Source organism: Extibacter muris, assembly GCF_004345005.1.
GTDB lineage: Bacteria > Bacillota > Clostridia > Lachnospirales > Lachnospiraceae > Extibacter > Extibacter muris.
The window spans coordinates 57,672-115,342 of sequence record NZ_SMMX01000001.1; the positions used below are offsets into that span (position 1 = coordinate 57,672).

At 51.4% G+C, this 57,671-nt stretch carries 52 protein-coding genes and 3 pseudogenes (2 of these 55 cut by a window edge); 41 read left to right on the top strand and 14 right to left on the bottom strand.

Going from position 1 to position 57,671, the window contains the following annotated elements; genetic code table 11:
• From dapB to E1963_RS00305, 12 genes are all read left to right on the top strand, one after another.
• Nucleotides 1-494, top strand: the 3' portion of a protein-coding gene (dapB, locus tag E1963_RS00250) for a 4-hydroxy-tetrahydrodipicolinate reductase (protein ID WP_132273784.1). It extends 265 nt beyond the left edge of the window; 494 of the gene's 759 nt are visible here — the last part of the coding sequence; the start codon falls outside the window, past its left edge; the stop codon is at nucleotides 492-494.
• A gap of 17 nt (nucleotides 495-511) precedes the next feature.
• Nucleotides 512-2,464 carry a fructose-1,6-bisphosphatase gene (locus E1963_RS00255; RefSeq protein WP_132273787.1) on the top strand — a complete coding sequence of 651 codons (1,953 nt, stop codon included), beginning with the start codon at nucleotides 512-514 and terminating at the stop codon, nucleotides 2,462-2,464.
• A 106-nt stretch (nucleotides 2,465-2,570) separates the two neighbouring features.
• The gene (locus tag E1963_RS00260) at nucleotides 2,571-2,924 is read left to right on the top strand and encodes a hypothetical protein (protein WP_132273790.1); all 354 of its coding nucleotides are present in this window, start codon (nucleotides 2,571-2,573) and stop codon (nucleotides 2,922-2,924) included.
• A 171-nt stretch (nucleotides 2,925-3,095) separates the two neighbouring features.
• Nucleotides 3,096-4,910 (top strand): indolepyruvate ferredoxin oxidoreductase subunit alpha, encoded by a 1,815-nt coding sequence (gene iorA, locus E1963_RS00265; protein WP_132273793.1) that lies wholly within the window; start codon nucleotides 3,096-3,098, stop codon nucleotides 4,908-4,910.
• Complete coding sequence (locus E1963_RS00270) at nucleotides 4,903-5,487, top strand: indolepyruvate oxidoreductase subunit beta (RefSeq protein ID WP_132273796.1); 585 nt, start codon at nucleotides 4,903-4,905, stop codon at nucleotides 5,485-5,487. The genes iorA and E1963_RS00270 overlap by 8 nt, the downstream gene beginning before the upstream one ends.
• Nucleotides 5,488-5,533: 46 nt before the next feature.
• Nucleotides 5,534-6,766, top strand: coding sequence for a phenylacetate--CoA ligase family protein (locus E1963_RS00275; RefSeq protein WP_132273799.1), 1,233 nt, complete (start codon nucleotides 5,534-5,536; stop codon nucleotides 6,764-6,766).
• A gap of 9 nt (nucleotides 6,767-6,775) precedes the next feature.
• Nucleotides 6,776-7,546 carry a phosphoribosylformimino-5-aminoimidazole carboxamide ribotide isomerase gene (gene hisA / locus E1963_RS00280; RefSeq protein WP_132273802.1) on the top strand — a complete coding sequence of 257 codons (771 nt, stop codon included), beginning with the start codon at nucleotides 6,776-6,778 and terminating at the stop codon, nucleotides 7,544-7,546.
• 108 nt (nucleotides 7,547-7,654) lie between these two features.
• On the top strand, nucleotides 7,655-10,219 hold the full coding sequence (secA, locus tag E1963_RS00285) for a preprotein translocase subunit SecA (protein ID WP_132273805.1): 2,565 nt from the start codon (nucleotides 7,655-7,657) through the stop codon (nucleotides 10,217-10,219).
• 61 nt (nucleotides 10,220-10,280) lie between these two features.
• Nucleotides 10,281-11,388, top strand: a protein-coding gene (gene prfB, locus E1963_RS00290; RefSeq protein ID WP_414655363.1) for a peptide chain release factor 2 whose coding sequence is annotated in 2 segments (ribosomal slippage) — nucleotides 10,281-10,343 and nucleotides 10,345-11,388 — 1,107 coding nt in all. Because the reading frame shifts where the segments join, the coding sequence is not laid out codon by codon here.
• Nucleotides 11,389-11,400: 12 nt separating this feature from the next.
• Nucleotides 11,401-12,621 carry a homoserine dehydrogenase gene (locus tag E1963_RS00295; protein WP_132273811.1) on the top strand — a complete coding sequence of 407 codons (1,221 nt, stop codon included), beginning with the start codon at nucleotides 11,401-11,403 and terminating at the stop codon, nucleotides 12,619-12,621.
• 18 nt (nucleotides 12,622-12,639) lie between these two features.
• Nucleotides 12,640-13,851, top strand: coding sequence for a cofactor-independent phosphoglycerate mutase (locus tag E1963_RS00300; protein WP_132273813.1), 1,212 nt, complete (start codon nucleotides 12,640-12,642; stop codon nucleotides 13,849-13,851).
• 22 nt (nucleotides 13,852-13,873) lie between these two features.
• Complete coding sequence (locus tag E1963_RS00305) at nucleotides 13,874-15,082, top strand: aspartate kinase (RefSeq protein WP_132273816.1); 1,209 nt, start codon at nucleotides 13,874-13,876, stop codon at nucleotides 15,080-15,082.
• On the opposite strand, the gene E1963_RS00310 is transcribed toward E1963_RS00305, so the two are convergent.
• Nucleotides 15,079-15,486 carry a helix-turn-helix domain-containing protein gene (locus E1963_RS00310; RefSeq protein ID WP_132273818.1) on the bottom strand — a complete coding sequence of 136 codons (408 nt, stop codon included), beginning with the start codon at nucleotides 15,484-15,486 and terminating at the stop codon, nucleotides 15,079-15,081. The two genes, E1963_RS00305 and E1963_RS00310, sit on opposite strands and share 4 nt — an antisense overlap.
• Before the next feature lie 114 nt (nucleotides 15,487-15,600).
• Entirely contained in the window at nucleotides 15,601-16,044 is a 444-nt protein-coding gene (locus E1963_RS00315) for a CYTH domain-containing protein (protein ID WP_132273829.1), read from the bottom strand.
• 152 nt (nucleotides 16,045-16,196) lie between these two features.
• Here E1963_RS00315 and E1963_RS00320 point away from each other — a divergent pair, with 152 nt between their 5' ends.
• The 10 genes from E1963_RS00320 (at nucleotide 16,197) to E1963_RS00360 (ending at nucleotide 25,642) form a co-directional block, all read left to right on the top strand.
• Entirely contained in the window at nucleotides 16,197-16,745 is a 549-nt protein-coding gene (locus E1963_RS00320) for a DJ-1 family glyoxalase III (RefSeq protein WP_066578421.1), read from the top strand.
• Nucleotides 16,738-17,439 (top strand): hypothetical protein, encoded by a 702-nt coding sequence (locus tag E1963_RS00325; RefSeq protein WP_201271974.1) that lies wholly within the window; start codon nucleotides 16,738-16,740, stop codon nucleotides 17,437-17,439. The genes E1963_RS00320 and E1963_RS00325 overlap by 8 nt, the downstream gene beginning before the upstream one ends.
• 104 nt (nucleotides 17,440-17,543) lie before the next feature.
• On the top strand, nucleotides 17,544-18,830 hold the full coding sequence (gene tig, locus E1963_RS00330) for a trigger factor (protein ID WP_132273832.1): 1,287 nt from the start codon (nucleotides 17,544-17,546) through the stop codon (nucleotides 18,828-18,830).
• Between the two features lie 31 nt (nucleotides 18,831-18,861).
• On the top strand, nucleotides 18,862-19,443 hold the full coding sequence (clpP, locus tag E1963_RS00335; protein WP_049727434.1) for an ATP-dependent Clp endopeptidase proteolytic subunit ClpP: 582 nt from the start codon (nucleotides 18,862-18,864) through the stop codon (nucleotides 19,441-19,443).
• 32 nt (nucleotides 19,444-19,475) lie between these two features.
• Nucleotides 19,476-20,735, top strand: a complete 1,260-nt coding sequence (clpX, locus tag E1963_RS00340) for an ATP-dependent Clp protease ATP-binding subunit ClpX (RefSeq protein WP_132273834.1) — start codon at nucleotides 19,476-19,478, stop codon at nucleotides 20,733-20,735.
• Nucleotides 20,736-20,846: 111 nt separating this feature from the next.
• Nucleotides 20,847-23,180 carry an endopeptidase La gene (gene lon, locus E1963_RS00345; protein ID WP_132273836.1) on the top strand — a complete coding sequence of 778 codons (2,334 nt, stop codon included), beginning with the start codon at nucleotides 20,847-20,849 and terminating at the stop codon, nucleotides 23,178-23,180.
• A gap of 28 nt (nucleotides 23,181-23,208) precedes the next feature.
• Complete coding sequence (gene yihA / locus E1963_RS00350; RefSeq protein WP_132273839.1) at nucleotides 23,209-23,811, top strand: ribosome biogenesis GTP-binding protein YihA/YsxC; 603 nt, start codon at nucleotides 23,209-23,211, stop codon at nucleotides 23,809-23,811.
• Between the two features lie 3 nt (nucleotides 23,812-23,814).
• Complete coding sequence (gene ytvI, locus E1963_RS00355; RefSeq protein ID WP_132273841.1) at nucleotides 23,815-24,960, top strand: sporulation integral membrane protein YtvI; 1,146 nt, start codon at nucleotides 23,815-23,817, stop codon at nucleotides 24,958-24,960.
• A gap of 35 nt (nucleotides 24,961-24,995) precedes the next feature.
• Complete coding sequence (locus tag E1963_RS19525) at nucleotides 24,996-25,235, top strand: hypothetical protein (RefSeq protein ID WP_167482076.1); 240 nt, start codon at nucleotides 24,996-24,998, stop codon at nucleotides 25,233-25,235.
• Nucleotides 25,232-25,642, top strand: coding sequence for a TPM domain-containing protein (locus E1963_RS00360; RefSeq protein ID WP_167482077.1), 411 nt, complete (start codon nucleotides 25,232-25,234; stop codon nucleotides 25,640-25,642). Before E1963_RS19525 ends, E1963_RS00360 begins: the two co-directional genes overlap by 4 nt.
• A 6-nt stretch (nucleotides 25,643-25,648) precedes the next feature.
• On the opposite strand, the pseudogene E1963_RS00365 reads toward E1963_RS00360, so the two are convergent.
• Nucleotides 25,649-26,840 (bottom strand): annotated as a pseudogene (locus E1963_RS00365) (MATE family efflux transporter).
• A gap of 115 nt (nucleotides 26,841-26,955) precedes the next feature.
• Here E1963_RS00365 and E1963_RS00370 point away from each other — a divergent pair.
• Nucleotides 26,956-27,783 (top strand): MerR family transcriptional regulator, encoded by an 828-nt coding sequence (locus E1963_RS00370; protein WP_132273847.1) that lies wholly within the window; start codon nucleotides 26,956-26,958, stop codon nucleotides 27,781-27,783.
• 33 nt (nucleotides 27,784-27,816) lie between these two features.
• Here the strand turns inward: E1963_RS00370 and carB are convergent, their stop codons facing one another.
• Nucleotides 27,817-31,041 carry a carbamoyl-phosphate synthase large subunit gene (carB, locus tag E1963_RS00375; RefSeq protein WP_132273849.1) on the bottom strand — a complete coding sequence of 1,075 codons (3,225 nt, stop codon included), beginning with the start codon at nucleotides 31,039-31,041 and terminating at the stop codon, nucleotides 27,817-27,819.
• 156 nt (nucleotides 31,042-31,197) lie between these two features.
• Between carB and E1963_RS00380 the strand changes: the two genes are divergently transcribed.
• Together E1963_RS00380 and E1963_RS00385 are read left to right on the top strand one after the other, a co-directional pair.
• Nucleotides 31,198-33,891, top strand: a complete 2,694-nt coding sequence (locus E1963_RS00380) for a translation factor GTPase family protein (protein ID WP_132273852.1) — start codon at nucleotides 31,198-31,200, stop codon at nucleotides 33,889-33,891.
• 24 nt (nucleotides 33,892-33,915) lie between these two features.
• Nucleotides 33,916-34,029, top strand: a pseudogene (locus tag E1963_RS00385) (GNAT family N-acetyltransferase); the annotation flags it as partial.
• Between the two features lie 102 nt (nucleotides 34,030-34,131).
• Here the strand turns inward: E1963_RS00385 and E1963_RS00390 are convergent.
• The 7 genes from E1963_RS00390 to E1963_RS00420 form a co-directional block, all read right to left on the bottom strand.
• Entirely contained in the window at nucleotides 34,132-35,178 is a 1,047-nt protein-coding gene (locus E1963_RS00390; protein WP_132273855.1) for an ABC transporter substrate-binding protein, read from the bottom strand.
• A 53-nt stretch (nucleotides 35,179-35,231) separates the two neighbouring features.
• Nucleotides 35,232-36,116 (bottom strand): D-alanyl-D-alanine carboxypeptidase family protein, encoded by an 885-nt coding sequence (locus tag E1963_RS00395; RefSeq protein ID WP_243117500.1) that lies wholly within the window; start codon nucleotides 36,114-36,116, stop codon nucleotides 35,232-35,234.
• Nucleotides 36,117-36,372: 256 nt separating this feature from the next.
• Nucleotides 36,373-37,545, bottom strand: coding sequence for a sensor histidine kinase (locus E1963_RS00400; protein WP_132273857.1), 1,173 nt, complete (start codon nucleotides 37,543-37,545; stop codon nucleotides 36,373-36,375).
• Nucleotides 37,523-38,218 carry a VanR-ABDEGLN family response regulator transcription factor gene (gene vanR / locus E1963_RS00405; protein WP_132273860.1) on the bottom strand — a complete coding sequence of 232 codons (696 nt, stop codon included), beginning with the start codon at nucleotides 38,216-38,218 and terminating at the stop codon, nucleotides 37,523-37,525. The genes E1963_RS00400 and vanR overlap by 23 nt, the downstream gene beginning before the upstream one ends.
• Before the next feature lie 175 nt (nucleotides 38,219-38,393).
• Complete coding sequence (locus E1963_RS00410) at nucleotides 38,394-39,392, bottom strand: asparaginase (RefSeq protein WP_315974347.1); 999 nt, start codon at nucleotides 39,390-39,392, stop codon at nucleotides 38,394-38,396.
• Nucleotides 39,393-39,462: 70 nt separating this feature from the next.
• Complete coding sequence (locus E1963_RS00415) at nucleotides 39,463-39,939, bottom strand: hypothetical protein (RefSeq protein ID WP_132273862.1); 477 nt, start codon at nucleotides 39,937-39,939, stop codon at nucleotides 39,463-39,465.
• Between the two features lie 36 nt (nucleotides 39,940-39,975).
• Entirely contained in the window at nucleotides 39,976-40,191 is a 216-nt protein-coding gene (locus E1963_RS00420; protein WP_066578379.1) for a hypothetical protein, read from the bottom strand.
• A gap of 303 nt (nucleotides 40,192-40,494) precedes the next feature.
• Here E1963_RS00420 and E1963_RS00425 point away from each other — a divergent pair, with 303 nt between their 5' ends.
• The gene (locus tag E1963_RS00425; RefSeq protein WP_330570615.1) at nucleotides 40,495-41,235 is read left to right on the top strand and encodes a phosphatase; all 741 of its coding nucleotides are present in this window, start codon (nucleotides 40,495-40,497) and stop codon (nucleotides 41,233-41,235) included.
• A 64-nt stretch (nucleotides 41,236-41,299) separates the two neighbouring features.
• The gene (locus E1963_RS00430) at nucleotides 41,300-41,593 is read left to right on the top strand and encodes a YerC/YecD family TrpR-related protein (RefSeq protein ID WP_049727453.1); all 294 of its coding nucleotides are present in this window, start codon (nucleotides 41,300-41,302) and stop codon (nucleotides 41,591-41,593) included.
• Nucleotides 41,594-41,615: 22 nt separating this feature from the next.
• Here E1963_RS00430 and E1963_RS00435 read toward each other — a convergent pair whose 3' ends face one another.
• Nucleotides 41,616-42,230: a DUF1836 domain-containing protein gene (locus E1963_RS00435; RefSeq protein ID WP_132273865.1), complete on the bottom strand. Its 615-nt coding sequence runs from the start codon at nucleotides 42,228-42,230 to the stop codon at nucleotides 41,616-41,618.
• Between the two features lie 124 nt (nucleotides 42,231-42,354).
• Here E1963_RS00435 and E1963_RS00440 point away from each other — a divergent pair, with 124 nt between their 5' ends.
• The 7 genes and pseudogenes from E1963_RS00440 to E1963_RS22450 form a co-directional block, all read left to right on the top strand.
• Nucleotides 42,355-42,933, top strand: a complete 579-nt coding sequence (locus tag E1963_RS00440; protein ID WP_132273868.1) for an SOS response-associated peptidase — start codon at nucleotides 42,355-42,357, stop codon at nucleotides 42,931-42,933.
• A gap of 86 nt (nucleotides 42,934-43,019) precedes the next feature.
• The gene (locus E1963_RS00445) at nucleotides 43,020-44,288 is read left to right on the top strand and encodes a DNA polymerase Y family protein (RefSeq protein ID WP_066578371.1); all 1,269 of its coding nucleotides are present in this window, start codon (nucleotides 43,020-43,022) and stop codon (nucleotides 44,286-44,288) included.
• 11 nt (nucleotides 44,289-44,299) lie between these two features.
• Nucleotides 44,300-44,620, top strand: coding sequence for a hypothetical protein (locus E1963_RS00450; RefSeq protein WP_132273870.1), 321 nt, complete (start codon nucleotides 44,300-44,302; stop codon nucleotides 44,618-44,620).
• A 101-nt stretch (nucleotides 44,621-44,721) separates the two neighbouring features.
• The gene (locus tag E1963_RS00455; protein ID WP_132273873.1) at nucleotides 44,722-45,804 is read left to right on the top strand and encodes a radical SAM/SPASM domain-containing protein; all 1,083 of its coding nucleotides are present in this window, start codon (nucleotides 44,722-44,724) and stop codon (nucleotides 45,802-45,804) included.
• 11 nt (nucleotides 45,805-45,815) lie between these two features.
• Nucleotides 45,816-46,442 carry a TetR/AcrR family transcriptional regulator gene (locus E1963_RS00460; RefSeq protein WP_132273876.1) on the top strand — a complete coding sequence of 209 codons (627 nt, stop codon included), beginning with the start codon at nucleotides 45,816-45,818 and terminating at the stop codon, nucleotides 46,440-46,442.
• A gap of 3 nt (nucleotides 46,443-46,445) precedes the next feature.
• Nucleotides 46,446-47,399: an alpha/beta hydrolase gene (locus tag E1963_RS00465; protein WP_132273878.1), complete on the top strand. Its 954-nt coding sequence runs from the start codon at nucleotides 46,446-46,448 to the stop codon at nucleotides 47,397-47,399.
• Nucleotides 47,399-48,349 (top strand): annotated as a pseudogene (locus E1963_RS22450) (MATE family efflux transporter); the annotation flags it as partial. The gene E1963_RS00465 and the pseudogene E1963_RS22450, both read left to right, overlap by 1 nt.
• On the opposite strand, the gene E1963_RS00480 reads toward E1963_RS22450, so the two are convergent.
• Nucleotides 48,314-49,600, bottom strand: coding sequence for a polysaccharide deacetylase family protein (locus E1963_RS00480; protein ID WP_132273880.1), 1,287 nt, complete (start codon nucleotides 49,598-49,600; stop codon nucleotides 48,314-48,316). The pseudogene E1963_RS22450 and the gene E1963_RS00480 overlap by 36 nt on opposite strands.
• 198 nt (nucleotides 49,601-49,798) lie before the next feature.
• Between E1963_RS00480 and E1963_RS00485 the strand changes: the two genes are divergently transcribed.
• The 5 genes from E1963_RS00485 (at nucleotide 49,799) to rlmD (ending at nucleotide 55,529) form a co-directional block, all read left to right on the top strand.
• Nucleotides 49,799-50,191 carry a DUF3783 domain-containing protein gene (locus tag E1963_RS00485; protein WP_132273883.1) on the top strand — a complete coding sequence of 131 codons (393 nt, stop codon included), beginning with the start codon at nucleotides 49,799-49,801 and terminating at the stop codon, nucleotides 50,189-50,191.
• On the top strand, nucleotides 50,188-52,419 hold the full coding sequence (pcrA, locus tag E1963_RS00490; RefSeq protein ID WP_132273885.1) for a DNA helicase PcrA: 2,232 nt from the start codon (nucleotides 50,188-50,190) through the stop codon (nucleotides 52,417-52,419). The genes E1963_RS00485 and pcrA overlap by 4 nt, the downstream gene beginning before the upstream one ends.
• Nucleotides 52,420-52,533: 114 nt before the next feature.
• Entirely contained in the window at nucleotides 52,534-52,776 is a 243-nt protein-coding gene (locus tag E1963_RS00495) for a hypothetical protein (RefSeq protein ID WP_006442223.1), read from the top strand.
• Between the two features lie 142 nt (nucleotides 52,777-52,918).
• On the top strand, nucleotides 52,919-53,878 hold the full coding sequence (locus E1963_RS00500) for an NYN domain-containing protein (RefSeq protein WP_132273888.1): 960 nt from the start codon (nucleotides 52,919-52,921) through the stop codon (nucleotides 53,876-53,878).
• Nucleotides 53,879-53,885: 7 nt separating this feature from the next.
• On the top strand, nucleotides 53,886-55,529 hold the full coding sequence (gene rlmD, locus E1963_RS00505) for a 23S rRNA (uracil(1939)-C(5))-methyltransferase RlmD (RefSeq protein ID WP_132273891.1): 1,644 nt from the start codon (nucleotides 53,886-53,888) through the stop codon (nucleotides 55,527-55,529).
• Nucleotides 55,530-55,578: 49 nt separating this feature from the next.
• On the opposite strand, the gene E1963_RS00510 is transcribed toward rlmD, so the two are convergent.
• Complete coding sequence (locus E1963_RS00510) at nucleotides 55,579-56,940, bottom strand: AAA family ATPase (RefSeq protein ID WP_132273893.1); 1,362 nt, start codon at nucleotides 56,938-56,940, stop codon at nucleotides 55,579-55,581.
• 202 nt (nucleotides 56,941-57,142) lie between these two features.
• Between E1963_RS00510 and E1963_RS00515 the strand changes: the two genes are divergently transcribed.
• Nucleotides 57,143-57,355: a DUF3892 domain-containing protein gene (locus tag E1963_RS00515; RefSeq protein WP_132273896.1), complete on the top strand. Its 213-nt coding sequence runs from the start codon at nucleotides 57,143-57,145 to the stop codon at nucleotides 57,353-57,355.
• Nucleotides 57,356-57,369: 14 nt separating this feature from the next.
• Nucleotides 57,370-57,671, top strand: the 5' end (the start) of a protein-coding gene (locus E1963_RS00520) for a hypothetical protein (protein WP_132273899.1). 559 nt of this gene lie beyond the right edge of the window; 302 of the gene's 861 nt are visible here — the first part of the coding sequence; the start codon lies at nucleotides 57,370-57,372; its stop codon lies beyond the right edge, outside the window.

The window sequence follows — 57,671 nt, forward strand, 5'->3', positions numbered from 1 at the left end:
TGGCCCAAGAACAGCTCTCGAAGGTGGAAGAAGCGTCGGAGAAGGTAGCGGTGCTCAAATCCGCCAACATGTCTCTGGGAATCAACCTGCTTCTGAAGCTCGTAAAGGATGCGGCAAAGGTTCTTGCAGGCGCCGGTTTTGACGTAGAGCTGGTGGAGAGGCACCACAACCAGAAGGTCGACGCTCCGAGCGGGACAGCCATAGCGCTTGCAGATTCCATCAATGAGGCGATGGACGATGCGTATACATATGTATACGACAGAAGCCAGGTGCGTAAGATGAGGGATAAGAAAGAGCTTGGAATCTCGGCGGTGAGAGGTGGTACGATTGTAGGCGACCACGAGATTATCTTTGCCGGTGCAGACGAGGTGGTAGAGTTCAGGCATACGGCATACTCCAAAGCCATTTTTGGCAAGGGCGCGGTAGAAGCCGCCAAGTATCTGGCAGGGAAGCCGGCGGGACGGTACGATATGTCGGATGTAGTTGTGCTGTAAAGCAGACGGGAGGCGTTATGAAAGAGTTAGAAGAAAGATATCTGGAAAGGCTTTCGGAACTTTATCCAACCATTGCAAAAGCGTCGACGGAAATTATCAATCTGCAGGCTATCTTGAACCTTCCGAAGGGGACAGAGCATTTTCTGACGGATATCCACGGGGAATATGAGGCGTTTTCCCATGTGCTTAAGAACGGCTCTGGTTCCGTGCGCCGTAAAATCGATGATGTGTTCGGGAATACTATGAGTAGCAGAGATAAGCAGTCTTTTGCTACTCTTATTTATTACCCCGCGGAAAAGATGGAGCGGGTAAAACGGGAAGAGAGCAACATGGAGGACTGGTACCGGATTACGCTGTACCGCCTCATCGAAGTGTGCAAACGGGCTGCCAGCAAGTATACGCGTTCCAAGGTGCGCAAAGCGCTGCCGCAGGATTTCGCCTATGTCATCGAGGAGCTGATTACGGAGAAGGCGGAAGTGACGGATAAGGAATCTTACTACAATGCAATCGTGAATACGATCATCAGGACGGGCAGGGCCGAGAAGTTCATCGTCGCCATGAGCGAGCTGATCCAGAGGCTTACCGTGGATCATCTGCATATCGTCGGGGACATCTATGACCGGGGGCCGGGACCGCACATCATCATGGACAAACTGATGGACCACCATTCGGTCGACATCCAGTGGGGCAACCATGATGTGCTCTGGATGGGGGCTGCTGCAGGGCAGAGAGGATGTATCGCCAATGTAATCCGCATCTGCGCAAGGTACGGCAATCTGGATATATTGGAAGACGGATATGGAATCAATCTTCTGCCGCTTGCCACATTTGCCCTGAACACATATGAGGACGATGCGTGCGGATGCTTTAAGCTGAAAGGGGAGCCGAATTACAACCCGAACGAGATGCTGATGGACATCAAGATGCACAAGGCGATATCCATCATCCAGTTTAAGGTAGAAGGACAGGTCGTGAAAAAAAATCCGAGCTTCAAGATGGATGACAGGAACCTTCTGCATCATATCGACTATGATAAGGGAACGATAGAGATAGAAGGCAAGACATATGAACTGCTCGATACAAACTTCCCGACTATCGACCCGAAGCGTCCATACGCGCTGACGAAGGAAGAGGAAGATATCATGGAGCGGCTTGAGCAGGCCTTCCTTCACTGTGAAAAGCTGCAGCGGCACATGCGTTTCCTGCTGAATAAAGGCAGCCTTTATAAAGTGTATAACAACAATCTGCTGTACCACGGCTGCGTGCCGCTGAAAGAAGACGGCACGCTAAAGCCGGTCCGTATCTTCGGAAGGTCATACAAGGGCAGAAGCCTGTATGAAGTGCTGGAGAGCTATGTGAGGAAAGGGTTCTATGCGCTGGACGAAAAAGAAAAAGAGCGGGGCAAGGATATCATGTGGTATATCTGGCTGCACGAGAATTCCCCGCTGTTCGGCAAGGATAAGATGGCGACCTTCGAACGCTATTTCCTGGCAGACAAGGAGACGCACCGGGAGAAAAAAAATCCATATTATTCGATGCTGCAGGATGTAAGAGTCGTAGACAGGATACTGGCAGAGTTCGGTCTCCCTCCGGAAGGCACGCATATCATCAACGGCCACGTGCCCGTTAAGTCAAAGGATGGAGAGAACCCGGTAAAATGCGGGGGAAAAGTGCTTGTCATAGACGGAGGATTCTCCAGGGCTTATCAGAAAGAGACCGGAATAGCCGGATATACGCTAATCTACAACTCATACGGCCTGATTCTCGTGGCACATGAGCCGTTTGAGTCTACAGACGCGGCTATCGAAAAAGAAAGCGACATCCATTCTGACAGTACGATTGTCAAACGTGTCGTACAGCGGAAGATTGTCGGCGATACTGATGTAGGTAAAGAGCTGAAAGAACAGATAGCGGATCTGGAAGTGCTGCTGGAGGCATACAGAAGCGGCCGTATCGCCGAAAGAATGTAAAAAAATCCCACCTGCCCTGATGCATATATTTCTATTAACTGCAAATATTACTAGCAACAAGTAATACTTGATTTAATATGAATATACATGAAAGGGAGATTATGACATGAAACAGTTCAAGAAATTATTAGTGATGCTTATGTGTGTAGGCGTAATCATGGGGGTAACAGCATGCGGAAGCGACAAGGACGCTGCAGATAACGGAGCTACAAACAACACGACGACAGGAGACAATACAGGCGACGCCAACGACACGAATACGAATGACGCGACAGACGGCACACGTGATGAAGGTGTAGCAGACGAAATCGGAGACGACGTAAAAGACGGCGCAGACGATATCGCCGACGGTCTGAACGGTGACGATAACCGTGACAAGAACATGACAGACAAGAACGCGAACGATAAAGACGTCAAAGGTAACGCATCAGAGAACAAAGCAGACGACAGCAACAAGTAAGAAGCTGCATACCAATAAGACATGACAGGGGCGGACCGCCAAAGAGGAGGTCCGCCTTCTGGCGTATATAATAGAACAGGCGAAGCGGCGTATCGGTAAAAAACTTTGTTTCCGATATGAATTATGATATAATTTAAAATTATAAATATATACCAAAGGAGATACATAATAATGGCGAAAGAATTGCTGATGGGTAATGAAGCGATAGGCCTCGGGGCTATCCGCGCCGGCGTAAAGCTTGTATCCGGCTATCCGGGGACGCCGTCTACGGAGATTCTGGAGACCGTAGCTAAACATAACGACGGCGGCAGGATCCATGTGGAGTGGTCCGTCAATGAAAAGGCCGCGCTTGAGGTAGCGGCAGGCGGCGCATACGCGGGGGCGCGGACGATGGTTACGATGAAGCAGGTAGGGCTCAACGTTGCGTCCGATCCACTTATGAGCCTTGCATACGTCGGTGTAAAAGGAGGTATGGTCATCGTGGCCGCGGACGATCCCGGGCCCATATCCTCGCAGACGGAACAAGACACGAGGTGCTTTGCGGCATTCGCCAAGCTGCCGGTGTTCGATCCGTCATCTCCGGAGGAAGCATACGAGATGGTAGGGGAAGCCTTTGCGTATTCTGAGCGATACGGCACCCCTGTCCTGCTCCGCCCGACGACCCGTGTCTGTCACGGCTGCGCCACGGTGGATCTCGGTGAAGCTGCGGCAGAGAGGGAGCCGGAAGGATTCGTCAAGGATACGGGGCGGTGGGTCATATTCCCCCGCCTGTCCTACCAGAACCATATAAAGATTGAGGAGAGGAATGTAGAACTGTCACACCTGTTTTCTACTTATAGATACAATACGGTAGAGGGGAAGGACGGCATGAAAAAGGGCGTGGCGGCAGGCGGCATAAGCTATGCCTATGTGAAGGAATCGCTGCCCGGGGAAGTGAAGCTTCTGAAGATCGGCACGCCGCATCCTTTTCCCGAGACACTGGCTGTGAATTTTATGAGAGGGCTTGAGGAAGTGCTCGTCCTGGAGGAGCTTGACCCTGTCATTGAAAAGGAGCTGCTTCGGATTGCCGGCAAGTACCACCTTCCGGTAACGATAAAAGGAAAGCTCACCCAAGATACGAAAAATGCGGGGGAAAACAGCGTTGAAAGCGTGAGAGGGGACCTGGGAAGGTTCCTGCCTGAATACGGGGAGCTGGCGGCAGGAGACGCGGACGGGCCGGAAGAAACGCCGCCGCTCCCTGTCAGGCCTCCTGTCCTCTGTGCAGGATGCCCGCACCGCGCGTCCTTCTATGCGGTCAAGCAGGCGGCGAAAGGGCGGAAGGCCGTGTTTTCAGGAGACATCGGCTGCTATACGCTCGGCAATTCAAAGCCGTTGGATATGGTAGACACGTGCCTGTGCATGGGGGCGGATGTGACGATTGCACAGGGTCTGCATATTATCGAGCCTGACACGGTAAACTTTGCATTTATCGGCGACTCGACCTTCTTTGCCTCCGGGATGACGGGCGTGGTGAATGCGGTATATAACCAGACGGACATCATACTAGTCGTTCTGGACAATTCTACTACGGCCATGACGGGACATCAGCCGCACCCGGGGACCGGAAAGACGATGATGGGCGATGTGGTCGCCAAGATCAGTATCGAAAAGATTCTGGAGGCAGTCGGAGTCAGTACGATTGTAAACGCAGACCCGCTAAATCTGGCGGAAGCTGTTGGCGCGGTGAGGGAAGTGATGGATGAAAAGGGAGTGCGGGCGGTTATCTTCAAGTCTCCGTGTATTGCGGTTACAAAACCGGCCGCACGGTATGAGGTGAAGGAAGAAGCATGTACGCTGTGCAGGCAGTGCATCCGTGAGCTCGGCTGTCCGGCAATTGTCAGGACGGACGGGAAGATATCGATAGAGACGTCTCTTTGCACCGGTTGCGGCATCTGTGCCCAGGTGTGCAAGTTCCAGGCGATTCAGGAGGTGAATCAAGATGAATAAGAATTGTCTGCTTTGCGGCGTCGGAGGGCAGGGGGTCGTCCTTGCCTCCAAGCTGATAGCGTATGCAGCCATGGACAAAGGGCTTGACGTGCGCACGACCGAGACGATCGGCATGGCGCAGAGGGGAGGCTCTGTCGTGAGCCACGTGCGTATGGGAAAGCATATCCATTCTCCGCTCATTCCGTTTGGGAGCGCGGACGTCATCCTGGCATTTGAACCGGCGGAAGCTGTGAGGAACCTCCCTTACCTGAGGGAAGGCGGCGTGGTCATCGTCAATAAGAAGGCGGTGAAGCCGGTGACTGCCACGTTGAGCGGCAGCAGTTATGACGGGAAAGAGATGCTGTACTATCTGAAAGAGCATGTCAGCCGCCTCTGTATCGTGGACGGCACGGAACTGTGCAGTAAAGCAGGCTCGGCGAAAGTTATCAACGTGGCGCTTCTCGGCGTGGCTGCCGCAAGCAGGGTGCTGGATGTCACCCTGGAGGATATTCAGGCGGAGCTTCAGAAACGTGTGAAGCCACAGTTCGTTGCTATGAATATGAAAGCGCTGTCTCTCGGGGCAGAGGCGGCTCAGTGAGAGAGATAACATCGAAGGCCGGATAACCGGAGAAAGGGTTTTAGAAATGCAGATGACAGAATTACAGTTCAGGCTCATTAAGGAGAACTTGAAATTATTGACCTCCAAGCCTTGCTTCTATAAAGATAAGCTGGACGGGATCGACATAGCGTCGGTACAGTCGCAGGAAGACTTTGAAACGCTCCCGTTCACCTGGAAAGGCGACCTCAGGGAGGCGTATCCCCTTGGCCTTCAGGCGGTGCCGGATGAAGAGATCGTAAGGATCCACTCTTCTTCGGGGACGACGGGAACGCCCATAATCATCCCATATACGCAGAAGGATGTGGACGACTGGGCGAAGATGTTTGCCAGATGTTATGAGATGGCAGGCGTCACAGCGCTGGACCGCATACATATCACGCCCGGATACGGGCTGTGGACGGCAGGCATCGGTTTCCAGCTCGGTGCGGAATGGCTCGGAGCCATGGCGATTCCGATGGGGCCGGGCAATACGGATAAGCAGCTCCGTATGATGCGTGATATGAAGTCCACCGTACTGTGCGCCACTTCCTCATATGCGCTGCTTCTGGCGGAGGAGATCGCGAAAAGAGATATGACAGACAAGATATACCTTAAGAAAGGCGTCATCGGTTCCGAGCGGTGGGGAGAGAAGATGAGGAAGCGGATTGCCGATGAGCTCGGCGTGCAGCTCTATGACATATACGGGCTTACCGAGGTGTATGGTCCCGGTATCGCCATGAGCTGCGACTGTGAGTGCGGCATGCATTACTGGGATGATTATGTATATTTTGAAATCGTGGATCCAAAGACAGGGAAGAATGTACCGGACGGAGAGATAGGAGAGCTCGTCATCACGACGCTGCGCAAGCAGGGAGCCCCGCTCATCCGCTACCGCACCCATGACCTGACGAGGTTCATTCCGGGCGACTGTCCGTGCGGTTCCAGATATCCGAGAATCGACACGCTGATCGGGCGTACGGATGATATGGTGAAGGTCAAAGGCGTGAATATCTTCCCGAGCCAGATCGAGGATATGCTCAAAGGCGTCAAGGAGGCATCCAGCGAGTACCAGTTCATGCTCGACCATCTGAACGGCAAAGACGTGTGTACGCTGTTCGTGGAAGTGAATGGAGGCGTGGAGCTCAAAGAAGCCGCAAAGGTAATCCAGAAGGAATTCAAAGAGAAGATAGGAATCACTACGAATGTGAAACCGGTGGCAATCGGCGACCTTCCACGCAGCGAGAAGAAGTCGACGAGAATATTCGACAACCGGTATTAGGAGGATGAGATGCGTTTTCGACCATGTATCGATATACATAACGGCAAAGTGAAGCAGATTATAGGCGGAAGCCTGACAGACGACCAGGACCGCGCCAGGGAGAACTTCTCCTCCGCATGTGGGGCGGCGTATTATGCAGACCTGTATAAAAGAGACGGGCTTAAGGGAGGCCATGTCATACTCCTGAACCCCGTGTCGTCGGAATATTACGGGGAGACCAGGGCACAGGCGCTTGAGGCTCTGTCCGCTTATCCGGAAGGCCTGCAGATCGGGGGCGGCGTCACAGCGAAGAACGCAAAGGATTATATCGCGCATGGAGCGAGCCATGTCATCGTAACGTCCTATGTGTTCCGGGACGGCGCGGTGCGGTGGGAGCGGCTCCGGGAACTGGAACGTGCCGCAGGCAGGGAACATGTGGTCATCGATTTGAGCTGCCGCAGGAAGGACGGGGCATATTATATCGTGACAGACCGGTGGCAGAAGTTCACGGACGTGGAACTGACGCCCTGCGTTCTGGATGAGATAGCCGGGTACTGCGATGAATTTCTTGTGCACGGGGTGGACGTGGAAGGACGTGTTTCCGGTATGGAAGAAGGGCTTGTACGTATGCTTGGGAGCTTTAAGGGAATTCCGGTGACATATGCGGGGGGCATCGGAAGCCTTGAGGATCTGGAGCATTTCCGGGAGGTGTCGGGCGGCGGCGTGGACTTTACGATAGGAAGCGCCCTGGATCTGTTCGGCGGAACTGTGCCGTATGACACGGTGAAGCAATACAGATGACGAGTAATTAACAGTTTGTGAACTCTTTATAAACGGGTTGAATTGGAGTTTGTATAGTGCTAGAATGAGGGATAGAGTAAATTTACGGACAAGGAGTAAACACGCAGTATGGGTTTAATACAGAAAATATTTGGAACGCACAGCGAGAACGAGCTGAAGAGAATCTATCCGATAGCAGACGCTATCGAGGCGCTGGAGCCTGAGATACAGAAGCTCACAGACAGCGAGCTGAAAGATAAGACACGGGAATTCAAAGAGAGGCTGAAGGAAGGAAAGACGCTTGACGACATCCTTCCGGAGGCTTTTGCCGTTGTCAGGGAAGCTGCGGTGAGGACGCTTGGGATGAAGCACTACAGGGTGCAGCTCATCGGCGGCATTATACTGCATCAGGGGCGTATCGCGGAGATGAAGACCGGTGAAGGAAAGACGCTCGTGTCGACCCTGCCTGCATATCTGAACGCTCTGGCCGGTGATGGCGTGCACATCGTCACGGTCAATGACTACCTGGCAAAGCGTGACGCTGAATGGATGGGGCAGGTGCACGAATTTCTCGGTCTGAAGGTCGGCGTCGTGCTCAACAGCATGGATAATGACGAGCGCCGGGAGGCTTATAACTGCGATATCACCTATGTGACGAACAATGAGCTCGGATTTGATTATCTGAGAGACAATATGGTCATCTACAAAGAGCAGCTTGTGCAGAGAGGGCTTAAGTTTGCCATCATCGATGAGGTCGACTCCGTATTGATCGACGAGGCGAGGACGCCGCTCATCATATCCGGGCAGAGCGGGAAATCCACGAAGCTGTATGAAGCCTGTGATATCCTGGCACGCCAGCTGGAACGCGGCGAGGCAAGCGGAGAGTTCTCCAAGATGAACGCGATCATGGGAGAGGACATCGAGGAGTCGGGAGACTTTATCGTCAATGAAAAAGAGAAGAATATCAACCTCACCGAAGATGGTGTGAAGAAGGTAGAGAAGTTTTTCCATATCGAGAACCTGGCAGATCCGGAGAACCTGGAGATTCAGCACAATATCATACTGGCACTGCGGGCGCATAACCTGATGTTCCGCGACCAGGACTATGTCGTGAAGGAAGATCAGGTACTGATTGTAGATGAATTCACCGGCCGTATCATGCCGGGGCGCCGATATTCCGACGGCCTTCATCAGGCCATCGAGGCGAAGGAGCACGTCAAGGTCAAGAGAGAGAGCAAGACGCTGGCGACGATCACGTTCCAGAACCTGTTCAACAAATTTGACAAGAAATCAGGTATGACAGGTACCGCGCTCACGGAAGAAAAAGAGTTCCGGGATATCTACGGCATGGACGTCGTGGAGATCCCTACGAATGTGGAAGTACAGAGGATAGATCTGGAAGATGCCGTGTACAAGACGCAGAAGGAGAAGTTCCGGGCCGTGTGCGATGAGATAGAAGCGGCGCACGCCAAGCATCAGCCGGTGCTTGTCGGCACGATTACGATCGAGACATCGGAGCTTCTGAGCAGCATGCTGAAAAAACGGGGCATCCCGCACAATGTGCTGAATGCGAAGTATCATGAGCAGGAGGCGGAAATCGTCGCACAGGCCGGTATCCATGACGCGGTGACGATAGCGACCAACATGGCAGGACGTGGTACGGACATCAAGCTGGACGACGAGGCAAGGGCTGCCGGAGGCCTGAAGATTATCGGTACGGAGCGGCATGAGGCGAGGCGTATCGACAATCAGCTGCGCGGACGTTCCGGACGTCAGGGCGATCCGGGAGAGTCCAGGTTCTACATCTCATTGGAGGACGATCTGATGCGCCTGTTCGGTTCGGAGAGGCTGATGAACATATTTACGACGCTTGGCGTGGAAGACGGAGAACAGATAGAGCACAAGATGCTCTCCAATGCCATCGAGAAGGCGCAGCAGAAGATTGAGAGCAACAACTTCGGCATCCGTAAGAATCTGCTCGAATATGACCAGGTCATGAATGAGCAGAGAGAGATTATATATGAAGAGAGACGCCGCGTGCTGGACGGAGACAATATGCGTGACTCCATCTTCCACATGATCAACGATTATGTGGAGAACGTGGTGGACATGATAGTCTCTGTGGACGACGAGCCGGAAGACTGGAACCTTCAGGAACTGAACATGACGATCCACAATGTAGTTCCGATGGAGCCTGTCACGGAAGAGGATATCAAGGATATAAGCCAGAAGGAATTGAAGCATATGCTCAAAGAGCGTGCGGTGAAGTCTTATGAACTGAAAGAGACGGAATTCCCGGAACCGGAGCATCTGCGTGAAGTGGAGCGTGTCGTTCTGCTGAAGGTGATCGATGCCAAGTGGATGGACCACATCGACGATATGGACCAGCTGCGCCAGGGAATCGGACTGCAGGCATATGGACAGAGAGACCCGAAGGTGGAGTACAAGATGCTCGGATATGATATGTTCGGAGCTATGACAAAAAGCATCACCGAGGATACGATACGTACCCTGTTCCATGTGAGGATCGAACAGAAGGTAGAGCGGGAACAGGTAGCCAAGGTGACCGGCACGAACAAGGACGAGAGCGCGGTGCGCGGACCGAAGCGGCGCGCGGAGAAGAAGGTGTATCCGAACGATCCGTGTCCGTGCGGAAGCGGCAAGAAATATAAGCAGTGCTGTGGGCGCAAGTAAGAGAAGATATAGGAATAAAAATATTTAGAAATCAGAGATTAAGATAGAAAGAGGTGACAACGTGGTTGAATTAGATGCATTTAAAAGTATCATGAATGCTTATGAAGAACCTCTTGCCGAGATGAGGGATTCACTTTGACGTCTCTGGCAAAGAGAAACGAATCGAAGAGCTGGAGAGGAAGATAGAAGAGCCGGGCTTCTGGGACAGACCGGAAGAATCGCAGCAGGTGATGAAGGAACTCAAGGACCTGCAGGAGCTCGTAAAGACGATTCATGCATTGTATGACGGATATGAAGATATCAATCTGCTCATCGAGATGTCTTACGAGGAAAATGACGCCTCTGCAGTGAATGAGATGGAAGCGGAGATCCATAATTTTGAAGAACGGTTCGAGGAGCTGCGGATCAGGACGCTCCTTTCGGGAGAGTATGACGCGTGCAACGCGATCGTGACGATCCATGCCGGCGCCGGAGGGACGGAGTCGTGCGACTGGGCGGGCATGCTCTACCGCATGTACAGCCGTTTTGCAGAGCGCAAAGGCTATGCGGTGGAAGTGCTTGACTATCTGGACGGCGATATCACAGGCATCAAGACGGTCACATTTGAAGTCAGAGGCGAGAATGCCTACGGATATCTGAAGTCAGAGAAAGGGGTGCACCGTCTCGTGCGGATCTCTCCGTTCAATGCGGCCGGCAAGCGGCAGACTTCCTTTGCTTCTTGTGATGTGGTCCCCGACATCGAGGATGAGATCGACATCGAGATTGCGGACGAGGAGCTTAAGATAGACACGTACCGGGCAAGCGGTGCAGGCGGACAGCATGTCAACAAGACATCCTCTGCCATCCGCATCACCCATCTGCCGACAGGCATCGTCGTCCAGTGCCAGAACGAACGTTCCCAGCACTTCAACAAGGAGAAGGCGATGCAGATGCTGAAAGTCAAGCTGCAGCTTCTGAAGGAGCAGGAACAGGCGGAAAAGGTGTCAGACATAAGGGGAGAGGTAAAAGAGATCGGCTTCGGCAACCAGATACGCTCTTATGTCATGCAGCCATACACTCTGGTGAAGGACCACCGCACCAGCGAGGAATGCAGTAATGTTACGGCAGTGCTGGACGGAAGCATCGATATGTTTATCAATGCATACCTGAAGCATTCAGCAAACAGCTAGAGGGAGGAAGATATGGTAGATATAGCAGTTATGGGATATGGAACCGTCGGTTCCGGTGTCGTGGAAGTCGTCAATACGAACGGCGCCCGCATCAGCCAGAGGATCGGCGACGAGCTGAATATAAAGTATGTGCTGGATCTGAAGGAGTTTCCGGGCGATCCGGTGCAGGATAAGATTGTCCATGATTTCGAGACCATTGTCAATGATGATGAGATCAAGATCGTCGTGGAGGTCATGGGAGGAATCGAGCCCGCGTACACCTTTGTAAAGCGGTGCCTACAGGCAGGAAAGAGCGTTGCCACGTCGAACAAGGCGCTTGTCGCAAAGCACGGCGCGGAACTTCTGTCCATCGCGAAGGACCGGGGCATCAACTTCCTGTTCGAGGCGAGCGTGGGAGGCGGCATACCGATCATCCGCCCGCTGAACTCTTCGCTGACGGCGGATGAGATTGAGGAGATTACCGGCATCCTGAACGGTACGACCAACTATATGATGACAAAGATGTTCTATGAGGGAGCAGACTACGATGAAGTGCTGAAGGAAGCACAGGAGAACGGGTTCGCGGAGCGCAATCCGGAAGCGGACGTGGAAGGCTATGACGCGTGCAGGAAGATAGCGATCCTGTCATCGCTCATCTCAGGGCAGCAGGTTGACTTTGAAGATATCTACTGTGAAGGCATCACGGAGATTACGGCGGAAGATATGAAGTATGCCAAGGCGATGGGGACGACGATCAAGCTTCTGGCGTCCAGCAAGCGGCGCGGCAACCGTCTGCACGCGATCGTGGCTCCATGCATGCTCTATCCGGGGCATCCGCTCTATAACGTGAACGGCGTATTCAATGCCATCTTCGTGCACGGCAACGTGCTCGGCGATGCGATGTTCTACGGCAGCGGTGCAGGCAAGCTTCCGACCGCCAGCGCCGTGGTGGCTGATGTGGTGGACGCTGCAAAGCATCTGAGCCGCAATATCATGACGATGTGGAAGCAGGATAAGCTTAAGCTCGAAGACAAGGCGGACGCCAAACGGCGCTTCTTCATCCGCATGAAGGGTGATGCACAGGAGATGCTGGCTGACCTCAAAGACTCTTTCGGTGATATAGAGATCATTCATGCAGACGGACTGGACGATGAATTCGGATTCATCACTCCTGTCATGATGGAAGGGGATTATGATACGAGGGCAAGGATATATAAAGATGAGATACTGCATATGATACGGATTCAAGAATAGGGCGGACAGGGAGGTAGCATGAAATACATAATCGTGTTGAGTGACGGCATGGCAGGCCGTCCGCTTAAAGAACTGGGAGGAAAGACGACGCTTGCCGCCGCTCGTACGCCGGTCATGGACCGGCTTGCACGGAAGGCGGAAGTAGGGATGGTATCCATGGTGCCGGAAGGTATGGCGCCGGGAAGCGACACAGCCAATCTTGCCGTGATGGGATATGACCCGAAGATATACTATACAGGACGGTCTCCGCTGGAGGCGCTCAGCATCGGTGTGGATATGGAAGATACAGACGTGTCTTTCCGGTGCAATATCGTGACGCTGTCCGAGGAGGACTGCGCATATGAGGAACGGACCATTATCGACCACAGTTCCGGTGAGATCAGTACGCAAGATGCAGCGGTGCTGCTGGAGGCGCTGAGAGACGGGCTGGAGAGAGAAGGGTACCGTTTTTACACAGGTACGAGCTACCGCCATCTGCTCATTTGGAAACAGGGGGAAGCTGTGGACCTGACGCCTCCCCACGATATCCTGACGAAGAAGATTGGCGCATATCTGCCGGACGATGCGGTCCTTCGGGAGATGATGGCTAAGAGCTATGATATACTGGAAAATCACCCGATTAACGTGGAGCGCAGATCGAAGGGGCTACATCCTGCCAACTCCGCATGGTTCTGGGGGGCAGGGAAACGTCCGGCCCTCAAGTCCTTTGAAGAGATGACGGGATGCAGAGGCGTCATGATATCTGCGGTTGACCTGCTTAAGGGAATCGCGGTCGGAGCAGGGATGGACTGTATAGAGGTAGAAGGAGCGGACGGCGGGCTGAATACGAATTATGCCGGAAAGGCTATGGCAGCGGTAGACGCACTGACGAACGGCGGCTATGATTTCGCCTATATCCATGTAGAGGCTCCGGACGAGATGGGGCACCAGGGCATCGTAGAAGATAAAATTACAGCGATAGAGAGGGTAGACGGACTCGTTGCAGGGAAGATTACAGAAGGCATGGAACGCGCCGGTGCAGATTACAGGATACTTGTGCTTCCTGACCACCCTACCCCGATAGAAGTCCGCACCCACACGGGAGACCCGGTCCCGTATCTTCTGTATGACAGCACCGCGCCTGCGGGAGGTACGGATGCGTATGATGAGAAGACGGCTTCCGGGACAGGGATATACTGGCCGGACGGTTACAGATTGATTGGGCATCTGCTCGACGGGGCACAGTCATAAAAGAGGAATGCGGGAGGAATATATGTTAGTTGTTAAGAAATTCGGCGGCAGTTCTGTTGCCAACAAAGAAAGAATATTTAATGTGGCGCAGCGCTGTATCGAAGATTACAAAGCAGGAAACGATGTCGTCGTCGTACTCTCGGCTATGGGGGACACGACAGACAATCTGATCGAGATGGCAGAAAGCATCAATCCAAATGCCAAGAAAAGGGAGATGGATATGCTGCTCACCACAGGCGAGCAGGTGTCGGTGTCGCTGATGGCGATGGCGATGCAGGCGCTGGATGTTCCGGCGGTATCGCTCAATGCTTTCCAGGTGATGATGCACTCTACATCAAGATATGGCAATGCCCGTTTCAAACGTGTAGATACGGAGCGTATCCTCCATGAGCTGGATTCGAGAAAGATAGTGATTGTGACCGGTTTCCAGGGAGTGAACAAGTATGATGATATCACGACGCTTGGAAGGGGAGGTTCGGATACGACCGCAGTGGCGCTGGCCGCTGTCCTTCACGCGGATAAGTGCGAGATATATACAGATGTGGACGGCGTGTACACCGCCGATCCGAGGATTGTCAAAAATGCCAGAAAGCTGGACGTCGTGACGTACGACGAGATGCTTGAGCTGGCCAGCCTCGGGGCAAAGGTGCTTCACAACAGGTCTGTGGAAATGGCAAAAAAATATAATGTAGAATTAGTAGTAAGATCCAGTCTGAACCGTTCAGAGGGAACTGTAGTCAAGGAGGCTTCACATATGGAAAAAATGTTAGTGACAGGCGTAGCTGCCGATAAGAATACAGCAAGAATCTCCGTAATCGGGGTGCAGGATAAGCCGGGAATCGCATTCAATATCTTCGATACGCTGGCGAAGAGCAATATCAACGTAGATATCATACTGCAGTCCGTAGGTCGTGAGGGTACGAAAGATATTTCATTTACAGTCGCAGACAACGATCTGGAAAATGCAATCAAAGTGCTGGAAGAGAATAAAGACAGGCTTACGATACAGCAGATCACATGGGAAGAAGAGGTTGCAAAGCTGTCGATCGTAGGTGCGGGAATGATGAGCAATCCGGGAGTTGCGGCAAAGATGTTTGAATCGCTTTACAACTCCAGAATCAATATCAATATGATTTCAACATCAGAAATAAGGATTACGGTGCTTGTGGACGAGAAAGATATCGATCAGGCCATGGTTGCGGTGCATGACGGATTCGCGGTGAATGATTAGGCACCGGATTTGACATTGTCATTAATAAAACCGGTAATTAACTGTTTGTGTTCTCTGGAAAGTGTGCGGAGCTTCGTGATGATATCCAGTTCTTCCTCAGTGAGATAAATAGAATTACCGGTATTTTTATCTATAGAAAGCGTATAAGGAATCTTCTGTTCTGCAATCGAACCGGCAGCAGCCAGGTCAGGAGAAGGAAGGCAGCCGAGTACGAGGCCGTCCAGATTGACATTATAAAATCCAGCCAGATACAGAAGAGAATCCAGGTCAGGGGTACGCTTGCTCGTCTCATAGTTCGAGTAGGCCTGTCTGGATATGTTCAGCATCTCGCTCAGATCCTTCTGGGTCAGATTCTTTTGTTTCCTCAGATACCGTAAATTATTGGCCAGTTGAATGTTTGGCATGACAGCTAACCTCCCAAGTAACTTTACTTGTTAGTATAGCAATTTGTCCAATAAATAGATATCTATGCACCGAAACGTTGCCGATGTCTGAAAAGCAACGATGGGTTGCGTATATTACAGTCTGCTCAGCGTGCTGTTGTGGTATCTGCCGGAAAAGGTGACATCGTCCCCAAACCATTCCGGAGGGGCAAATGAGGCGGCGGCCTCTTCATCCGGAAATTCTACTTCTGCGAGCATGAGCGGAGCAAGGCTGCCTTCAAAAATATCCAGTTCAATCGTGAGAGAGCCGGCATACGGAATCATATAGCGCCTTTTCTGTATGAGACGTCCGTCGATCTTATCCAGAAGATGCTCATATGCGTCTTTCGTGAGGGGAAGGTTATATTCTTCCCGGACCATCAGGCCCTTTGATTTGTACGTCAGCTCGAACTTGTCGTTGTCCCGCCGGATACGTACGACAGGGTCTGTATTCAGATATCCCTGTTCAATGATACGGCATGGGTATCCGGTCAGATCGCCGGGGAGCTCATCCACCAGAAATTTACGTTCTATTTCCATATATTGCACCACCTTCATTTTTATAGTTATGATAATATAGTTTCAGGAAAATGTAAACGTATTTGCTTTTTTACACGTTGTTTGTTAATATTTATTCATAATGGCTTTACAGGGCCGTGCAGGGGTTTTCAAAATCAGTAAGGAGGAATTTGATGAAGAGAGTAAGCGTTATACTGGCAGATGGGTTTGAAGAGATCGAGGCACTTACAGTCGTAGACCTGCTCAGGCGGGCAAAGATATATGTGGACACGGTATCTGTTACGGATGAATATATCGTACACGGGGCGCACGGAATCAATGTCCAGACGGAAGATCTGTTTGACGAGGTAAACTTTGTGGAGTTTGATATGATCGTGCTTCCGGGCGGGATGCCGGGAACCCGGAACCTGGAGGAGCACAATGGAGTGCGCCGGGTCGTGAAAGACTTTATCGAGGAGGGCAAGACCGTGGCTGCCATCTGCGCGGCGCCGACCATACTCGGCAATCTCGGGCTGCTCAAAGGCAAGCGGGTGACGTGCTACCCGACGATGGAGACGAAGATCCAGGGAGCAGTCCTTACAGGGGCTCCTGTAACGGTGGACGGCAATATCATTACCGGACGCGGGGCGGGAACGGCTATCGATTTCGCTCTTAAGATTATCGAACAGCTTATGGGCAAAGAGAAGGCCAAAGAGATTGCAGAGTCTATCGTCTATGAATAAGATTGCAGAGGGTTATAATATGAAGAAATGTCTGAAACCGCTGCTGCTTGTCTTTCTCTGCATCACGCTGGCAGCCGGCAGTACCGGGTGCGGGCGTGATTTTGACGCGTCCGGATATGTCAAAGGCGTGCTGGACCTGAATTTCCAGGGACAGACGGAGAAGGCCCTAAAGATGATAGACGGCTCTACGGCGGAGTCTTTGAAAGCGCAGTACAAGGAATTTATAGATACATTTGTGGCCAACAATATCACGAACGAGATCGACATGGGGAATCTGAAGACGAGCCAGTTCGCCGAGCTTGTGGCGAAGATATTTTCCGTGATGCGCTACAGCGTCGGAGAGGCGGACAAGACCGGGAAGAAGGAATATGAGGTTCCGGTGGAGATCCAGCCATCGGACGTATTTATCCGTTTCCAGCAGCTTTTGACCGAGGACTCTTTAAAGATTGCCCAGGATGTGAAGGACGGGGTGTACAAAGGAACGGATGAAGAGGTTCAGCAGCAGATACTGAACGATATCGTCAACCACGCATATGAACTGCTGGATGTGGCGACTTCCGAGATGGAGTTCCAGGACGCGAAAACAGTCATAGTGAAGGTAAAAGCAGATAAGAGAAATGAGTATTCCATTGACGGAGATGATATGGACAACCTTGTCATAAAAATACTTAGGCTAGATGAAATTCAAGGCTAGATATTTAGAGAGGTTTGTGTTATACTTCTTTAGTGAATGTAATGTAGCATGCCCATCTTTCCGGCGGTTGAAAGGCGGGACAGAAACAGGAGGAAATAGTAAAAATGAGTCTACAGGTAGAAAAGTTAGAAAAAAACATGGCAAAACTTACCATCGAAGTTCCTGCCGATGATTTAGAGAAAGCGCTTCAAAGTGCATATATGAAGCAGAAGAACAAGATCAACATGCCAGGATTCCGCAAGGGAAAAGTGCCGCGCCAGATGATCGAGAAGATGTACGGTGCAGAGATATTTTACGATGACGCGGCGAACGAGCTGATTCCGAAGGCATATTCTGATGCATATGAAGAATGTGAGCTGAACATCGTGTCCCAGCCGGACATCAATGTCGTCCAGATTGAGAAGGGCAAGCCATTTATCTTTACGGCAGATGTGGCTACAAAGCCGGAAGTTACGCTCGGAGAGTATAAGGGGCTGGAAGTAGACAAGATTTCCACACGTGTGACACAGAAGGAAGTAGATGCCAAGATCCAGGAAGAGGCGGAGAAGAATGCAAGGACCGTTGCAGTGGAAGACCGTCCGGTACAGGATGGGGATGAGGTCATCCTCGACTTTGAAGGATTTGTAGACGGCGTTGCGTTTGAAGGCGGCAAAGGCGAGAACTATCCGCTGACCATCGGCTCCAACTCTTTCATCCCCGGATTTGAGGAGCAGCTCGTAGGCGCAGAGACTGGCAAGGAGATAGAGGTCAATGTGACATTCCCGGAGGACTATCACGCAGAAGAGCTGAAGGGGAAAGAAGCCGTATTCAAGTGTACGGTGCACGAGATTAAGGCAAAAGAGCTTCCGGAGATTGACGATGAATTCGCAGCGGAAGTATCCGAATTTGACACATTAGAAGAATATAAAGCTGACGTCAAGGCAAAAATCAAAGATGAGAAAGCTGCGGAAGGCAAGACGAAGAAGGAAGACCAGGTAGTCGAGCAGGCGGTCAAGAATGCCGAGATGGAAATCCCGAAGGCTATGATCGAGACACAGGTAAGGCAGATGGCCGATGACTTTGCACAGAGAATCCAGTCACAGGGATTATCCATGGAGCAGTATTTCCAGTTTACTGGCATGACGGCAGAGAAGATGCTGGAGGAACTGAGGCCTCAGGCTATCAAACGCATCGAGACACGTCTCGTTCTGGAAGCGATAGCCAAAGCCGAGAACATCGAAATCAGCGATGACAAGATTGACGAAGAGCTGGCGAAGATGGCCGAGTCATATAAGATGGAAGTCGATAAGCTGAAAGAGTTTATGGGCGAAAATGAAAAGAATCAGATGAAGGAAGATATGGCTGTACAGGAAGCAGTGACATTCCTCTTGGAGAATGCTGTAGAGAAATAGTCATATCACATAGTCAGGAGGAGACGAATACATGAGTTTAGTACCTTATGTCATTGAACAGACCAGCCGCGGAGAACGCTCCTACGACATCTATTCAAGATTATTGAAAGACAGGATTATATTTTTAGGGGAAGAGGTAACAGACGTATCCGCAAGCGTGGTAGTGGCCCAGCTGTTATTCCTGGAAGCAGAAGACCCGGAGAAGGATATCCATCTGTATATCAACAGCCCGGGAGGTTCCGTGTCAGCAGGCCTGGCCATTTATGACACGATGCAGTATATCAAGTCTGACATAGAGACGATCTGTATCGGCATGGCCGCAAGCATGGGCTCCTTCCTTCTTGCAGGAGGGACCAAAGGAAAGCGGCTGGCTCTGCCGAACGCAGAGATTATGATCCACCAGCCGTCAGGCGGTGCACAGGGACAGGCAACTGAGATTCAGATTGCAGCGGAACATATTTTAAAAACCCGTCAGAGGCTGAACCAGATTCTGGCGGAGAATACGGGACAGCCGCTGGATGTTATCCGCATCGATACTGAGCGTGATAACTTCATGTCTGCGGAGGAAGCGAAGGCTTACGGGCTTATCGATGAAGTCATCAAGAACCGTTAAGGAATAGCGGAATGTCCCAGAGAGGTGAAAGCATGGCAGGAAAGAACGACGATCAGGTGAGATGCTCGTTTTGCAACAAGACACAGTCACAGGTCCGCAAGCTGATTGCAGGTCCGAACGGGGCTTATATCTGTGATGAGTGTATCGATGTATGTGCAGAGATTATTGAAGAAGAATTTGAATATGATGACAGGAGGCACTGGAACCCATTTGCCGATATTAATCTTCTGAAACCGGAAGAGATCAAGGAGTTCCTCGATGAGTATGTCATCGGCCAGGATGAGGCGAAAAAGGTATTGTCTGTAGCTGTCTACAACCACTATAAGCGGATTATGGCGCAGAAAGACCTGGGGGTGGAGCTCAACAAGAGCAATATCCTCATGCTCGGGCCGACGGGGTGCGGCAAGACGCTGCTTGCCCAGACGCTCGCCAAGATATTGAATGTGCCGTTCGCCATCGCTGATGCGACTGCGCTCACAGAGGCAGGTTATGTGGGAGAAGATGTGGAGAACATTCTTCTGAAGATCATCCAGGCTGCCGACGGAGACGTCGAGCGGGCAGAGTACGGCATCATCTATATCGATGAGATTGATAAGATTACGAGAAAGTCCGAGAACCCTTCCATCACAAGAGACGTATCCGGTGAAGGCGTGCAGCAGGCACTGCTCAAGATTATCGAAGGGACGGTTGCCAATGTGCCGCCTCAGGGAGGAAGAAAGCATCCGCATCAGGAACTGATACAGATTGACACGACGAACATCCTTTTCATATGCGGAGGCGCATTTGAAGGGATTGAAAAGATAGTAGAGAACAGGATAGACAAGAAAGCGATAGGATTTAACGCAGATATAACGGAGAAGCATGAAAATGATGTGGACCGTCTGCTGAGCCAGGTTCTGCCGCAGGATCTTGTGAAATATGGAATCATTCCCGAGCTTGTCGGGCGTGTACCGGTGACGGTGGCACTCCAGATGCTTGACAAGGAAGCGCTCATGCGTATCCTTACTGAGCCGAGAAGCGCGATAGCCAAGCAGTACCAGAAGCTGCTCGAGCTGGACGGCGTGGATCTCATCTTCGACGAAGAGGCGCTGGAAGAGATAGCAGAGACATCGCTGAAGCGCAAGACAGGAGCCAGAGGGCTGCGTGCGATTATGGAGAATGTCATGATGGATATCATGTACCGCGCTCCGTCAGACGAGACATTGAAGACATGCCGAATCACAAAAGAAGTTGTAAAAGGAACCGGAGAGCCGGAGTGTGAACACACTGCCGTCAGATCGGAAAGTGCTTAATAAAAAGGCGGGTGCAGAATCAGTTTTGTGCCCGCTTGTTTTAAATTGTCAAAGGGGTCAGACCCCTATGCACCATAGGGGTCTGACCCCTTTCAAAATAGGAGAAATTGTATGACAAATGAAGTGAATAGTTTACCGATGGTTGCCCTGCGTGGTATGGTCGTATTGCCTGGAATGGTTACTCATTTCGACGTCAGCAGGGAGAAGTCAATTGAAGCAATTGAACATGCGATGCAGGAAAATCAGAAGATTTTTCTGACAGCTCAGAAAGATATTGAGAAAGAGAATCCGGGTATGGATGATATCTGTACCGTGGGCTGCATTGCATCGATCAAGCAGATTGTAAAATTACCGAAGAAGATCAGCAGGATTCTGGTGACGGGGGAAACGCGTGCCAGGATGGACTGTATGGAATATGATGAACCGTATCTGCGTGCAGATGTTGTCGCAGTGGAAGATATCGACAACTCGATGGAAGCGGTAGGTGCAGAAGAGAATCCGCTCAATATGGAGGCGATGCTGCGGGGGCTTAAGGACCTGTTCCGGGAGTATCTTCCGCGCAACCCGAAGCTCTCCAAGGATCTGGCGCTTCAGATGGAGGGAATCAAAGACCTGCGTATGCTCGTAGATGAAGTCGCCGCGAATATGCCGCTTTCGTGGGAGCATGCCCAGGAACTGCTGGAGGAGCCGGATGTGCTGAAACGCTATGACAAAGTCGTGGGCAGGCTCGTCAGCGAGATTCAGATCTTCAATATCAAAGAAGAGATCCAGGCGAAGGTAAAAGAGCGGGTGGATAAAAACCAGAGGGAATATATACTGCGGGAGGAGATGAAGCTCATCCGCGAGGAGTTAGGCGACGACAATACGATGTCGGACGCGGACGAGTTCCAGGAGGCGGCAGATAAGCTGAAGGCACCTGGTGAAGTGAAGGAAAAGCTGAACAAGGAAATCAAGCGGTTCAAGAATACGATGGGCAACCCTGCTGAGACAGGCGTCGTCCGCACATATATCGAGACGCTTCTCGAGATGCCGTGGGACAAAGTATGCAAGGACCACAAGGACATCGCATATGCGAAGGAAGTGCTGGATGAGGACCACTATGGCCTGGAGAAGGTAAAGGAAAGAGTGCTGGAATTCCTCGCCGTGCGTGCGCTGACTAAAAAGGGCGATACGCCGATACTCTGCCTTGTAGGCCCTCCGGGCACCGGCAAGACGTCCATAGCGAAATCGCTCGCCAGGGCGTTGAAGAAACCGTACGTGAGAGTCTCCCTCGGCGGGGTGCGCGACGAAGCCGAGATACGGGGGCACAGGAGGACGTACGTGGGTGCCATGCCGGGAAGGATCGCCACCGGGCTCAAGTCTGCGGGTGTCAAGAATCCGCTCATGCTGCTGGACGAGATAGACAAAGTGAGCAATGATTACAAGGGAGATACATTCTCCGCCCTGCTGGAAGTGCTGGACAGTGAGCAGAACGCGAAGTTCCGTGACCATTATATTGAAGTGCCGGTGGACTTGTCAGAAGTGCTGTTCGTGACGACTGCGAATACGCTCCAGACGATACCGAGGCCGCTTCTGGACCGCATGGAAGTCATCGAAGTGAGCAGCTACACAGAGAATGAGAAAATGCATATCGCCATGGAGCATCTCCTGCCAAAGCAGCTGAAACGGCATGGATTGAAACCGGAGCAGCTCACCGTAAGCAAGAGGGCAATCTGGAAGATGGCGAGAAATTATACGAAAGAGGCAGGCGTACGGCAGCTGGAGCGTAAGCTCGGCGAGATATGCCGGAAAGCGGCCAGAGAAATCCTGGAGACGAAGAAGAACGCGGTCCATGTCACAGAGAGGAACCTTCATCTTTACCTTGGAAAAGAACTGTACACGTACCAGATGGCGAATGCGTCAGATGAAGTCGGTATCGTACGGGGCCTCGCGTGGACGAGCGTTGGAGGCGACACGCTCCAGATAGAAGTGAATATCATGCCGGGAGAGGGCGAGATACTGCTTACCGGGCAGCTCGGTGATGTGATGAAAGAGTCCGCAAGGACCGGCATCAGCTATATCCGTTCCGTCAGCGGGGAATACGACATAGAAGAGTCTTTCTTTAAAGAGCATGACATACATATCCACATACCGGAAGGAGCAGTCCCAAAAGACGGCCCGTCCGCCGGTATTACTATGGCGACGGCGATGATATCTGCTGTGACGGCGCGCAAGGCAAGAGCAGACGCCGCCATGACAGGAGAGATTACGCTCCGGGGCCGCGTGCTTCCAATCGGCGGGCTGAAGGAAAAGCTGCTGGCAGCCAAGAACGCCGGCATCCGGACGGTGATTATCCCGCAGGAGAACCAGGTGGATCTGGAGGACATCTCCTCAGAGATTACGAAAGGCCTTGAGATACTGCCGGTATCCCATATGAATGAAGTGTTGAAAATAGCGTTGGCGTAGCAGCCGATGACAGTAAAGAGGAATAGATATGATTATCAAAAATGTTAATTTAGAGACTGTATGTGGGATTACGAGCGTACTGCCGGATAACGCACATCCTGAAATCGCTTTTTCAGGGAAGTCGAACGTGGGGAAATCATCGCTCATCAATGCGCTGATGAACCGGAAGTCTTACGCAAGGATATCAGCTACGCCGGGCAAGACACAGACGATCAATTACTATAACATCAATGACGAGCTGTATCTGGTCGATCTTCCCGGCTATGGATATGCGAAGGTGTCCGAGAAGGAGAAGATCAAGTGGGGGCAGCTTGTCGAGCGCTACCTCCACAGTTCCAGACAGCTGAAGGCAGTGTTCCTGCTCATCGATATCCGCCACGAACCGTCCGCCAATGACAAGATGATGTACGACTGGATCGTAGGACAGGGGTATGAGCCGATTATCATCGCCACGAAACTGGATAAGATCAAGCGCAGCCAGTTAGAGAAGCATATCAAGATGCTGAGGACCGGGCTTAAGCTTCTTCCGGGGACGAAGGTCATCCCTTTCTCTTCCATGACGAAACAGGGAAGAGACGAGATATGGGAACTGGTCGAGACAGAATATATCGGCGGGCAAGAGGTGGAATGACAGATGAAGACAGATTTTAAGGATCAGCTCCACGACGAGAGGCCTTACTGGAAGGTGATAGTAAGCCTTGCATTCAGTCTGCTTGGAACAGCGCTGTTCGTGTTCCTCGGCGCCAGGCTGCTCGTGTTCTTCATGCCCTTTGTCATAGGCTGGTTTATCGCATATATTGCAAGTCCGGTTGTCAACTGGCTGGAGCGGCGGCTGAAGATTGTGAAGAAGCTCGGCTCCGCCATCATTATCATAGGCGTCCTCGCCGGCCTCGTATTTCTCATATATTTTGCGGGAAGCAGGCTCTGGCGGGAAATCGTGGCATTGATCCAGAACATGCCTGACTTGTATCAGCAGCTGGAAAGCGGCCTCAGTGATATCGGTAAGACGCTGGAGGGCGTATTCACCGTGCTGCCAAAAGGCATACAGAACGGCTGGCACGCCATGGTCAGCAATTTGGACAGCACGATGGGAGATCTGATTGGAAGATTCAGCGAGCCGACCGTCGCTGCGGCGGGTAATTTTGCAAAGAAGATACCGTCCGTACTCATTGCCACTATCGTCACGGTCATATCCGCCTATTTTTTCATCGCAGACAGGGATGCTGTCATCGCATGGTCCAAGAAAATAGCGCCGGATCCGGTTGTACGCCGGATGAGCATGGTGATAGACAATCTGAAGTATGCGGTGGGCGGATATTTCAAGGCCCAGATGAAGATAATGGTCGTCGTATTTGGGCTTCTCCTTATAGGATTCGTGCTCATGGGAGTGCATTTCCAGATTCTCCTTGCGCTGCTCATTGCATTTCTGGATTTCCTGCCGTTTTTCGGGACAGGAACCGCACTGATACCGTGGGCGCTGTATAAGTTCATGGTAGGCAACTATAAGCTTGCTATCGCGCTGATGGTGCTCTATGCGGTGACGCAGCTCGTCCGCCAGCTCATCCAGCCGAAGCTCGTTGGCGACAGCATGGGCCTGAATCCACTTGTGACGCTCGTGCTGCTCTACGTAGGCTATAAAGTGGGAAGCGTGCTCGGCATGATCTTCGCGGTGCCGATAGGGATGATTGTCATCAATCTCTTCCAGGCGGGAGCCTTTGACTATATACTGGATGATGTGAAAATACTTCTGGAAGGCATCATGAGGCTGAGAAACGAATAGGCATGACTGGTAATTTACAATAATTACCAGTTATTTTGATTCAGAAGCTGCACTGTCCGTTTTGTGATAATGATTACGAACGGAGTGTATTTATTGAATATAAAAAAGCCTTGGAACATGCCGGGAAAAAGGACAGCTACGACTGGAAGCATGAGACGGGGGAATGGAGTACAGCAGAGAAAGATGGGGATACCGTATACATATGTCCTTCCTGCGGAGGGGTGATAGAGGCCGAAAACCATCTATGGGGCGGATGCCCAGAGGGCGGCAGATGACATCTTTGATACGGAAGGGTACGGCAGCGGAGGAAGGGAAAGATGGAATCCTGCTGCTCGTGAGCATGGACGACCGGGACTGGTCACTCACCACCCACGGAGCGGCTATTGATGTATTCATGGATTACCGGCTGGACAAAATCAGCAGCCATATGCTGGCATACCTCAGCAAAGCTGCATATTACGATGCCTTTGACACATATCTGCATGACGTGGAGTATTATCTGGAGGACAATGCGTCAAGGAAAGATGCAGGGACGCAGGAAGGCACGTCACCTCCGGGAGCGCCCGCACAGGAAAGCACGCCAGCTGCAAACGGCTGGACATGTGCGTGTGGTCACAGGGATAACAAAGGGAAATTCTGCCCCGAATGTGGAGACCGGTTTGACGAGAATGATATACAGTAGCTTATGTCAGATATAGCGGTAGTCTTTCCGTTTCTTGTAGAAGAAATAGACGGACAGGAAGACAGTCATGCACTCGGCGGCGGGTACGGACAGCCAGATGCCGTTTACACCGATAAGATACGGCAGCACCAGTATGTTCGCCACGATGAATACGAAGGTGCATACGAAAGAGACGGCCGCTGATATCTTCCCGTTGGAGAATGCGGTAAACATCGCGGATGCGAAGATATTGATACCGGCAAAGATATAGTTGAACGAGAAGAGGAAGAATCCGCTTCGTGCTATCTCGTATGTCTTCGTTCCCGCAGGCGTAAAGATTTCCACGATATACGGAGAAGCCCATATACATCGCATTGAACAGGAACTGCCCGTACAGCACGATCGTGATTGCTGCCACGCCTGGTTCGCCGAGGAACTTGAGCATCATGATATTGAACAGATACGTTACGACAGCGGCGGATATATTTGTCACCATCTCCGAAGAGCCGTTCAGGCAGCTTTCGATGATGACAGAGCCCCGGAACTTTGGCTTGGTAATGTGCAGGGAACCCTTTACAAAGAAAAAGTAAATAAATCCCGATGCTGCAGGTACAAGCTGGCCGATACCGGTGGCCAGGGCAGCCCCGCCGATACCCATCTGAAGCGGCCCCATGAAGACATAGTCCAGGACCATGTTGGCCAGTCCGCCTCCGATAGTGAGCAGAAGCCCCAGATTCGGCTTGCCCGCGGTTACGAAGAACGTCTGGAAGAGCAGCTGCAGGATACAGGCCGGCGCGAGGAACAATGACACGCTGAGGTAGCTGACCGCGTCCGCAAGCAGCACATCTGTCGCGCCGAGCATTCTTGCAATCGGCTCTATGAACAGGTTGCCGGCAGCCATGATTACGAATCCTGCCGCAATCCCGACGATAATGAGCAGCGAAAAGTCTTCGCGGGCTTCTTCCGAGTTATTTTCACCGAACTTCCTAGCTATGATGGCACTTCCCCCTGAAGCAAGCATGACACCGACCGCTATGACAAGGTTCAGAACCGGATATACAATGTTGGCGGAGGACAGAGCGTTCGTTCCGAGCAGCCTGGAGATGAAGATACCGTCTACGATCGTATATAGGGACATGAACACCATCATAATGATAGTGGGAGCCGCAAAGCGAAGCAGAGAGAAAAACTTGAAATCTTTTGCAATTGAATTCGACATATGAATCCTCCTTCCTGATTAACGTGCTGCAATAAATTATCTGAGTTGTGTTTTTACCCGACAATTGTTATGATAAGGTATAGGGTAACCCGATAGTCAAGAGGAGATTATAAATATGGCAATAATAAAGAAAGAAAGGTATCTGACGACCGGAGAGTTTGCACGGCTGACTGGAGTGACGAAGCACACGCTGTTCCACTACGACGCCATCGGGCTGCTCTGCCCGGAGGTGAAGCTCGACAACGGATACAGGTACTATACATTTTCTCAGCTCGATATATTTGAGATCATATTTTCGCTGAAAGAGCTGAACATGCCCCTGCAGGAGATCAAGGCGTATGTGGATGGCAGGACCCCGGAGAGCCTTCTGAAGCTGTTCGAGCGGGAGAATCTTATCATCGAAGAACGGATGCAGAAGCTCCGCCAGATGCAGCGCTGGATGAAGGAGAAGGCAGACTGCATCCAAAGCGGAATCTCTGCGCCGCCGGAGGATATCCGCGTGCGGCATGAAGAGAAGAGGTACATGGTACTGTCCGGAATCGAAAGCAGCGATGAGATGGGATGGAGCATAGAGATTGGGAAATTCCTTGACTATTGCGAGGAGCATGGAATCAGAAGCCCGTATGGCATCAGCTGCCGGCAGAATCTGGCCGATATCATGGAAGGAACGTATGACAGCTACCGGACGCTGTACCAGCTGCTCTCGGCAAAGCCGAAAAAGGTGGCATACGAAGTGCGCCCGGAAGGTGACTATGTAACAGCCTACCATAAAGGGAGATGGCAGGATATCGGAATGGCATACAGAAGGCTTGTCCGGTATGCACAAGACAACAGGATAGAGCTTTCAGAGCACTTTTACGAAGACTATCTTCTCGACGGCCTGACCGTGCAGCGGGAAGAGGACTACCTGACTAAGATTATCTGCATGGTCCGCTCAGCTTAAGCAGATCCTCCCTCCCGCCCGCATCCTGCTCTGCTATACCTCCATTATTTCACTGTGCAGCTGCTGGAGCGGCTTGACCTCTCCATTGCCGTTTTCTTTCACATATCGGATGCCTTTTGCAGTAGCCCTTGCAGCGGCAATCGTGGTCATATATGGAACCTTAGCTTTTATGGCAGCTTTCCGCAGATAGCTGTCGTCATGGATGCTGTCCTTGCCTACCGGCGAGTTTACGATAAGCTGTATCTTGCCGTTCGTAATCATATCGAGGATATTCGGGCGTCCTTCGTACAGCTTTTTCACTTTTTCGGCTTCGATCCCCGCCTCCCGGATGAGGTCGCATGTCGTACCTGTCGCCACGATATCGAATCCGTCTTCTGCAAAGCTTCTTGCAATCTCCGCCACTTCGGCCCTGTCTTTACGGTTCACGGAGATGAGTACCGTGCCGGAAAGCGGCAGCCTTGACTGGGTGGCCTCCTGCGCTTTGTAGAAGGCCTCTCCGTAATGCGGCGACAGGCCGAGCACTTCTCCCGTGGAGCGCATTTCGGGTCCGAGGATTGGGTCTACTTCCTGGAACATGTTGAATGGGAATACGGCTTCTTTTACACCGTAGTAAGGGATCATCTGCTGCTTTAGGCCAGGTACCGGAGACGGACGCCCTGTTATCTCGGAGGTGATGATATCCGTCGCCAGCGGAACCATCCGGATATTGCACACTTTGGACACGAGGGGGACGGTTCGGGATGCACGGGGATTGGCTTCCAGCACGTACACTTTGCCGTTCTCGATGGCATACTGCATGTTCATCAGCCCTTTGACGTGTATCTCCTCGGCGATCTTCCTCGTATATTCCTTGATCGTGCGTACATTTTCTTCGGAAATGTGTACGGATGGGATGATACATGCGGAATCTCCGGAGTGTACTCCGGCCAGCTCGATATGCTCCATGACAGCAGGGACGAACGCATGTGTCCCGTCGCTGATAGCGTCTGCCTCGCATTCGGTGGCATGGTTCAGGAACCGGTCGATGAGTATCGGGCGGTCAGGCGTCACGCCGACGGCCGCGTTCATATAATTCGCCATGCTCTCATCATCATACACGACTTCCATACCGCGTCCGCCCAATACATAGGAAGGCCGTACCATAACCGGATAGCCGATTCTGTCCGCGATTGCAAGCGCTTCCTCCACGGTCGTCGCCATGCCGGACTCCGGCATCGGGATATTAAGCTTCTCCATCATCTCGCGGAAAAGGTCGCGGTCTTCGGCCAGGTCGATGACGGACGGAGACGTGCCGAGTATCGTGACGCCGTTGCTTTCCAGCTCTGCGGCGAGATTGAGCGGAGTCTGGCCGCCGAACTGCGCGATGACGCCGAGAGGCTTCTCTTTTTTGTAGATGCTCAGCACGTCCTCCAGCGTAAGCGGTTCAAAATACAATTTATCTGAGGTGTCGTAGTCTGTTGACACTGTCTCAGGATTACAGTTTACGATAATCGTCTCAAAACCGAGCTTCTTAAGCGCCAGAGAAGCATGGACGCAGCAGTAGTCGAACTCGATGCCCTGCCCGATACGGTTCGGGCCTCCGCCGAGGATCATTATCTTAGGCCTGCTGCCATCCACCGGGTTCTTATCTTCGGCATTGTAGGTAGAGTAATAGTATGCACTGTCAGGAGTACCGCTCACATGCACGCCCTCCCACGCTTCCCGGACTCCGAGGGCTTCTCTGCGGCCGCGCACAGCATCCTCCGGCACGCCGAGGATCTGGCTCAGATACTTGTCGGAGAAGCCGTCTTTTTTCGCGGAGACGAGCAGATCGTCGTCCGGAAGAGAACCTTCGTAAGCGGCCAGCGCCTCCTCCTCTTCCACAAGCTCTTTCATCTGTTCGATAAAATAAGCCTTTACCTTCGTGATGTCGTGGATCTCCTCGACGGAGGCACCTTTGCGGAGTGCCTCATACATGATAAAGTGGCGTTCGCTGGAAGGGGTGATGAGCATCTGAAGAAGCTGTTCCTTGCTCCTCGTATCAAAATCCCTGGCATGTCCAAGCCCGCAGCGCCCGGTCTCCAGACTCCGGATCGCTTTCTGGAAAGCCTCTTTGTAAGTCTTGCCGATACTCATGACTTCGCCGACAGCCCGCATCTGCGTTCCGAGCTTGTCCTCCACGCCTTTGAACTTTTCAAATGCCCATCGGGCAAACTTGATCACGACATAGTCGCCGTCGGGAACATATCTATCCAGCGTGCCGTATTTTCCGCACGGGATATCCTTCAGCGTAAGTCCGGCGGCGAGCATGGCAGACACAAGTGCGATGGGGAACCCGGTGGCCTTGGATGCGAGTGCAGAGGAGCGGGAAGTCCTCGGGTTGATTTCTATGACGATGATGCGGTCGCTGACCGGATCGTGTGCGAACTGTACGTTCGTCCCGCCGATAACCTGAACCGATTCTACAATCTTGTACGCCTGGTCCTGGAGACGCTTCTGACATTCTTCCGATATCGTGAGCATTGGCGCGGAGCAGAAGGAGTCGCCGGTATGTACGCCAAGCGGATCGATATTTTCAATAAAGCATACGGTAATCATATTGTTATCGGAGTCACGGACGATTTCCAGCTCGAGCTCCTCCCAGCCGAGGATGGATTCCTCTACGAGCACCTGTCCGACGAGGCTTGCCTGCAGCCCTCTTAAGCAGACCGTTTTCAGCTCCTCCCTGTTATAGACGAGGCCGCCGCCTGCGCCGCCCATCGTATACGCGGGGCGTAGCACGACCGGATAGCCGAGATTGTCAGCGATAGACAGCGCTTCTTCTACGGTATAGGCGACTTCGCTTCTGGCCATCTCGATACCGAGGCTGTCCATAGCCTTTTTAAATTCGATCCTGTCTTCTCCACGTTCGATGGCGTCTACCTGTACGCCGATGACCTGCACGTCATATTTGTCCAGGACGCCTGCCTTGGCAAGCTCAGAACATAAATTGAGGCCGGACTGTCCGCCAAGATTGGGCAGAAGTGCATCCGGCCGTTCTTTGGCGATGATCTGTTCCAGCCTGTCTACGTTGAGCGGCTCGATATAGGTGACATCAGCCGTCTCAGGGTCCGTCATGATAGTGGCGGGGTTGGAATTGACGAGCACGATCTCGTAGCCGAGACTGCGGAGCGCCTTGCAGGCCTGGGTGCCTGAATAGTCAAATTCACAGGCCTGCCCTATGATGATGGGGCCGGAGCCTATTATCAGTACTTTGTGGATATCAGTTCTCTTGGACATAATTCTCCTCCTGTCAGTAAGTCGATAGAATAAATTCTCTAGTTGTTATTATATAGGAGAATGGGGAAAAAGAAAAGTTGTAATATCCATCTCCAGACGTTAAAATAATAGAGATAATATTTTTGCAGGCAAGCAGTCAGGAAAGAGTGAAGATAGATGAAAAGAATTGTACTGGGAATACTGGCCCATGCGGATGCGGGAAAGACGACGCTGTCGGAGAGCATGCTGTACATAAGCGGCGCACTCCGCAGAATGGGGCGTGTGGACCATAAGGACGCGTTTCTGGATACGTACGAGATGGAAAAGGAAAGAGGGATCACCATCTTTTCCAAACAGGCAGTATTCTCTTTTGGAGATGTGGAGATTACGCTCATGGATACCCCCGGCCATGTGGACTTCTCCGCAGAAATGGAGCGGACGCTTCAGGTACTGGACTATGCCGTTCTCGTCGTAAGCGGGGCGGACGGCGTACAGGGGCATACGGAGACGCTGTGGAGGCTCCTTGCCCGATATGGGATTCCGGCCTTTCTGTTCATCAATAAGATGGATCAGGAGGGAACGGATCAGGAACGGCTCCTCAAGGAGCTGCAGGACAGGTTCGGAGGAGAATGCGTGGATTTCGGGCCGGAAAGAGACGTGGAAGAATTCCGTGAACAGATTGCCATGTGTGATGAGGAGCTGCTGGAGCGCTATCTCTCGGGCGAATATGCGGATGAAGAGGACCTAGCGGGGCTTATCCGGGAGCGGAAGGTATATCCGTGCTATTTCGGCTCAGCATTAAGGCTGTCAGGTGTCGAGGAGCTGCTTGACGGCATCGCGCAGTATACGAGGCTTCCGGCCTGCCCGGAAGCTTTCGGGGCCAAGGTGTACAAGATTGCCAGAGACAGGCAGGGAAGCCGTCTGACTTATATGAAGATTACCGGGGGGAGCCTGAAGGTCAAGGAAGCCATTGAGATAAGAGACTGCGAAGGCAGGGTGGCGGCCAGGGAGAAAGCCGACCAGATACGTATCTATTCCGGGACAAGATATGAAGCGGTGGAGGAGGCGGAGGCCGGGATGGCCTGTGCGGTTACCGGGCTTGCCGGGACATATCCGGGACAGGGGCTTGGAACGGAATCCGCATCCGACATGCCGGTGCTGGAACCGGTGCTTAACTACCGGGTCGTGCTGCCGGACGGTGCAGACGCCCATACGATGCTTGCCAACCTTAAGCAGCTGGAGGAAGAAGAGCCGGAGCTTCACATCGTATGGAACGAACGTCTCGGAGAGATCCATGCAAAGCTCATGGGGGAAGTCCAGATTGGAATTATAAAAAGGATCATACAGGAAAGGTTCGGCGTATCCGTTCAGTTTGACACGGGACATGTCGTATACAAGGAGACGATCCAAAGGCCGGCAGAAGGGGTCGGACACTTTGAACCGCTGCGCCATTATGCGGAAGTGCATCTGCTTCTGGAGCCGCTGGAGGAGGGGAGCGGCCTTGTATTTGACAGCGCAGTGGGCGAAGATGAGCTGGACGGGAACTGGCAGCGGCTCATACTGACCCATCTCGAGGAACGGGAGCATCCGGGCGTGCTGACCGGTTCTGCCATCACGGACATGAAGATAACCCTCATCGCCGGAAAGGGGCATCTGAAGCATACCGAGGGAGGAGACTTCCGCCAGGCTACTTACCGGGCGGTCCGCCAGGGGCTTAAGAGGGCGGGAAGCATCCTGCTGGAGCCTTACTATGTGTTCCGCATGGAGGTTCCCGCAGAGTCTGTGGGCCGTGCCATGTCTGACATCCAGCGGATGAACGGAGATTTTGAGGCTCCGCAGACGCAAGGAGACATGTCTGTCCTGACCGGAAACGTGCCGGTTGCATCCATGCAGGGCTACCAGACCGAATGGAATGCCTACACGAGGGGGCGGGGAAGGATCTCCTGTATGCCGGGCGGATACCATCCATGTAAAAATGCGGAAGAAATCATAGAGATGACAGGCTATGATTCGGAGAAAGACCTGGAAAACCCGACCGGTTCCGTATTCTGCGCCCATGGTGCCGGCTTTGTCGTCAGCTGGGATAAGGTCGAGGAATATATGCATGTGGACAGCGGATGGCAGGACAGGAACCGGGATGCCGGCGGGAGCGGGCCGGAAGCGGTTCCCTCAAATCTGCCGTATGGTACTGGCAGCAGTCCCGCTTACAGTGAAAAAGAGCTGGAGGAAATCTTCGAGCGCACGTATGGTCCCGTCAAAAGAAAAAAGACGGCGCAGAGACGCAGGACGGAAGGCGGGAGCATCTCGGCGGCAGAATACAGGCCGCAGAAGAAGAGGCGGGAGCAGGCAGAAGAATATCTGCTTGTGGACGGCTATAATATCATCTTTGCATGGGAGGAGCTCAAAGAGCTTGCAAAGGTGAACATCATGAGCGCCAGGGACAGGCTCATGGACATTATGAGCAATTACCAGGGTTTCCGTAAGATGACGCTTATCCTTGTGTTCGATGCATACAAAGTGGAAGGAAATCCGGGCGCTGTCTCCACCTACCACAACATCTATATCGTGTATACGAAGGAAGCAGAGACGGCAGACCAGTATATTGAAAAGACGGTCCACAGAATCGGGAGGAAGCATAATGTGACCGTGGCCACGTCAGATGCATTGGAACAGGTGATCATTCTCGGACAAGGCGGACGGAGACTGTCGGCGCAGGGGCTCCGGGAAGAGGTGGAGCTGGCCATGCAGGAACTGAGAGAGGAGCACCTCAAAGAGAGCAGAAGCACCCGCAGCTATCTGTTTGACAATCTGCCGGAAGAACTGGCCGATTATATGGAAGATATGCAGATGGGAAAGGATTCTGCAGATTGACACTGGCAGGAAGCGAGGATACGGATGAACACGGAATTTATAAATTTGACGAAAGAGAACCTGTACGATGAGCACTTGTGCTGCATTATCCGCAGCAGGAAGCCCCACAAAGGGATTGAAGCGAAGCGGCAATGGCTTCTGCTGCCGGCTTAAAGAGAATACTCAATAAATAACAGAAACGGTCCATTAAGAAGGGCTGCCGGGAAAATATGCTCTCCCGGCAGCCCTTCATCCATTCTATCATTTTGCCGCTTTGTCAGCGAAGTCGGTCGTCACGAGGTCGTCATACGGCACCCGTTCGTCAAGCTCGCCTGCGTCCTCCAGGATATCCTGGAGCAGCTCGAAGCTCTTCTTTTCAAATATGAGGTTATCCTTCCAAGTGTCCTGGTCATAGTATCTTGTCACGATAGTCGTGATAGTGTCCAGGTCCGTCTCCTTGAACTGGGGAGCGATGATGGAAGCGATTTCTTCCGGGGTGTGGGACTGTACGTAGTCCATACCTTTCTGGAGCGCATTCGTGAAGCCCTGTATTACGTCAGGGTTCTTGTCGATGTAGCTCTTCTTTGCAGAGAAGGCCGTGTACGGAACATAGCCGCTGTCGGTTCCAAGGGAAGCGACTACATAGCCTTCCTTCTCTTTTTCAAGACTTGTGGCCCCTGGTTCAAACTCGACGGTGAAGTCGCCCTGGCCGCCCGAGAATGCTGCCGCGGTGGAACCAAAGTCGATGCTCTGGTCAATCTCCACATCCTTGGCCGCATCGATATTGTTCTGGCGCAGGATATATTCAAATACCATTTCAGGCATGCCGCCTTTACGTCCGCCGAGCACAAGCTTGCCTTTTAAGTCCTCCCACTTAAAGTCCGGCATTTCCTCACGGGCGACGAGGAAGTTTCCGGCCCGCTGCGTGAGCTGTGCGAAGTTCACGACATAGTCGTTGGCCCCTTCGTTGTACGTGTAGATAGAAGCCTCGGAACCCATGAAACCGATATCTGCTTCACCGGAGAGCACGGCGGTCATCGTCTTGTCGGCGCCAAACCCTGTCACAAGATCCAGATTGATGCCTTCCTCCTTGAAATACCCTTCTTCGATGGCGATATACATCGGGGCATAAAAAATGGAATGTGCAACTTCGTTGAGCGTTACATCCACCGTTTTTTGTTCCTTTGTCTCTCCGGCAGTCTCGGCCGTGTCTTTCGTATCCTTATCCTCTTTGGCAGAGGAGCATGCGGCCAGCATGGACAGAGCCATGACGGCCACAAGCAGAACAGCAAGTAATCGCTTTTTCATAAAATACCTCCTTGATTGCTAATGGTATAATATATTCTGAAAATGCAGATACGTTACTGTGAATCATTTGAAGATGCCCCAACCTGGTTATAGACGTTTACCGCGTCCAGAATGTGGAACTGTTCCGTATCATGGGTTCCGTCGGCTTTGGCGGTCACGAGGATGTATTCTTTTCCGTTGATGCCTGCCAGGCTTGCCAGGCACAGCCCGGCTTCTTCCGTATATCCTGTCTTTCCCCCGAGGATCTCTCCGCCGGTAACTTTGGCGCTGGACATATATTCGAACATCGTACTGTAGAACGTGAAGCCGTCCGGGTGCAGGTCCGATGGAAGGGTGCTGTGCTGGCTGCTCGTAAATGCCTCCCGGAAGTCGGCATTTTTCAGCGCATGCTTTAGTAGAACTGCCATATCTTCTACGGTAGAATAATGATTGCCGTCGTGCAGCCCCGTGGAATTGCAGAAGTGCGTACTGTCCATTCCCAGTTCTTTTGCCTTCTCGTTCATCAGCTTCACAAATGCCTCTTCGGAGCCGGCAATCCTTTCGGCAAACGCGAGGCAGCATTCTGCACCGGAAGGGAGCAGGATGCCATATAGCAGATCTCTAAGCTGTACGCGTTCTCCGGGCTGGAAGCCGGCCATAGAAGCTTCTTCCGCATACAGTTTCGGGAAGATGCGGGTGGAGAGGGTGACGGTTTCATCCAGATTATCCGTCTCTTCCACTGCCAGCAATGCGGTCATTATCTTCGTGAGCGAAGCAGGATATATCCTGTCCTGGCTGCCGCGCGCTGCAACTGCCTTGCCGCTGTCCAGGTCGATGAGGATTGCATGGGGGCTGTACAGGTTGTCTAAATTGACGGACAGGGAAGGAGAAGCGCCGTCATAGGTGATATCCGTATCTGCCTTACGTTCTTCTGACAGCAGAGGATATAATGTCTTCACGGCCAGAAATAGGGTGCATAAAAGGACTGCTGCTGCTGTCATCCCTGCAAAAGCGCGGCGTCTCCGCCTTCTGCGCCGCATCTTTCGCCTTTTGTCCGGGAGCTGCTTTTTATGTTGTCTGTTGTTCATTGCATATACCTGCCTTTTCTCGTAATATAACTTTACCCGTATTTATTTTACAGGACGCAACCTGCCGGTACTTTAAGATTCCACTGCTTAAATCCTAAGAAAAGGCTAAGGAGAGGGAGAGATTTTGTTAATGGCAGGAAGGGAGGGACAGGCAGAAGGTCGTCAGTTCATCTCTGCTTTCTACGGCAATGTCTCCGCCGTGCAGAGTGACGATTTCTTTCGCGATGGCAAGTCCCAGTCCTGCTCCGCCTGCATTCGTAGTCCGGGCTTCGTCCAGACGGAAGAACTTTTCAAATATCGATTCCAGCTTCTGGGCAGGTATCGTCTTTCCTTTATTGCGGAAAAATATAAGCGTTTCCTCCGCCCTTTCCTCGGCCCATATCTCGATTGCCGTATCGGGATAGCTGTAAGCTATCGCATTTTTTAATATGTTGTTGAATACCCGCGCAAGCTTTAAGGCATCACCGTAAATGGTCATGTCCTCTCTGACGTTAAGATGGGCCGTGTTGCCGTGGGAGGTGAGAAGCGGATAGAATTCGTCCGTCATCTGGACGAGCATATAACAGAGGTCTATCGTTTCCTTTTCCAGCGCAATCTGCTGCAGATTATAGCGGGTGATTTCAAAGAACTCGTTGGTGAGCTTCTCCAGCCTCTGCGCCTTGTCTAAAGTGATTCTTACATATTTCTCTTTCTGGCTGCCGGGCATATCCGAAGCCTCGTCCAGAAGGCTCAGATATCCGATGACGGAGGTGAGCGGCGTCTTCAGGTCATGTGCCAGATATGTGATCAGGTCGTTCTTGCGGGCCGCTTCTTCCTTCAGTATCTGCTCATGGCGCTGCATGGTGGATTTGATTTCAGCCATCTGCACGGAGAGTTCTGCATACTCCTTTGGAAATATTTCCGTAGTTTCCGCGTCAGTCATCATATAGGTACGCAGGATGCGGCTGGTCTCTGTTATCGATTTTCTGACCTTGTCCCTCGCGTAGAGATGAGAGGTTACAAGGACGCTGAGCAGCCACAGTGTGACGGTAAGGATGAATATGGCGAGAAGCATAGATTTTAACTTGGGCCATACAGGGCTGTAGGTAAGCGCATACTGTCCCGTTTCCGGAAGATACTCGTTCTGGATGAGCATATAGTTCTTTTCAAACCACTCTACAAAGGCCCCGTTCCATAGGTTGTCTATGAGATAGTAGATGATAAAGCACAAAGCAGGGACGATGGACACGGCGAAAAGGCTCCTGGCATATCGGAACGTGCCTGCTTTTGAAGAGGTGTCAGTTTTCAATCTTGTATCCACACCCCCAGACTGTCTTTATATACTTTGGCTTCTCGAAGGAATCTCCCATCTTTTCCCGCAGGTGCCGTATATGGACGGTGATTGTATTGTTGCTCTTGCTGAAATATTCGTCATTCCAGATCTTGTGGAACAGTTCTTCGGAACTGACGACCGTACCCTTCTTCCGGCACAGGATATGCAGAATAGAGAATTCAGTAGGGGTGAGGGACAGCGGCCTTTCGTTCAGCGTACATTCATGGGTCCTGACATTGATGACGAGCCCGGAGTGGACGATGACATCCTCCTTTGGCCCATCTCCCACGTTGTACCGCTTGTACCTGCGCAGCTGTGCCTTGACCCGCGCTACCAGCTCCAAAGGCAGGAAGGGTTTTGTAATATAGTCGTCGGCACCTAAGGTCAATCCGGTAATCTTGTCGATCTCTCCGTCCTTCGCGGTCAGCATGATGACAGGATAGCGGTGCTGCTCACGGATCTTCTGGCATAGCTCCAGCCCGTTCATATGAGGCATCATGATGTCCAGGATTGCCAGATCCAGCGTTTCGCTGCAGATACAGTCCAAGGCGTCTGAAGCGTTATAATATTTGAGTACGGTAAAATTTTCATTTTCAAGGTAGAGCGCGACAAGATCCGCGATTTCTCGTTCGTCATCCACAACTAATATTTTTTCTGACATAGTGTTCCGGCTCCTTTCCTTTATATTTTATCAAGGGAAAATTGAGACTTTATGGAGATTCGCGTAAGATATTATTAAGATTTTCAGAACAGGGCACATATGTCCGTTGCATGGCGCTTTGCCTGGCGGGTAACCGTAATTGCAAAAAGAGCCGGCCTCTACATTGTCCCCGCCCTTAGACAGTCCGGTCATGGTTGATCTCTTTGAAGAACAGCCTGCGTATCTCGTCCCGGTCATGTGTCTGTCCGAGAATCCACATCATCTTCGCCACGATCGCCTCGGTCGTCATGTCGCCTGCCTGGAGGATGCCCGGATGTTCGCTGTATTTCTTGCCGACCTGGTACACGTCCAGATCGCAGCCCTCCTCCGGCACCTGGGTGGTGACGGCGAGGGCCTTTCCGGAATCTACCCATCCAAAGATAGCCTTTTCAAAGGAGTCGTCATATTCGGGAATGCCGCCGATGCCGAATGTTTCCAGGATGATGGCGTCATATCCGCCGTCCAGCAGCCCGAAGAGGTCCGCCTTTACTTCCGGCGTGAGCTTCAGGACGAAGACCCGGTCATTCAGGCGTGTATAAGTGACGAGATCTCCTTCTGTGGGAAGGGTCCCTGCATACTTGCGTACGATGCGGTCGTCGTGTATGACGGCCAGAAGCGGAAAGTTCATGCTCTCGAACGCGTCAAAGCTCCGGGTCCTCTGCTTGCGGCCTCTCGTCCCGGCGACTGCCTTGCCGTTGAACACGATGGAGACATTGCAGGAGCCGTCGTCAAGAGCATAGAGTATGCTCTGGTAGACATTCAGCTTGGCATCGGTATACGGGTTGCCCATCGGCTTCTGTGAACCGGTGATGACGATCGGCTTCGGGGTGTTCTGGATGAGGTAGGAAAGGGCAGCGGCAGTATAGGCCATCGTGTCGGTTCCGTGCAGGATTACAAAACCGTCGTAGCTGCCATAGTGCTCCATGACGGCGTCGCGGATCTCCATCCACTGGCGCGGGCGCATGTTCGTGCTGTCGATGTTCATGAGCTGAAGGATGTCAAGCTCGCACTTGTCCTCGATTCCGGGAACGAAAGAAGCCAGCTCTTCCCCGGTCATAGCCGGGGTCAGGCCGCCTGCTCCTTCTTTGGAGGCTATGGTGCCTCCGGTTGCTATCATAAGTATTTTTTTCATCATTTTTCAACCTCTCAATACATAGTCCATTTCTACCTTACCCTCGTTTAGAATATGTGTCAAGAGCCAAAGCCTAGCAGAGCACGATGACGCGCCGGGGCGTCGTCTGGGCAGGGATGCTCCTCGTCGAGGCGCTGTAGTATACGATCAGAAGCCGTCCGCCCAGGTCGCAGTTAAAATGCTGTCCGTTGGAGGTGACGACATCGGTCGTCCTTGTCATGTTCAGCTTAAGAGAGCCGTCCTCCGAAGTCAGGCTTTCATCGAAATAGCCGGCGTACATATTCTCGCTCGGATTCTTGCGTCCGATGATGACGGCCCGGTACTGGGGCGGAAAGATAAGCGGTATAGCCAGGTTCGCATCATAGAATGCAATCACGTTCATTCCTGGCCGCAGACGTACTTCATTGATGACATAAGAGTCAGGGCCTACTACAAAGTTGGTGATGCCATCAGCATTGCGGATAGAGACGAGCAGTTCACAGCAGTTGTCACGCATGGATGTAATATTTTGTACAATCCCTGTTACAGGGACAAGTTTCATGTCAGCCATAATCAAACACTCCATTTTTGATTAATATATGCTGAGTTATTTTGTTTGTTCGTCTCCTTCTTCCTTCTTCAGATTCGATGCCTTCCCGTTTGGAGGCAGGAAGTGGTACAGGTCTTCGTAGGATTCCAGCTCCCCTACCGAGATGGGCTCGGATGGGATGAGCCCCGTGCAGTCCCAGGAAGAGGCTGCATTGGACAGATAGTCATAAGAGTCGATGAGGTGCTGGTTCTCTAAATCTTTTTTATCTTTCATAGTCAAGGATACCTCCTGTTTTACAATATTTGTGGAACGGTTCAGGCAAGGACGCGTGTACCTTGCCGACTGAAGCTGTCTTTAGAATATGTAAAAAGAGAAATGTACATACTGTATATTATTTCCATGGCGGCGGCAAACGCGAGCGATCCTATATCTGCAGCCGCTTTTCCAAAAGACGCCGCGAAGATGGGATACTACGCCGCTTGCGGCAGGATGATCGACTTGTGGTAGAAAGAACCGGGAAATTATGGTAGTATGTCATTATATAAAGTTATTTTAAACGAACAGGAGTTTTTTATCATGGAAGAGCAGAATATTCATATAGCAATCGATACACATACCCATACGCTTGCGAGCGGACATGCTTACAACACGCTGCGCGAGATGGCCAAGATGGCGGCGGACAAAGGGCTTTCGGGGCTGGCGGTGACAGAGCATGCGCCAAAGATGCCGGGAACGTGCCACATATTTTATTTCCAGAATATGAGGGTCGTGCCGAGAAATATGTATGGCATAGAGCTTCTGATGGGAGTGGAGCTGAATGTCATGAACGGGAACGGTGAGGTGGATCTGCCGGAATACCTGGTCCGCGAGCTGGACATGGCGATAGCGAGCATCCATGTGCCCTGCTATGAAGGTGAGCTTGACGAGAAGGAGATCACGCAGACATATATCAACGTGATGGAGAAGGACTATATCGACATCATAGGGCACCCGGACGACGGCAGGGTTCCGGTGGATTATGAGGCGCTCGTAAAAGAGGCGAAGCGGACAGGCACGCTGCTGGAGGTGAACAATTCCTCCCTGAGGCCGGGAGGGTTCCGCCAGGATACGCATCGCAATGCCGCCCGCATGCTCAGGCTGTGCAAGGAGTACGGGACGATGGTAGTGCTCGGATCGGACGCACACATGGATGTGGACATCGCCGACTGCCGGTATTCAATGGAAGTGCTGAGGGAGGCTGCTTTCCCGGAAGAGCTCGTGGCTAATACCTCTCTGGAAAAATTCAGGGCTTGTCTAAAACGGAATAAAAAACTATAGACTTTACGAATTTAGTGTGCTAAAATGTAACGGTAATGAATTCTGTTACGAAGGAGATAATAGTATGAGTAAAAAGATTAGGACCGAAGCAGTAGACTATCTGTTTCGTGCTATACTAAGTCTGGAAGATAAAGAAGAGTGCTATACTTTTTTCGAGGATATCTGTACCATCAACGAGCTGCTGTCGCTGTCGCAGCGCTTTGAGGTGGCAAAGATGCTGAGGGAACATAAGACCTATCTGGAAATCGCCGAAAAGACAGGGGCGTCTACCGCTACGATCAGCCGTGTGAACCGTTCCCTGAACTATGGAAATGACGGTTATGATATGGTGTTTGAGAGGATCAAGGAAGATAGATAAAAAAGAAATAGAGCGGTCCGCTCTATTTCTTTTTATCCTGATTGTCCGGTTCAGGCAGTTCGTCTATGAGCTTTTCTATAATGAGCTTTTTGACATACACGTCGAAGCTCAGGCTGCATATGAACGAGAAGAGCTGCAGGTAATCCCTCTCTTCGCCTTCCTGCGCTTCTGAAAAACTTTCGGTAGCAGCCTTGTGCGTCCTGGCCACCTCTTTCTGAAGCGAGTCGATGCGCGCCTTCTCGGTCTGGCATATCTCTTCGTAGATAGAAGTAAGGTCGAAACTGCCACCGGTATCAAAATATTTTCCGGTAATCGGTGCCAGCAGAGTCTCTATATCCTTGATGGACAGGATGTTCTTAAAGTAGTAGATGAAGATAAGGACGAGAATGTGCTCTCTCGAATACTTCTTCTTCACCGGCGGCGGGAGAAGGTTGTTCTTCGCATAGTTGTTGATCATCGTCTTTGTCAGAATCTTGTCTTCAGGAAAGCGCTTCGTAGAGCTCAGCTCCTTTTCCATGAATGTAGTTACCTGGTCCATATATAATTCTATATTTGGAATGCTGTCAGGTCTCACATAATCAATCCGCGAGATGCTGGATAAGATACTGTTCAGCATATCTTTTGTATCAATCGTCATATTATTATCACCCCAATATAGTCATTATATAGTGTTAAAAACTATATGGCAAGTATTTTCTGAGACGTCCCCCTTGACAGCCTGTGCTATGATTTAAGTAACAATATAAAAGGAGCTGTGAGTTATGTGTGGACGTTATTATGTGGACGACGAGACGGCCAGAGAGATAGAAAAAATTGTCAGGCAGCTGGACCGGAAGCTGCTCATAAAAGGAGAGATATATCCGGGGCAGAAGGCTTCGGTCATCGCCCGCGATGCAGGAGAGGCGGTGCTGCGGCAGATGGACTGGGGATATCCGGCACCACAGAACAAAGGGCTTGTCATCAACGCCAGAAGCGAGAGCGCCCTGCAGAAGCGGATGTTTTCCGAAAGCGTCATGAACCGCAGATGCGTCATCCCGGCGCGGCGGTTCTACGAGTGGGACAAAGATAAGAACAAGATCGCCTTTCAGCCGGAGGGGAAGACAGGGATGTTCTTCGCCGGATTCTGGAAACGCTTTTCAGAGGAAGACCATTTCATCATCCTCACGACAGATGCCAATGCCTCCGTCCGCCCCGTGCACAACAGGATGCCGCTTATTTTGGACGAGGAGAGGAGCAGGGCATGGCTGGAAGATGAGAAGAGGTATGAGCAGCTGCTCGGCCTGCAGCCGGATACCCTGCTGGAAAAAGAAGGGTTTATGCAGGAGAGCCTTCCGTTTTAGGCTGTGGAGGCCGCCGGGAAGAAATTACCAGACAAATCGAACGTAAGTTCTGATATACTTACAGTAAAAAGAAAGAGGTGTGAGTCATGTCAGAACAGATTATCTATCATATTGATGTAAACTCCGCCTTCCTTTCGTGGGAGGCGGTTTTTCGTCTTGGCTTCCTGGGAGCGTCCACGGACCTGCGGGACATACCATCAGCCATCGGCGGAGATATAAAGCAGAGGCACGGAATCATCCTTGCCAAATCCATCCCCGCGAAAGCATATGGAATCAAGACAGGGGAATCGATACCGGAGGCAAGGCAGAAATGTCCGGGCCTGTATATCGCGCCGCCCAATTACGGGCTGTATGAGAAGTGCTCCCGGGCCTTTACGGATATCCTGAAAGAGTATACGCCGGCAGTGGAGCAGTACAGCATCGATGAGGTGTTCATGGATATGTCCGGCATGCAGAAGCTGTTCGGGAATCCTGTAGAAACGGCCTTCGATATCAAGGACCGCATCCGCAGGGAACTGGGCTTTACGGTGAATATCGGCATCTCGTCCAACAAGCTGCTGGCCAAGATGGCCTCGGACTTTAAGAAGCCTGACCGGGTGCACACCTTGTTCCCGGAGGAGATCAGGACGAAGATGTGGAAGCTGCCGGTAAACGACCTGTTTTTTGTCGGGCGCGCCACTGCGAAGAAGCTGCATAAGCTTGGCATATGCACGATAGGACAGCTGGCGGAGGCGGATCGGGAGCTGCTTCGGATGCACCTGAAATCCCACGGGGACGTGATATGGAACTTTGCCAACGGAAGGGACTTCTCTATCGTGGAGCCTGAGCCCATACCGAACAAAGGCTACGGGAACAGCACGACGACACCTTTTGACGTGACGGACGCGGCTGCGGCCAAGCTCGTGCTGCTTGCGCTGGCGGAGACGCTCGGGATGCGTCTTAGGAAGGACGGGGTAAAGATCCAGGTCATAAGCATCGGGATAAAGGACCGGGAATTCCGCCATGTGTCCCATCAGACCGTACTGCCGAACCCGACCAATATCACGAAAGAGATATATGAGGCGGCCTGCCGGCTGTTCGACGAACTATGGGACTACGCGCCGATCCGTCATCTCGGCATACACACGGGCCGGGTTAAGGACGAAGGGGAGCTGAGGCAGCTGTCGCTGTTTGACGACAGGGACTATAAGAAGCTGGAACGGTGGGACAGGACGATCGACCGGGTGAGAGGGAGATTCGGCATCGATGCGGTAAGGCGCGCGGCCTTCCTGGCGGTGCCGGAGATAGACCATCTGTCCGGAGGGGTGTCAAGAGAAAAACGGACGGTAGATTATGAGAAGCTTAAGATAGAGTAGGAGGGAGAACGATGGCTTTTGGAATCGGTATAAATACAGAAGCCCCGGACCGGGGACCTGTCCGGGGGAAACAGGAAGATATCGCCTGCGGGTGCTGGTTTACGAGCAGGGGAAATATGTTTCCGAAGTTTATCAAATATGAGGACGAGGACGGGGTAATCCGCTCCATATCGAATATCGAAGTGCTGTATTCGGAGAAGGAGAATTTCTGCGGCATCCCTATGATGTCCTACGCGTGCCGGACGGTGTCGGAGGGGAGAGAATATTTCTTCACGCTGCTATTCCATCAGACAGAGTGCAGATGGAAGATCGTCTGGAAGGGGACGGAGTAACAAAAGGATGACAAACATATTGACAGGCTAATGAACACTAGCTATAATGGAGACATAGAAGCTAGTGTTCATTAGCCTGTTTTGGCAGAGGAGGATATCATATGCGGGAAAATCAGCTGGAAGAATATTTGAGCAAGGGTGTGGAACGGATCGTGCAGGGCATACTGAGAGCGTCGGCGGACAATCCGAAGGAGAGCCTGTTCCTGGCACGGTATGCGTCTTTGGGACGAGAGGCGGGCAGAAGGAGGGCAAAGCTTGAGGCGGCGGGAGAGCATATCCCTCCGTTCCTGATTGCCAGCATTACAGATTCATGTAACCTGCACTGCAAGGGGTGTTACGCCAGGGCGAACGTAAGCTGTATGGACAGAGGCGAAGAATTGCAGATGTCCGCGGCGCGGTGGGGAGAGGTATTCTGCCAGGCGGAAGAGGCAGGTGTCGCATTTATCCTGCTTGCAGGCGGGGAGCCGCTCCTGCGCCGGGACGTGCTGGAGCAGGCCGGCAGACACCGCAGGATACTGTTTCCTGTATTTACGAACGGGACGATGCTGGATGAAGCGTATCTGAAGCTGTTCGGCAAGAACCGAAACCTCATACCCGTCCTCAGCATAGAAGGGGAGGAAAGGCTCACGGACGAACGGAGGGGAAGCGGCGTCTACGCATCCCTGCAAAAGGCGATGGGGAGGATGAAAGAGAGCGGCATCCTGTTCGGCGCCTCGGTGACGGTCACAAGGGAGAACATGCAGGAAGTCCTGTCGGAAGAATTTACAGCACATCTGGCCCGCCAGGGATGTAAAGCCGTCATCTATGTGGAGTACGTACCCGCAGAGAAGGAGACGGAGCATCTGGCGCCGGGAGACGCAGAGCGGGCATATATGGAGCAGCGGCTGAAGATGCTGAGGGAAGCCCAGAAAGAGCTGCTGTTCGTATCCTTCCCCGGAGATGAGAAGAGCTCCGGCGGCTGCCTGGCGGCGGGAAGGGGGTTCTTCCACATCAACGCGAAGGGAGGGGCGGAGCCGTGCCCGTTCTCCCCTTTCTCGGATACGAGCCTGTTACATACGAGCCTGCGTGAAGCGCTGAAGTCCCCGTTCTTCATCCGGCTGAGGGCAGAAGGGCTGCTGACGAAGGAGCATACCGGCGGATGCGTGCTGTTCGAGCAGGAGCAGTCTGTAAAAGGATGTCTGTGAGGAGGGAGCATATGGGAACAAAAGAGCGGATCATGGAAGAAGCGCTCACCCTGTTTTCTACAAGGGGGTATGAAGGGACGAGCGTGAAGAATATTGCGGAAACTGTGGGAATAAAAGATAGCTCACTATACAAACACTATAAGAGTAAGAAAGAAATTTTTGATACAATCGTGCAGGAGATGTCCTCCAGGATGGCACACATGTCGCAGACGCTCGGCCTCCCGGACGAGGCGGATATGGAACAGGCGGTCCGGGTATACGGCAATCTGACGACGGACGGCCTTATAAAGCTGAGCCGGCAGATATTCCTGTTCTACATGAAAGACGCCTTTGCGTCCCGGTTCCGCCGGATGCTGACGATTGAGCAGTACCGGACGAGAGAGATATACGAGGTGTACCGGAAGATATTTATGGAGGACAGCATCACCTACCAGACTACTTTATTTGCACAGATGGCCAGATGGGGCGTGCTCAGGGACGCCGATCCGGCCGCCATGGCGATGAACTTCTATGCGCCGATATTCTTCCTGCTGAACAAATATGACCAGGAGCCGGGAAGAGAAGAGGAGGCGCTTGGTGAGCTTAAGCGGCATGTGCGGGAGTTTGCGAGGATATATGCGCGGTCAGAGGAGAGGTAGACGATGCAGAAAAGACTTAAGACATCGATGAAGGCTTTCGCCGCCGTAGCCGCGGCCGCCGCAGCCGACCTTGCGGTGATGCGGATATTCCTGAATATAGCGGTAGAGCGCAGATGCCGTTTTTTTAGAAGGCGGAGGGGCAGGAAGAAGGCGTACAGAGATGAGATCCGGCAGGGGATGGAATGGATGGAGAAGCAGAAGAGCGAAGCGGTTACGATAGAAAGCTTTGACGGGCTTAAGCTGAGAGGGCATTATGTAAAAGCGGAAGAGGCCCGGAGGATCATGGTCATGTTCCATGGGTGGCGGGGGACGTGGAAGCGTGACTTCGGCGCCTGCGCACGCGAACTGTACGAAGAAGGCTGCAGCCTCCTTCTTCCGGAGCAGCGGGCCCAGGGAGAGAGCGAAGGGACATACATGGGGTTCGGCATACTGGAGCGGCACGACTGCCATGCATGGCTTGACTGGGTGGAAAAGAATAACGGCAGCCATCTGCCCGTGTACCTCTACGGCGTGTCCATGGGAGCATCCACGGTACTCATGGCGGCAGGCGGCGCGCTCCCGGCATGCGTTAAGGGCATTATCGCCGACTGTGGATTCTCCTATCCGGACGACATGGTGCTGAACTTTGGCCGGAAGCATTTCCGGCTCGTGGGAGCCTGCACGGTAAAGCGTCTGACACGGTGGTGCAGAAGGAAGGCAGGATTCGGGTTCGACGACTACTCCGTGCCGGAGGCGCTGAAGGACTGTGACATACCCGTGCTGTTCATACACGGGAGAGCAGACACGTTCGTGCCGTGCAGCATGACCATCCAGAATTATGAGGCGTGCAGGGGGAGGAAGCGCCTTCTGCTCGTGGAAGGCGCGGACCACTGCGGCAGCTACCTGAAGGACCGTGAGGCATACATGGAGGCGGTGCGTTGGATCTGGGAGCAAAATGACGGAAACAAGGCAGAATAATGGAGCTGGCCCTTCTCATAGGAGATGGCTGTGCCGCATATCTAAGCATCTGCCAGGGGATGAAGAATGAAGAGAGGGCCCACAAGTGCGTGGGAAATGCGGTCGTGATGAGTACGGCGGCCCACAGTTCGCCATGCTGTCGACGCTTGCAGGCTGTATCATCAATGTGGTATTGGATCCTAAAGCCATATTTGTCCTGCACTGGGGAATGATGGGCGCTGCGGTGGCGACGGTTGCCGGCCAGGCCGTGTCGGCCCTGCTGGCAGTATGCTATCTGCTTCATACGAAGTCCTTCCGGCTCAGAAAGTCCAGCTTCCGGCCGAGGGCGGGCCTGTTCAGGCATATGCTGCCCCTCGGCGTCAGCAGCTTTCTGACGCAGGCGTCGATCGTGGTTATCATGATTGTCATGAATAATGTGCTTGTCACGTATGGGGCAAGGTCGAAATATGGCGCGGATATCCTGCTGACGGTCGTGGGCATCGTCATGAAAGTGTTCCAGATTGTCATCTCCATAGTCGTCGGAATCGCTGCGGGAGCCCAGCCTATTGTAGGCTATTGAGTTCTTTCCGCTTAAGATCATCGGGATATTCGGGAGCGAGAACGGGCTGTATAACGAGTTCGCCGTGCTGTCCTTCCGGGTGTTCCTCGGGATGATAGTGCTGTGCTGCCTGCAGAAGGCGGCAAGCATCTTCCTGCAGTCGCTCGGAAAGCCGCTCCTGTCCATGTCGCTGTCGCTTCTGAGGGAATTTGTACTGAGCGTGCCGCTTGCCCTAATCCTGTCGGGCCTGTTTGGCGTGACCGGGGCATTGTATTCTGCCCCGGCCGCGGATATCGTCTCCTTTGCGGCTGCGGTACTCTGCATAGCCCATGTATTCAAGGAGATGAAGACAGAAGAGAAGAAGCTGGAAGAGCCGTTAAAAACTTCCGTATGTCTTTCCATTCTCGAGTGATACGCCCTTCGCAGCAGCCATCTCGCTTACCGTTACGAGCTGATATCCCTGTCTGGTCAGTTCGGGAATGACGGCCAGGGCGGCATCTACGCTGAAAGAATGGATATCATGCAGCAGGATGACAGCCCCGTCACTTGCGGAGGAACGGATGGATTCTATCGTCGCCGCCGTGTCTTTCGTCTTCCAGTCAAGCGTGTCTACAGACCAGAGGACCATAGGCATTCCCGCGTCGGCCCTTACCGCGTCATTGATGGCGCCGTAAGGCGGGCGCAGGACATCGGCCGGCTGGCCGCATATATTCTGGATGGCGGCATTCGTGTCCTCGATCTGCTTTTTGATTTTCTCCGGCTTCTGCTTCGTGAGGTCGGGGTGGTTGTAAGTGTGGTTGCCGAGCTCGCAGCCGGTCTCTAACATCTTCTTTACGGCGTCCGGATATTTCGGTACGTTCATCCCCTGCATAAAGAACGTGGCATGTGCATTGTACCGCTCGAGCACGTCCAGCAGTTCCTGCGTCCGTTCTCCGGGCCCGTCGTCGAAGGTCAGGGCAATCATCGGCCTGTCCGGCTGTACAGATGCCTCCCCTTTGGACGTAAGCCGGCCATCCTTGTCAAAGGTGCACTGCTTCAGCCCGATCTGGCGCTGTCCGGTCACCATGTCCCCGTTTTCATCAAAGTAATATGTATGGCCCCCGGAAGCAAGAAAATCACCGGCCATGTATTCCCCGCTGTTCAGCCGGAATCTCTTTCCCTCCCATTTGCCCAGCTTATTCTTTACGACGAGCGTTCCGTCCTGCACGTCAAGCCTGACCCTGGAAGCCCATTTCTCTTTCATCCGCTTCTGGAAATCCTTATTCAGAATAATCTTGACGGGATATGTATTGTCCACCGATGCGTCTGCATTGTAGGACAATGTATAATATTTGCCGGAATTGAGTTCCTTGATAAAATCCTTTATCGTGAGCTTTCTCTTTTTGTCCAGCATCTTATCCGGGCTCTTGCCCTTGTAAACTGCGGTTGCCTTAAGAGCCGGCAGTTCTTCCCCCTGCGTGATTACGGCTTTGTCAAGCTTCAATGTGATGTCGATGGGCTGGGTGTATGCCCGGACCGTCAAGAATGCGGTAAACCCAAGAAGGATAGCGGCTGCACAGCTAATCCCTATCTTCAGGTTCCGGTGCAGCTTCGCTCTCTTCCTGTGCTGTGAGATCCGCCTGCTGCCTGTGTGCGTAACTGTCATCTCTGTCTGTTGATTCATCTGTATCTTATCCCCTCGTCAAATCTATACTTATCGGACTGCTGATGTAAATATCTATAAGAATACTATAGCATAATATGTCGGATTGTGACGAATGAAAACAGTAAGAAACTATTAATATTTTCTGAATGTCTGCCTTGCACTTCACGGGCAAAGAACTTATAATGGATACAGACTTTTGTGAAGGGGATATATACCATGAAATCGAGTGTACTATGCTATAATCTGAAAGGTACGAAAAAGGGAAAGCAGATTGCGATGATATTTGGCTTTCTTGGCTATAAGGTGCGCCACGTGGAAAAGGAAGAATACCACGTTCCAATCGGGGTGCTGGCCGGCGCCGATAAGATGGAAGGCGAGCGGCCGGTCTTTGAAGAGGAGGGGTTCTCCGACGAGATGCTTGTCATGAACGCCGAGTCGGAGGAGATGATGGACAAGGCCCTCTTCCTCATGCGCAAGGAAGGGCTGAAAGTAGGGCTGAAGGCGATGCTTACGCCTTCCAACCGGGAGTGGACGTCCACAGCCCTGCACGATGAGATACAGAAGGAACATGAATATATGAAGGAAATGGAAAGGAACAAGAAAGATTGAGCATCTACGAGACATTAAACGAACAGCAGCAGGAGGCGGTATACCACACAGAGGGGCCGCTTCTTATACTGGCAGGAGCCGGTTCCGGCAAGACCCGGGTCCTCACCCACAGGATTGCTTATCTCATAGAGGAAAAAGGGGTCAACCCGTGGAACATCCTGGCAATTACATTTACGAATAAAGCGGCGGGGGAGATGCGGGAACGTGTCGACGATATCGTCGGCTTCGGAGCGGAGAGCATATGGGTGAGCACGTTCCACAGCACCTGTGTGAGGATCCTGCGCCGCCATATCGACAAGCTGGGCTATGATACAAACTTTACCATCTATGACAGCGATGACCAGAAGACGCTCATGAAAGACGTGTGCAGGCTTCTCCAGATTGACACGAAGATATACAAGGAGCGCATGCTGCTTAGCGCCATATCTTCCGCAAAAGATGAGCTTGTCACGCCGGAAGAGTACCGCATAAAGGCGGAAGGCGACTACAACAAGCAGAAGACGGCCCAGGTGTATGAAGAGTATGAGAAGCAGCTGCGCGCCAACAACGCGCTGGACTTCGACGACCTGCTCGTGAAGACGGTACAGCTGTTCCAGACCCAGGCAGACATCCTGGACTATTATCAGGAGCGGTTCCGGTACATCATGGTGGATGAATACCAGGATACGAATACGGTGCAGTTTGAGCTCATACGGCTTCTCGCCTCCAAATACAGGAACCTGTGCGTCGTAGGGGACGACGACCAGTCTATCTATAAGTTCCGCGGCGCGAACATCAAGAACATCCTGAATTTTGAACAGGTGTATGAGGACGCGAAAGTGATCAAGCTGGAGCAGAACTACCGTTCCACGAGCAATATCCTCAACGCGGCCAACGCGGTCATCCGCAACAACTGCGGCAGGAAGGACAAGACGCTCTGGACGGACAACGGCGATGGAGAGAAGATTCATTTCCGGCAGTTCGATTCCGCTTACGACGAGGCGGAATACATAGTCGGAGACATCCGGGAGCACGTGGATGACGGAAGCTGTACATATAACGACAATGCCATCCTCTACCGGACGAATGCCCAGTCGCGTATGTTTGAAGAGAAGTTCGTGACTGCCAACATACCCTATAAGGTCGTGGGCGGCGTCAACTTCTATGCGAGAAGGGAGATCAAGGACCTGCTCTCCTACCTGAAGACGGTCGATAACGGGCAGGACGACCTGGCGGTGCGCAGGATTGTCAATGTCCCGAAACGGGGCATCGGGCTTACGAGCATCAACCGGGTCCAGGAATATGCGTCCACACACGAGATCGGCTTCTATGAAGCGCTCCGCGCGGTAGACCTGATTCCGAATATCGGAAGAGGAGCGTCAAGGCTTGATTCGTTCGTGGCGCTCATCGAGCATTTCAAGGCAGATGCCCTGGACATGTCCATCTTAGATCTGATGCAGGAAATCATGGACGAGACGGGATATATCGAGAGCCTGCAGGCGGAAGACAGTATCGAGGCGGAGACGCGCATCGAAAACATCGATGAGCTGATGAGCAAGATCGCGGCCTATGAGGAAGCGTGCGAGGAGGCGAACGAGCCGGCCACGCTAAGCGGATTCCTCGAGGAGGTGGCCCTTGTGGCAGACATCGACAGCCTCGACGAGAGCAGCGACTACGTAGTGCTCATGACGCTGCACAGTGCAAAGGGGCTCGAGTTCCCGAAGGTATATCTGGCCGGGCTGGAAGACGGCATCTTCCCAAGCTATATGACGATAACCGCAGATGATCCGGAGGAAGTGGAAGAAGAAAGACGCCTCTGCTATGTGGGCATCACGAGGGCGAAGCAAGAGCTGACGCTCACCTGTGCCAGAAGGCGGATGATACGCGGGGAGACGCAGTACAACAAGATGTCCCGGTTCCTGAAGGAGATACCGATGGACCTGCTCGCCACGGGAGCCGTGTTCGAGAAAGACGACGAGCCGCCGAAGCAGAGCGCATACGCCCAGGCAAGGCAGACGTTTAGGACCAGGGCCTTCGCAGGAGCCGCAAAGCCGGTCAGGCAGTTTGCCGTCCCGGAAGGGAACGGGCCGGGCTACGGCATAGGCGACCGGGTGCGCCATATCAAGTTCGGCGCAGGCACGGTCACGGCCATCACGGAGGGCGGCCGGGACTATGAAGTGACGGTCGATTTTGACGGGCCGGGCACGAAAAAAATGTTTGCCACGTTTGCCAGGCTGGAAAAGATATAAATGGATAAAAGTTGGCAATTTTGGCATAAATATATAGTAATCTCAAATTGATAGTGTTATAATAAGGTCAATAATTGAACTTGCATTGACAAGCAGGAGAAAGGATGTGGGAGCATGAGTAAGGTAGAGGATTTTATTGCAGCAACGAAGCTGAGCGAGCTGGTTAATAAAAAGGAAGATGACAAGCACTGTAAGACAGTTCTCTGGGTTCTTGCCATTGTAGGCGCAGTTGCTGCTGTCGCGGGAATCGCATACGCTGTATATTGTTTCTTTACACCAGATTATCTGGAAGACTTTGAAGAAGATTTTGAGGATGATTTTGATGATAATTTCTTCAATGACGAAGATCAGGTATAGAAGAACAACGTGGAAACTATAAGAGAGAAGCGGGCTGGAGCCATCAGGTTATCCTGCCTGCTTTTTATGTGACAGGGGAAAATCCCGTGTCGGACGGCAGGCCCTTTGAACGTGGGACTCTGCCAGGGAAAGGAAATGAATTATGGATGAACAGTTTTTTGCACTGCTGATTGACGCGGACAACATATCCGCAAAGTATATCAAACCGATACTGACGGAACTGTCCAAGTACGGAAACATAACATACAAAAGAATATACGGGGACTGGACGAGCACCCAGCATTCCAAGTGGAAGGACGAGCTGCTGACCAACTCGATTACGCCAATCCAGCAGTTCAGCTACACGCAGGGGAAGAATGCCACCGACTCGGCCATGATTATCGATGCCATGGACATCCTATACACGAATGACGTGGACGGCTTCTGCATCGTGTCCAGCGACAGCGATTTTACCCGCCTCGTCAGCCGCTTGAGAGAGAGCGGCAAGCTCGTGATCGGCATGGGCGAGAACAAGACGCCGGAGCCGTTCCGCAAGGCGTGCGACAAGTTCACCATACTGGAGAACCTGCTGAACGAGCCGGTGCCGGGTGAGGAAGAGGAGCTGGAAGAGACGGAAGAGCTGCACGGCGGGCTCCGTGTAGAACGGATTGAAGATGAGATCATCAAGATGATCATCGAGAACCAGGACAACAACAAGCAGACCGGGCTCGGAGAGGTGGGCAGCCGCCTCGTCAGCCTGTACCCTGACTTTGACGTAAGAAGCTACGGATACAACATGCTCTCCCGTTTCCTAGAGGATTTCACAAGGATCCAGCTCGTAAAGAAGGGCAACTTCATGTCCGTCACGCTCAAGGAAGACAAAGGGATGAAAGAAGACATAGACCGCTTCGTGCTGAAGCTTGTAAAGGAAGCGGGAAAGGACGGGATTGAACTGAGCATCCTCGGCAACCGCGTATATGAGAAATATAAGAACTTCAAGATAAGCGATTACGGATATTCCCAGTTCAGCCAGTATATAAAGAGCCTGCGCAGCGTACAGGTGCAGCAGGACAAGACGATAATGAAAGCAAAATACACAGACCAAGGCAAGACAGAGAGGTAGAAGGAAGATGAAAAAAGGGCAGGTATACGAAGGAACGATAGAATCAGTTGAATTCCCCAACAAGGGGAAGGTATTCCTACCTGATGAAGATAAGACGGTGATAGTGAAAAACGGCATTCCGGGACAGAAGGTGAAGTTCTCTGTCAACAAGATTCGCAAAGGGAAGGCAGAGGGCAGCATACTGGAAGTGCTTCGTCCGTCCGAGGTGGAGATAGAGCCGGCCTGCACGCATTTCGGTCAGTGCGGCGGCTGCACCTACCAGAACCTCCCCTATGAGGAGCAGCTGAAGCTGAAGGAGTCCCAAGTCAAGGCCATGATGGATGAGGCCGTGGACGGGGACTACGTGTGGGAGGGAATCAAGCCGAGCCCTGCCCGGCAGGAGTACCGCAACAAGATGGAATTCTCCTTTGGGGACGAATATAAAGACGGCCCCCTGGCCCTTGGCATGCACAAAAGGGGCAGCTTCCACGACATTGTAAATGTGGAAGGCTGCAGGATTGTAGATGAAGACTACAGGAAGATACTGGCCTGTACGCTGGAGTATGCGAGAAACTCCGGCCTCCCTTATTACCACCGCATGAGACATACCGGATATTTCCGCCATCTGCTCGTAAGAAAGGCAGTGAAGACGGGGGAGATTCTTATCGATGTCGTCACCACTTCGGAATATGATTTTGACGGAAGCTTCCGCGGGGACAAGTGGGCGGACGAGCTGCTGGCCCTTCCGCTGGATGGAAAGATTGCCGGTATCCTACACACGAAGAATGACAGCGTGGCGGATGTGGTGAAGGATGAAGGGACGGATATCGTGTACGGCCAGGACTGCTTCTATGAAGAGCTGCTGGGGCTGAAATTCAAGATTACGCCGTTCTCCTTTTTCCAGACGAACTCCCTCGGCGCGGAGGTGCTGTACGAGACGGTCAGAGCGTATATCGGCGAGACGAAGGACAAGGTGATCTTCGACCTGTACAGCGGAACCGGGACGATAGCCCAGATACTTGCCCCGGTGGCAAAACGGGTGGTCGGCGTGGAGATAGTGGAAGAGGCCGTGGAGGCGGCGAAGGAGAATGCGGCATGGAATGGCCTTGACAACTGCACGTTCTGGGCCGGTGATGTGCTGAAGGTAATCGACGGCCTTGGGGAAGTGCCGGACCTGATCGTGCTGGATCCGCCAAGGGACGGCGTGCACCCGAAAGCACTGGAGAAGATAACGAACTTCGGCGTGGAGAAGATAGTGTACATCGCGTGTAAGCCGACGAGCCTTGCAAGGGATCTGGAGATGATGCAGGGGAGAGGGTACCGGGTGGAGCGGATGGCTTGTGTGGATCTGTTTCCGGGGACGGTGCATATAGAGACGGTTGCGCTCTTGACCCGTAAAAAGGATGTAGAAAGAATCGACATTGAAATGACTGTGGATAAGGAAGATGTAACGGAGAAAGCCACATATCAGAAGATTAAGGAGTATGTGAAGGAAAAGTATGGACTGAATGTGCATACGAAGTATATCGCGGAAGTGAAGAGAAAACATGGATTGCCTATGCATGACGCACCGAATAGGGTGGATGTGCCGAAAAGAGCGTATCTGGGATGCCCGGAAGAGAAGGTTAAAGCGATAGAAGATGCATTAAGATATTATAATATAATAATATAAACAAGGAGACTATTGTAATTAATTATTTTATTACAATAGTCTTCTTGTTTTAATGTATTTTTAATGCTTCATCATTAAATTGAGGAATACAATCTAAAGTCCCATCGAAAAGAGCGGTATACACTTTTTTATCTGAACGGAGTTGATAACGTTCTAATGGATTGATCAAAGAGGCACCAGTAGAATCTTTTATAACAAAGGTTATTTCATCATTCCGTAAAATCTCAGATGCTAATAAACGAGACTCATGACTTGTAATTATTAACTGGGTATTCTTTTGTTGAGCTTTTTCTAGAAAAAGCTCAATTATTTTAGTTGTTAGTACAGGATGTAGACAACGATCCATCTCATCAATAATAAATACATGGTCATCAGATGAATTAAGTAAAATTTCAATTAAATCAAGTAAACGCACAGTACCATCAGATTCCTCTTTTAAGGAGAAAAACGTTCCTGATTCATGAGCAAATTCAATCGTAGTAATCTTGATATTATCAGATTCATCAATTTCAAAAGTGTAGAATTCTTTATAAGCTCTCGCAATAATGGCTGGATTCACATATTTTTCAAGCTTTTTGGCTCTGACATTTGCCTTTTCTAAATCTGTTTTAATATCAACGAACATTTCTTCCGGTATTTTGCTTTTTACGGTCTCTAATGATACTTCTGCAATATTAGAAGTAGTAATTCCAGTACCTAGAGCATTCAATAAATTGGTTATTTCATTAATATTTGAATTTGATAAGTATGGATAACCTGTTAGAATTCCATCAGGAAAACTAATGCTTACATTATTTGAAAACCATTTAAATATTTTTCGTAAAATCCCTAATTCTTTATATTGTCTATATAAATTGGATTTATTTTTATTAATTAAGTTTAAAAATAGAACTTCATCATCTTCTAAACTATCTTCTCCATATGTGTTTATCCTTTCGCCACCTTTTTTTGAACTAAAAAAATCACCAGTAACAAATTTCTTGTTTTTAGTGTCTCTAAAAAATAATAATTTTTCTAATCCACTTTTGGTATAATATGAAAGTTTTTCTTGTAGTATAGAACCTTTATATAAAATAGCTGAAAAAAAATATTTGAAATGTTTTCCATCACACAGAAATTCTATTTCAAATTCAGAAGGAATATTTTGATTTTCAGAAGCCTGACGAAAATATTTTTGTGAGAAACCTAATGGCCAATCTTCTGTAATTATAGTTTTTACAAAATTAAATGCTTGAATAAGATTAGATTTACCTGATGCATTCGAGCCATATATAGTATTGCATTTGGTTAGTTTGAGTTTAGAATGGTGAAAAAGTCGTTCGGCATTTTTTCTCGCTTTATTTGCTGACATTGAAAATGTTTGGGCTTCATTAAAAGATAAAAAGTTTGAAACTGTAAAATTTATTATCATTTTTTTACTCCTATTAATTAGTGTATGTTTAGATGATATATAAATTAAACGAAAAAGTCAATGAAAAATATTACAAATAAAAAATATACAATAAAATATAACAAGATAAAACGATAAAATCGATTAAAATAAGAAAAAATGTTGACTAAAGAACGTATGTGTGGTATTTTGAATATATAAAGTACAACGGAGGATTTGATTTATGGAATTAAAAGTTAATAAGGAATCGAAAACAGGGTTAAATACGGAATTTATTAATCTAGAGTCTGGTAGAAAGGTTTCGCTACAGCATGCTATAGAGCAAATTGAGAAAAGCAATCCTAATTATAAAAATTATGAAACCGTTACAAAAGCAAATGGTACAACTTATGTAAGGTCTAAAGCTGATGGAAGTTTAAAAAATAATATAGAATAAAGGAGACAGGGGTTATGAAGTATGAAAAAGCAAAAAGAATAGTTGATGGAAGGAGTGAGATTATAGATGTACACCAATATTCACCTGAGCAATTAGAAAAAATGAATGGAGAATTATATTGTCCAGGGGAGGGGTGTATGGCAAAACTTTGTCTTGTTCACGATTCTAAGTATGGCGGGCGTACTTTTTTTCTTAAGGCCATTGATGATGAAAAGCATCTGCCTAATTGTAATTTTAAAAATGATAATTATAAGGTGAGTATGATACATATGCCTATAAATGGTTATTTTACAGAACAACAAGTAAATGCCTATGT

Bases quoted from the DNA above. Each gene is read 5' to 3' on its own strand.
- E1963_RS00255 (WP_132273787.1), top strand. From the start codon at position 512: ATGAAAGAGTTAGAAGAAAGATATCTGGAAAGGCTTTCGGAACTTTAT.
- E1963_RS00260 (WP_132273790.1), top strand. From the start codon at position 2,571: ATGAAACAGTTCAAGAAATTATTAGTGATGCTTATGTGTGTAGGCGTA.
- iorA (WP_132273793.1), top strand. From the start codon at position 3,096: ATGGCGAAAGAATTGCTGATGGGTAATGAAGCGATAGGCCTCGGGGCT.
- E1963_RS00270 (WP_132273796.1), top strand. From the start codon at position 4,903: ATGAATAAGAATTGTCTGCTTTGCGGCGTCGGAGGGCAGGGGGTCGTC.
- E1963_RS00275 (WP_132273799.1), top strand. From the start codon at position 5,534: ATGCAGATGACAGAATTACAGTTCAGGCTCATTAAGGAGAACTTGAAA.
- hisA (WP_132273802.1), top strand. From the start codon at position 6,776: ATGCGTTTTCGACCATGTATCGATATACATAACGGCAAAGTGAAGCAG.
- secA (WP_132273805.1), top strand. From the start codon at position 7,655: ATGGGTTTAATACAGAAAATATTTGGAACGCACAGCGAGAACGAGCTG.
- E1963_RS00295 (WP_132273811.1), top strand. From the start codon at position 11,401: ATGGTAGATATAGCAGTTATGGGATATGGAACCGTCGGTTCCGGTGTC.
- E1963_RS00300 (WP_132273813.1), top strand. From the start codon at position 12,640: ATGAAATACATAATCGTGTTGAGTGACGGCATGGCAGGCCGTCCGCTT.
- E1963_RS00305 (WP_132273816.1), top strand. From the start codon at position 13,874: ATGTTAGTTGTTAAGAAATTCGGCGGCAGTTCTGTTGCCAACAAAGAA.
- E1963_RS00310 (WP_132273818.1), bottom strand. From the start codon at position 15,486: ATGCCAAACATTCAACTGGCCAATAATTTACGGTATCTGAGGAAACAA.
- E1963_RS00315 (WP_132273829.1), bottom strand. From the start codon at position 16,044: ATGGAAATAGAACGTAAATTTCTGGTGGATGAGCTCCCCGGCGATCTG.
- E1963_RS00320 (WP_066578421.1), top strand. From the start codon at position 16,197: ATGAAGAGAGTAAGCGTTATACTGGCAGATGGGTTTGAAGAGATCGAG.
- E1963_RS00325 (WP_201271974.1), top strand. From the start codon at position 16,738: ATGAATAAGATTGCAGAGGGTTATAATATGAAGAAATGTCTGAAACCG.
- tig (WP_132273832.1), top strand. From the start codon at position 17,544: ATGAGTCTACAGGTAGAAAAGTTAGAAAAAAACATGGCAAAACTTACC.
- clpP (WP_049727434.1), top strand. From the start codon at position 18,862: ATGAGTTTAGTACCTTATGTCATTGAACAGACCAGCCGCGGAGAACGC.
- clpX (WP_132273834.1), top strand. From the start codon at position 19,476: ATGGCAGGAAAGAACGACGATCAGGTGAGATGCTCGTTTTGCAACAAG.
- lon (WP_132273836.1), top strand. From the start codon at position 20,847: ATGACAAATGAAGTGAATAGTTTACCGATGGTTGCCCTGCGTGGTATG.
- yihA (WP_132273839.1), top strand. From the start codon at position 23,209: ATGATTATCAAAAATGTTAATTTAGAGACTGTATGTGGGATTACGAGC.
- ytvI (WP_132273841.1), top strand. From the start codon at position 23,815: ATGAAGACAGATTTTAAGGATCAGCTCCACGACGAGAGGCCTTACTGG.
- E1963_RS00360 (WP_167482077.1), top strand. From the start codon at position 25,232: ATGACATCTTTGATACGGAAGGGTACGGCAGCGGAGGAAGGGAAAGAT.
- E1963_RS00370 (WP_132273847.1), top strand. From the start codon at position 26,956: ATGGCAATAATAAAGAAAGAAAGGTATCTGACGACCGGAGAGTTTGCA.
- carB (WP_132273849.1), bottom strand. From the start codon at position 31,041: ATGTCCAAGAGAACTGATATCCACAAAGTACTGATAATAGGCTCCGGC.
- E1963_RS00380 (WP_132273852.1), top strand. From the start codon at position 31,198: ATGAAAAGAATTGTACTGGGAATACTGGCCCATGCGGATGCGGGAAAG.
- E1963_RS00390 (WP_132273855.1), bottom strand. From the start codon at position 35,178: ATGAAAAAGCGATTACTTGCTGTTCTGCTTGTGGCCGTCATGGCTCTG.
- vanR (WP_132273860.1), bottom strand. From the start codon at position 38,218: ATGTCAGAAAAAATATTAGTTGTGGATGACGAACGAGAAATCGCGGAT.
- E1963_RS00410 (WP_315974347.1), bottom strand. From the start codon at position 39,392: ATGATGAAAAAAATACTTATGATAGCAACCGGAGGCACCATAGCCTCC.
- E1963_RS00415 (WP_132273862.1), bottom strand. From the start codon at position 39,939: ATGGCTGACATGAAACTTGTCCCTGTAACAGGGATTGTACAAAATATT.
- E1963_RS00420 (WP_066578379.1), bottom strand. From the start codon at position 40,191: ATGAAAGATAAAAAAGATTTAGAGAACCAGCACCTCATCGACTCTTAT.
- E1963_RS00425 (WP_330570615.1), top strand. From the start codon at position 40,495: ATGGAAGAGCAGAATATTCATATAGCAATCGATACACATACCCATACG.
- E1963_RS00430 (WP_049727453.1), top strand. From the start codon at position 41,300: ATGAGTAAAAAGATTAGGACCGAAGCAGTAGACTATCTGTTTCGTGCT.
- E1963_RS00435 (WP_132273865.1), bottom strand. From the start codon at position 42,230: ATGACGATTGATACAAAAGATATGCTGAACAGTATCTTATCCAGCATC.
- E1963_RS00440 (WP_132273868.1), top strand. From the start codon at position 42,355: ATGTGTGGACGTTATTATGTGGACGACGAGACGGCCAGAGAGATAGAA.
- E1963_RS00445 (WP_066578371.1), top strand. From the start codon at position 43,020: ATGTCAGAACAGATTATCTATCATATTGATGTAAACTCCGCCTTCCTT.
- E1963_RS00450 (WP_132273870.1), top strand. From the start codon at position 44,300: ATGGCTTTTGGAATCGGTATAAATACAGAAGCCCCGGACCGGGGACCT.
- E1963_RS00455 (WP_132273873.1), top strand. From the start codon at position 44,722: ATGCGGGAAAATCAGCTGGAAGAATATTTGAGCAAGGGTGTGGAACGG.
- E1963_RS00460 (WP_132273876.1), top strand. From the start codon at position 45,816: ATGGGAACAAAAGAGCGGATCATGGAAGAAGCGCTCACCCTGTTTTCT.
- E1963_RS00465 (WP_132273878.1), top strand. From the start codon at position 46,446: ATGCAGAAAAGACTTAAGACATCGATGAAGGCTTTCGCCGCCGTAGCC.
- E1963_RS00480 (WP_132273880.1), bottom strand. From the start codon at position 49,600: ATGAATCAACAGACAGAGATGACAGTTACGCACACAGGCAGCAGGCGG.
- E1963_RS00485 (WP_132273883.1), top strand. From the start codon at position 49,799: ATGAAATCGAGTGTACTATGCTATAATCTGAAAGGTACGAAAAAGGGA.
- E1963_RS00495 (WP_006442223.1), top strand. From the start codon at position 52,534: ATGAGTAAGGTAGAGGATTTTATTGCAGCAACGAAGCTGAGCGAGCTG.
- E1963_RS00500 (WP_132273888.1), top strand. From the start codon at position 52,919: ATGGATGAACAGTTTTTTGCACTGCTGATTGACGCGGACAACATATCC.
- rlmD (WP_132273891.1), top strand. From the start codon at position 53,886: ATGAAAAAAGGGCAGGTATACGAAGGAACGATAGAATCAGTTGAATTC.
- E1963_RS00510 (WP_132273893.1), bottom strand. From the start codon at position 56,940: ATGATAATAAATTTTACAGTTTCAAACTTTTTATCTTTTAATGAAGCC.
- E1963_RS00515 (WP_132273896.1), top strand. From the start codon at position 57,143: ATGGAATTAAAAGTTAATAAGGAATCGAAAACAGGGTTAAATACGGAA.